Source organism: Rheinheimera pacifica (genome assembly GCF_900108485.1).
Classification (GTDB): Bacteria; Pseudomonadota; Gammaproteobacteria; order Enterobacterales; family Alteromonadaceae; genus Alishewanella; species Alishewanella pacifica.
In genome coordinates, this window is record NZ_FNXF01000015.1 from 1 (window position 1) to 57,671 (window position 57,671).

53 protein-coding genes, 3 tRNA genes and 1 other annotated feature (1 of these 57 running past the window's edge) are annotated in these 57,671 nt (G+C 49.9%); of the genes, 34 read left to right on the forward strand and 22 right to left on the reverse strand.

The genetic code is table 11. The features are described 5' to 3' along the window. Nucleotides 1-40 precede the first annotated feature (40 nt). A protein-coding gene (locus BLW68_RS16090; protein WP_092794354.1) for an IS3 family transposase occupies nt 41-1,257 on the reverse strand; the annotation gives its coding sequence in 2 pieces (ribosomal slippage) (nt 41-975 and nt 975-1,257; 1,218 coding nt in all). Continuing rightward, nucleotides 863-979, reverse strand: a sequence feature (AL1L pseudoknot). (Overlaps the previous gene by 117 nt.) A gap of 90 nt (nt 1,258-1,347) precedes the next feature. On the opposite strand from BLW68_RS16090, the gene BLW68_RS16095 reads away from it, so the two are divergent. Continuing rightward, nucleotides 1,348-2,901, forward strand: a complete 1,554-nt coding sequence (locus BLW68_RS16095; RefSeq protein WP_092795575.1) for a methyl-accepting chemotaxis protein — start codon at nt 1,348-1,350, stop codon at nt 2,899-2,901. A 56-nt stretch (nt 2,902-2,957) separates the two neighbouring features. Here BLW68_RS16095 and BLW68_RS16100 read toward each other — a convergent pair whose 3' ends face one another. Both BLW68_RS16100 and BLW68_RS16105 read right to left on the reverse strand, forming a co-directional pair. Then, nucleotides 2,958-3,152: a hypothetical protein gene (locus BLW68_RS16100; protein WP_092795577.1), complete on the reverse strand. Its 195-nt coding sequence runs from the start codon at nt 3,150-3,152 to the stop codon at nt 2,958-2,960. Nucleotides 3,153-3,306: 154 nt separating this feature from the next. After that, complete coding sequence (locus BLW68_RS16105) at nt 3,307-3,960, reverse strand: DUF2726 domain-containing protein (RefSeq protein WP_068229097.1); 654 nt, start codon at nt 3,958-3,960, stop codon at nt 3,307-3,309. A 239-nt stretch (nt 3,961-4,199) separates the two neighbouring features. On the opposite strand from BLW68_RS16105, the gene aceB reads away from it, so the two are divergent. Then, nucleotides 4,200-5,804, forward strand: a complete 1,605-nt coding sequence (aceB, locus tag BLW68_RS16110; RefSeq protein WP_092795578.1) for a malate synthase A — start codon at nt 4,200-4,202, stop codon at nt 5,802-5,804. Between the two features lie 416 nt (nt 5,805-6,220). Here the strand turns inward: aceB and BLW68_RS16115 are convergent, their stop codons facing one another. Further along, nucleotides 6,221-7,159, reverse strand: a complete 939-nt coding sequence (locus tag BLW68_RS16115) for a LysR family transcriptional regulator (RefSeq protein ID WP_068229103.1) — start codon at nt 7,157-7,159, stop codon at nt 6,221-6,223. Nucleotides 7,160-7,386: 227 nt separating this feature from the next. Between BLW68_RS16115 and BLW68_RS16120 the strand changes: the two genes are divergently transcribed. Beyond that, nucleotides 7,387-8,982 carry an isocitrate lyase gene (locus BLW68_RS16120; RefSeq protein ID WP_092795580.1) on the forward strand — a complete coding sequence of 532 codons (1,596 nt, stop codon included), beginning with the start codon at nt 7,387-7,389 and terminating at the stop codon, nt 8,980-8,982. Nucleotides 8,983-9,091: 109 nt separating this feature from the next. On the opposite strand, the gene BLW68_RS16125 is transcribed toward BLW68_RS16120, so the two are convergent. Then, on the reverse strand, nt 9,092-11,857 hold the full coding sequence (locus BLW68_RS16125) for a hybrid sensor histidine kinase/response regulator (protein WP_092795582.1): 2,766 nt from the start codon (nt 11,855-11,857) through the stop codon (nt 9,092-9,094). 199 nt (nt 11,858-12,056) lie between these two features. On the opposite strand from BLW68_RS16125, the gene BLW68_RS16130 reads away from it, so the two are divergent. The 8 genes from BLW68_RS16130 (at nt 12,057) to BLW68_RS16165 (ending at nt 18,071) form a co-directional block, all read left to right on the forward strand. Next, nucleotides 12,057-12,132, forward strand: a tRNA-Phe gene (locus tag BLW68_RS16130). Between the two features lie 65 nt (nt 12,133-12,197). Continuing rightward, nucleotides 12,198-12,273 (forward strand) — tRNA-Thr (locus BLW68_RS16135). A gap of 19 nt (nt 12,274-12,292) precedes the next feature. Further along, a tRNA-Phe gene (locus BLW68_RS16140) sits at nt 12,293-12,368 on the forward strand. A gap of 140 nt (nt 12,369-12,508) precedes the next feature. Then, the gene (locus BLW68_RS16145) at nt 12,509-14,674 is read left to right on the forward strand and encodes a prolyl oligopeptidase family serine peptidase (protein WP_092795584.1); all 2,166 of its coding nucleotides are present in this window, start codon (nt 12,509-12,511) and stop codon (nt 14,672-14,674) included. A gap of 256 nt (nt 14,675-14,930) precedes the next feature. Next, the gene (locus BLW68_RS16150; RefSeq protein ID WP_092795586.1) at nt 14,931-16,145 is read left to right on the forward strand and encodes a phosphopentomutase; all 1,215 of its coding nucleotides are present in this window, start codon (nt 14,931-14,933) and stop codon (nt 16,143-16,145) included. A 9-nt stretch (nt 16,146-16,154) separates the two neighbouring features. Beyond that, nucleotides 16,155-16,856 carry a purine-nucleoside phosphorylase gene (gene deoD / locus BLW68_RS16155; protein WP_092795588.1) on the forward strand — a complete coding sequence of 234 codons (702 nt, stop codon included), beginning with the start codon at nt 16,155-16,157 and terminating at the stop codon, nt 16,854-16,856. Between the two features lie 32 nt (nt 16,857-16,888). Beyond that, nucleotides 16,889-17,359 (forward strand): xanthine phosphoribosyltransferase, encoded by a 471-nt coding sequence (gene gpt, locus BLW68_RS16160; RefSeq protein ID WP_092795590.1) that lies wholly within the window; start codon nt 16,889-16,891, stop codon nt 17,357-17,359. A gap of 142 nt (nt 17,360-17,501) precedes the next feature. Beyond that, a complete protein-coding gene (locus BLW68_RS16165; protein WP_092795774.1) occupies nt 17,502-18,071 on the forward strand; it encodes a nucleoside deaminase in 570 nt (189 codons plus the stop codon). A gap of 36 nt (nt 18,072-18,107) precedes the next feature. Here BLW68_RS16165 and BLW68_RS16170 read toward each other — a convergent pair whose 3' ends face one another. From BLW68_RS16170 to queF, 8 genes are all read right to left on the reverse strand, one after another. Then, a complete protein-coding gene (locus BLW68_RS16170; RefSeq protein WP_092795592.1) occupies nt 18,108-18,326 on the reverse strand; it encodes a VF530 family protein in 219 nt (72 codons plus the stop codon). Nucleotides 18,327-18,392: 66 nt separating this feature from the next. Continuing rightward, on the reverse strand, nt 18,393-19,400 hold the full coding sequence (locus tag BLW68_RS16175; protein ID WP_092795594.1) for an isocitrate dehydrogenase: 1,008 nt from the start codon (nt 19,398-19,400) through the stop codon (nt 18,393-18,395). A 163-nt stretch (nt 19,401-19,563) separates the two neighbouring features. After that, nucleotides 19,564-20,919: a hypothetical protein gene (locus BLW68_RS16180; RefSeq protein WP_092795597.1), complete on the reverse strand. Its 1,356-nt coding sequence runs from the start codon at nt 20,917-20,919 to the stop codon at nt 19,564-19,566. Further along, nucleotides 20,909-21,334, reverse strand: a complete 426-nt coding sequence (locus BLW68_RS16185; protein ID WP_092795600.1) for a DUF3192 domain-containing protein — start codon at nt 21,332-21,334, stop codon at nt 20,909-20,911. Before BLW68_RS16185 ends, BLW68_RS16180 begins: the two co-directional genes overlap by 11 nt. A 1-nt stretch (nt 21,335) precedes the next feature. After that, nucleotides 21,336-22,148: a flap endonuclease Xni gene (gene xni, locus BLW68_RS16190; RefSeq protein ID WP_092795602.1), complete on the reverse strand. Its 813-nt coding sequence runs from the start codon at nt 22,146-22,148 to the stop codon at nt 21,336-21,338. A gap of 1 nt (nt 22,149) precedes the next feature. After that, the gene (gene ppnN, locus BLW68_RS16195; protein WP_092795604.1) at nt 22,150-23,508 is read right to left on the reverse strand and encodes a nucleotide 5'-monophosphate nucleosidase PpnN; all 1,359 of its coding nucleotides are present in this window, start codon (nt 23,506-23,508) and stop codon (nt 22,150-22,152) included. Between the two features lie 33 nt (nt 23,509-23,541). Continuing rightward, nucleotides 23,542-25,101, reverse strand: coding sequence for a GGDEF domain-containing protein (locus tag BLW68_RS16200; protein ID WP_425438503.1), 1,560 nt, complete (start codon nt 25,099-25,101; stop codon nt 23,542-23,544). Between the two features lie 450 nt (nt 25,102-25,551). After that, entirely contained in the window at nt 25,552-26,448 is an 897-nt protein-coding gene (queF, locus tag BLW68_RS16205) for an NADPH-dependent 7-cyano-7-deazaguanine reductase QueF (RefSeq protein ID WP_245728368.1), read from the reverse strand. A gap of 20 nt (nt 26,449-26,468) precedes the next feature. Here queF and syd point away from each other — a divergent pair, with 20 nt between their 5' ends. After that, entirely contained in the window at nt 26,469-27,020 is a 552-nt protein-coding gene (gene syd / locus BLW68_RS16210) for a SecY-interacting protein (protein WP_092795608.1), read from the forward strand. Here syd and BLW68_RS16215 read toward each other — a convergent pair. Then, a complete protein-coding gene (locus BLW68_RS16215; protein ID WP_092795610.1) occupies nt 27,005-27,784 on the reverse strand; it encodes a Zn-ribbon-containing protein in 780 nt (259 codons plus the stop codon). The genes syd and BLW68_RS16215 overlap by 16 nt on opposite strands. A gap of 2 nt (nt 27,785-27,786) precedes the next feature. Then, entirely contained in the window at nt 27,787-28,077 is a 291-nt protein-coding gene (locus tag BLW68_RS16220; protein ID WP_092795613.1) for a hypothetical protein, read from the reverse strand. A gap of 175 nt (nt 28,078-28,252) precedes the next feature. On the opposite strand from BLW68_RS16220, the gene BLW68_RS16225 reads away from it, so the two are divergent. Then, a complete protein-coding gene (locus BLW68_RS16225) occupies nt 28,253-28,612 on the forward strand; it encodes a DUF3192 domain-containing protein (RefSeq protein WP_092795615.1) in 360 nt (119 codons plus the stop codon). A gap of 36 nt (nt 28,613-28,648) precedes the next feature. Here the strand turns inward: BLW68_RS16225 and BLW68_RS16230 are convergent, their stop codons facing one another. Further along, a complete protein-coding gene (locus BLW68_RS16230) occupies nt 28,649-29,167 on the reverse strand; it encodes a DUF1569 domain-containing protein (protein WP_092795778.1) in 519 nt (172 codons plus the stop codon). A gap of 165 nt (nt 29,168-29,332) precedes the next feature. Between BLW68_RS16230 and BLW68_RS16235 the strand changes: the two genes are divergently transcribed. The 10 genes from BLW68_RS16235 to rpoS all read left to right on the forward strand — a co-directional run bounded on the left by BLW68_RS16235 (nt 29,333) and on the right by rpoS (nt 36,894). Beyond that, nucleotides 29,333-29,986, forward strand: a complete 654-nt coding sequence (locus BLW68_RS16235) for a hypothetical protein (RefSeq protein WP_092795617.1) — start codon at nt 29,333-29,335, stop codon at nt 29,984-29,986. Between the two features lie 73 nt (nt 29,987-30,059). Next, nucleotides 30,060-30,359 (forward strand): cell division protein FtsB, encoded by a 300-nt coding sequence (gene ftsB, locus BLW68_RS16240; protein ID WP_092795619.1) that lies wholly within the window; start codon nt 30,060-30,062, stop codon nt 30,357-30,359. Beyond that, nucleotides 30,352-31,044 (forward strand): 2-C-methyl-D-erythritol 4-phosphate cytidylyltransferase, encoded by a 693-nt coding sequence (gene ispD / locus BLW68_RS16245; protein ID WP_092795621.1) that lies wholly within the window; start codon nt 30,352-30,354, stop codon nt 31,042-31,044. Before ftsB ends, ispD begins: the two co-directional genes overlap by 8 nt. Then, nucleotides 31,044-31,523, forward strand: a complete 480-nt coding sequence (gene ispF / locus BLW68_RS16250) for a 2-C-methyl-D-erythritol 2,4-cyclodiphosphate synthase (RefSeq protein WP_092795623.1) — start codon at nt 31,044-31,046, stop codon at nt 31,521-31,523. Before ispD ends, ispF begins: the two co-directional genes overlap by 1 nt. Further along, entirely contained in the window at nt 31,520-32,563 is a 1,044-nt protein-coding gene (gene truD, locus BLW68_RS16255; protein ID WP_092795625.1) for a tRNA pseudouridine(13) synthase TruD, read from the forward strand. Before ispF ends, truD begins: the two co-directional genes overlap by 4 nt. Before the next feature lie 4 nt (nt 32,564-32,567). Next, on the forward strand, nt 32,568-33,320 hold the full coding sequence (gene surE / locus BLW68_RS16260) for a 5'/3'-nucleotidase SurE (protein WP_092795627.1): 753 nt from the start codon (nt 32,568-32,570) through the stop codon (nt 33,318-33,320). A 1-nt stretch (nt 33,321) separates the two neighbouring features. Beyond that, nucleotides 33,322-33,960 carry a protein-L-isoaspartate(D-aspartate) O-methyltransferase gene (locus BLW68_RS16265; protein ID WP_092795629.1) on the forward strand — a complete coding sequence of 213 codons (639 nt, stop codon included), beginning with the start codon at nt 33,322-33,324 and terminating at the stop codon, nt 33,958-33,960. Between the two features lie 13 nt (nt 33,961-33,973). Next, complete coding sequence (locus BLW68_RS16270; RefSeq protein ID WP_092795631.1) at nt 33,974-34,876, forward strand: DUF368 domain-containing protein; 903 nt, start codon at nt 33,974-33,976, stop codon at nt 34,874-34,876. 68 nt (nt 34,877-34,944) lie between these two features. After that, nucleotides 34,945-35,817: a peptidoglycan DD-metalloendopeptidase family protein gene (locus tag BLW68_RS16275; protein ID WP_245728369.1), complete on the forward strand. Its 873-nt coding sequence runs from the start codon at nt 34,945-34,947 to the stop codon at nt 35,815-35,817. A gap of 84 nt (nt 35,818-35,901) precedes the next feature. Next, entirely contained in the window at nt 35,902-36,894 is a 993-nt protein-coding gene (gene rpoS / locus BLW68_RS16280) for an RNA polymerase sigma factor RpoS (protein ID WP_092795635.1), read from the forward strand. 35 nt (nt 36,895-36,929) lie between these two features. Here the strand turns inward: rpoS and BLW68_RS16285 are convergent, their stop codons facing one another. From BLW68_RS16285 to BLW68_RS16310, 6 genes are all read right to left on the reverse strand, one after another. After that, complete coding sequence (locus tag BLW68_RS16285; protein ID WP_092795638.1) at nt 36,930-37,574, reverse strand: GntR family transcriptional regulator; 645 nt, start codon at nt 37,572-37,574, stop codon at nt 36,930-36,932. After that, nucleotides 37,574-38,743, reverse strand: coding sequence for a benzoate/H(+) symporter BenE family transporter (locus tag BLW68_RS16290; protein ID WP_092795640.1), 1,170 nt, complete (start codon nt 38,741-38,743; stop codon nt 37,574-37,576). The genes BLW68_RS16285 and BLW68_RS16290 overlap by 1 nt, the downstream gene beginning before the upstream one ends. Nucleotides 38,744-38,801: 58 nt before the next feature. Further along, complete coding sequence (gene mutS, locus BLW68_RS16295) at nt 38,802-41,363, reverse strand: DNA mismatch repair protein MutS (RefSeq protein WP_092795642.1); 2,562 nt, start codon at nt 41,361-41,363, stop codon at nt 38,802-38,804. A 196-nt stretch (nt 41,364-41,559) separates the two neighbouring features. Beyond that, complete coding sequence (locus tag BLW68_RS16300; RefSeq protein ID WP_092795644.1) at nt 41,560-42,357, reverse strand: gluconate 2-dehydrogenase subunit 3 family protein; 798 nt, start codon at nt 42,355-42,357, stop codon at nt 41,560-41,562. Further along, nucleotides 42,357-44,036, reverse strand: a complete 1,680-nt coding sequence (locus BLW68_RS16305; protein ID WP_092795646.1) for a GMC family oxidoreductase — start codon at nt 44,034-44,036, stop codon at nt 42,357-42,359. Before BLW68_RS16305 ends, BLW68_RS16300 begins: the two co-directional genes overlap by 1 nt. Continuing rightward, on the reverse strand, nt 44,036-44,731 hold the full coding sequence (locus BLW68_RS16310) for a 3-keto-disaccharide hydrolase (RefSeq protein ID WP_092795648.1): 696 nt from the start codon (nt 44,729-44,731) through the stop codon (nt 44,036-44,038). The genes BLW68_RS16305 and BLW68_RS16310 overlap by 1 nt, the downstream gene beginning before the upstream one ends. 357 nt (nt 44,732-45,088) lie before the next feature. Here BLW68_RS16310 and BLW68_RS16315 point away from each other — a divergent pair, with 357 nt between their 5' ends. The 11 genes from BLW68_RS16315 to BLW68_RS16365 all read left to right on the forward strand — a co-directional run. Then, nucleotides 45,089-45,586: a CinA family protein gene (locus BLW68_RS16315; protein WP_092795650.1), complete on the forward strand. Its 498-nt coding sequence runs from the start codon at nt 45,089-45,091 to the stop codon at nt 45,584-45,586. A gap of 62 nt (nt 45,587-45,648) precedes the next feature. Then, a complete protein-coding gene (recA, locus tag BLW68_RS16320) occupies nt 45,649-46,692 on the forward strand; it encodes a recombinase RecA (protein ID WP_092795780.1) in 1,044 nt (347 codons plus the stop codon). 202 nt (nt 46,693-46,894) lie between these two features. Further along, entirely contained in the window at nt 46,895-49,465 is a 2,571-nt protein-coding gene (locus tag BLW68_RS16325; protein ID WP_245728370.1) for an HzsA-related protein, read from the forward strand. Next, nucleotides 49,466-50,188, forward strand: coding sequence for an outer membrane beta-barrel protein (locus tag BLW68_RS16330; protein WP_092795653.1), 723 nt, complete (start codon nt 49,466-49,468; stop codon nt 50,186-50,188). After that, the gene (locus BLW68_RS16335) at nt 50,158-50,772 is read left to right on the forward strand and encodes an outer membrane beta-barrel domain-containing protein (protein ID WP_092795655.1); all 615 of its coding nucleotides are present in this window, start codon (nt 50,158-50,160) and stop codon (nt 50,770-50,772) included. The genes BLW68_RS16330 and BLW68_RS16335 overlap by 31 nt, the downstream gene beginning before the upstream one ends. 20 nt (nt 50,773-50,792) lie before the next feature. Next, complete coding sequence (locus BLW68_RS16340; RefSeq protein ID WP_092795657.1) at nt 50,793-51,275, forward strand: TlpA family protein disulfide reductase; 483 nt, start codon at nt 50,793-50,795, stop codon at nt 51,273-51,275. Next, a complete protein-coding gene (locus tag BLW68_RS16345; RefSeq protein ID WP_231731910.1) occupies nt 51,268-51,492 on the forward strand; it encodes a DUF4266 domain-containing protein in 225 nt (74 codons plus the stop codon). Before BLW68_RS16340 ends, BLW68_RS16345 begins: the two co-directional genes overlap by 8 nt. A gap of 22 nt (nt 51,493-51,514) precedes the next feature. Beyond that, complete coding sequence (locus BLW68_RS16350; RefSeq protein WP_245728371.1) at nt 51,515-52,609, forward strand: DUF3570 domain-containing protein; 1,095 nt, start codon at nt 51,515-51,517, stop codon at nt 52,607-52,609. Between the two features lie 29 nt (nt 52,610-52,638). Beyond that, nucleotides 52,639-53,145: an AraC family transcriptional regulator gene (locus BLW68_RS16355; protein WP_092795662.1), complete on the forward strand. Its 507-nt coding sequence runs from the start codon at nt 52,639-52,641 to the stop codon at nt 53,143-53,145. Continuing rightward, complete coding sequence (locus BLW68_RS16360) at nt 53,130-54,977, forward strand: hypothetical protein (RefSeq protein ID WP_092795665.1); 1,848 nt, start codon at nt 53,130-53,132, stop codon at nt 54,975-54,977. Before BLW68_RS16355 ends, BLW68_RS16360 begins: the two co-directional genes overlap by 16 nt. Further along, on the forward strand, nt 54,974-57,671 hold the 5' portion of the coding sequence (locus BLW68_RS16365; RefSeq protein WP_092795667.1) for a tol-pal system YbgF family protein. Its footprint extends 173 nt past the window's final position; the window shows 2,698 of its 2,871 coding nt (coding positions 1-2,698); its start codon is at nt 54,974-54,976; its stop codon lies off the right edge, out of view. Before BLW68_RS16360 ends, BLW68_RS16365 begins: the two co-directional genes overlap by 4 nt.

A 57,671-nucleotide genomic window follows, 5' to 3' on the forward strand; every position in this document is an offset into this window, starting at 1 on the left:
ATGAATCGCACCGGTAAATTCGGAGGCGGATTTGTTTGAGTCATGCTGCCGTATCTTGTGTTAATTGTCGATAGTAGTTTTCCTCATATTCAGCTGGCGGGATATCACCAATTGAGCTCAGCAATCGTCTATTGTTAAACCAGTCAACCCAGTCCAGCGTTGCCAACTCAACCTGCTCCAGCCCTCTCCACGGGCCGTCTTTATAAATCACCTCAGCTTTGTACAAGCCGTTAATCGTTTCAGCCAAGGCATTGTCATACGAGTCGCCAACACTGCCAACAGACGCCGTAAAGCCGGCTTCTGATAACCGTTCAGAGTAACGTATCGAGACATACTGGCTTCCTCTGTCGCTGTGATGAATGACGCCTTTAGGTTTACCTCTGGCCCATAATGCTTGCTCTAGCGCGTCCAGAATCAACTGTGTCTGCATCGTCTTCATCACACGCCAGCCCACGATTTTCCGGGAGAACACATCGATTACGAAGGCGACATAAATGAAGCCTGACCACGTAGCAACATAAGTGATATCTGCAACCCACAATTGGTTTGGCCGGTTGGCACTGAACTCCCGTTTCACCAGATCCAATGGTTTAGCAGCGGCATCATCAGGGATCGTCGTGATACAACGACGGCCACGCCGCACGCCTTGGATCCCAAGCGTACTCATCAGTCTGGCAACCGTGCAGCGAGCCACCGAGAAGTCTTCACGCTTCAGTTGCTTCCAGACTTTCCTGATGCCATAGCATTGCCGGTTATCCTGCCATACACGCAGGATCTCCGGCTTCAGAGCCTCATCCTGATGGTAACGCTGACAGCGCCGTTGAGGCTGCGCTTCAAGTGACTTGCACCGGTAATACGTTGATGGCGCGATCTGCAATACGCGGCAAATCGGCTCGACACCATGCAACGCTCGGTGCGAATCAATGAACTGGATTATTTCTTCGGTTTGCGGTCGAGCTCCGCTTGAGCAAAAAACGCAGCAGCTTTCTTCAGGATTTCGTTAGCCTGCTTAAGCTCTTTATTTTCTCGCTCAAGTTGTTTGATCTTGGCTGCGGCATCGGTGGTAACTCCAGGCCTTTTGCCTGAATCCACCTCAATTCGATTAACCCAAGCCCTTAATGTCTCAGGTGTACAGCCAATTTTTGATGAAATAGACACCAGTGCCGCCCACCGGGATGGGTGATCATGCTCTGAGGTCAAAACCATGCGAACTGCACGCTCGCGGACTTCTGCTGAATATGTTGTTCTCTTGTTCATAAGCTAATTCTCTCAAGAAAATTAGCCTCCGACAAACCCGGTATGATTCAGGACTCGGATTTTTCGATTTTAAGTAAGGAATACATTGTTATGCGCCGTAACATGCCGGTTACCAATACCGAAAGAACTTTCCCGCCAAACCAAAAGCTAATTTCCAATACAGATCTCAACGGTAATATCCGACACTGTAACGACGCTTTTATCGCTATCAGTGGTTTTAGCAAAGACGAATTAATTGGCCAGCCGCACAATATAGTGCGCCATCCGGATATGCCGCCGCTGGCTTATAAAATAATGTGGGAACATTTAAAGGCTGGAAAGCCCTGGATGGGGCTGGTAAAAAACCGTAGTAAAAATGGTGACTATTATTGGGTTGATGCTTATGTTACCCCAGTGACAGAAAACGGCCGGGTTATCGGCTATGAATCGGTGCGATCCTGTCCTGCACGCGCCGATATTAAACGGGCAGAAAAGCTGTACGACGCCATAAATAAGGGGAAATTCCGCGGCCGGCATTTTCACCTTGGTGCTGCCAATGTGGTATTGGCGATTGTGTTGGCAATAGCTGCAGCCTTGTATTTTTCCGGTTTTGCTGGTTTATCTGAGTTGCTGATTCTGGCTGCATTAATTGGTTATGTGGTGTGGGCCAATTTTAGTAAGAAAAACGCCTTAGACAGCGTCAAAATGTTGCTGGCCAATTCATTCCGCCATGAGCTGGCGGTACAAACCTTTACCGACGATGAGCTTGCCGTTGGCGAGCTTAAAGTGGCAGTTATGAGCTCTAAAGCGCATTTAGGTGCAGTATTAAGCCGGATGGAAGATGCTGCTAAAAGTGTGTCTGAACAATCTGATCTTGGCCTGGAGCTGGCGCAATCTTCTATGAAGCTTATTCAGCGCCAGCAGCAGGAAACCGAGCAGGCCGCCACCGCCATGCACGAAATGACCACTACCATTGCTGAAGTATCAAAGCATGTACAGGAAACGGCGGAGCGTGCTGAGCAATCAAACGAACTGGCCGGGCGCAGCCGGCAAACTGCAGCGGTTACCCGCAAAGCTATTGAAGAACTACGGCAGACAGTAAACGAAATTAGCAGCTCAGTAACGGAAGTGTCGGAACAAACCAAGAAAATCGCCACTGTTGCGCAGATGATTGAACAAATTGCCGAGCAAACCAACTTATTGGCGTTAAATGCGGCTATTGAAGCAGCGCGCGCCGGTGAGCAAGGGCGCGGCTTTGCCGTAGTGGCCGATGAGGTGCGCAATCTGGCACGGCGCACACAGGAATCTACTAAAGAGATTCATCAGATTATCAGTGATTTAACCAGCAGAGCTGATACCGCAGTGCGGGTAGCCCAAAACGGCACCAGTGGCGCAGAGGCCGGGCTTATCCGGGTGAAAGAAACGGAAGAAATGCTAAATGGTATTTCAGATGCTGTGGGTAGCATAGCCAATATGTCTATTCAGATGGCAGCGGCGGTAGAGCAGCAGGCAAATGTTGCTGAAGAAGTAAATCAGCAGGTGGTAAATATTTCCAGCCTGGCGAATAACACCCTGATAGAAGCGGGTAACTCTGCTGACAGTATTAAACAGTTGCAGTTGGTATCCAATGAACTGCATGAACTGGTAGTGCGGTTTGCCAGATAGGTTCAATAAAAAGGCCAGCGAGCGCTGGCCTTTGTTTTTGTTACATAAAATATTACTTACACCGTAATATTTATATTTTGTCCCAGGTTACCTACAGGGGATGAAGCCTGTACCTGCTCAACCGATTGCATAGCACTTTGTACCAGCATGGTTGCCATTTTAGCTTCCTGGTTTTGTTGCTTTTTCGCCATAACGGCGCCCAGTATTTCAAAGCCCTGGTTTGACGCAGCAGCGCCAATGGATTGACTCATAGTTACCTCCTATGCCAATTCCTCAAGACTGTAACGGCCGGAAGATAAATACCTTTAGCGTTTATTTAAGATTTTTTTAAGCATAAAAAAATGCCGCCCGTTGCAGCGGGCGGCATTCCAACTTAGCGCGGAGTGACTCATTTCTCCAAGTGCGTTAAGAAGCCTGTATCAGCGCGGTTTGTTGCGCTTTAATTTGAGAGTGTGACAAAGCTGGTACCGGCAAAGTATTGCCGCCAGTTGTTGCCGGTTTTAGTGAACGTACTGGCCGGGTGGGGCCTTTTTTCACTAAACCTTTAAACATGGGTTCAGGTTTGGCTACCGTTTTACCTAAACGGGCTGCAATGGCTGCCTGAATATCGGCGGCGGTGTAACCGGCTTTTATTTTCATGCGCAGGTAAGGTACGCCTGCTGCGTCCAACGCGCCGTTAACAAACCAGTCGGGTACAGCCTTGTGGCCTTCTTTGCTACTATTGTTAACTAAATCCAGCACTGCTATGACGCTAAAATCCTGCGGATCACACAAAACAAAATCCAGATACTTGGTATTCAGTTTAAGCATGGTACTGGCGCGGGTTTTATCGCTGGTGCCATTTTTAAGCTCCATAATATCTGCCAGTTTTACCCTGTTCATTACTTTGTAATCGTTAGCCACTGCTTTTTCCAGCAGTTGCATAAAAGAACGTTCTACCGGGCTGAATAAGCTGTTTTTCTTCTGCACCGGAAAAGGGTTGCCACTGTCAATAAAGCGGCTGGCTACCATAGCCACAACAATGACTAACAGTAAAATTAACAGCAGGACAAATTCCATGCATACCTCCGACAGAAAATTGACTCGATGTTTGACACATCATAAGACTGTGATAGATAAAGCATAAGTCGTGCCATATTTTCTTGTGTATTCATGCTTTTACTATTTATGCTGCGAATGGTTGGCATTGCCTGCATTAATACATTTTATGGTTGAAAAGCGCTTATAGTTAATGCCTACCCTGATACCCGACCGCCTTACCGGCAAATAGAGTACAGGCAGCCAAAAAGGACAAACTTATGACAATAAGCATCAGCCGTGCCGGTTTAAGCATAAATGCGCCGTTAAATGCCGATTACGACACTATTCTGACAGAGCAGGCCTGTGCCTTGCTGGTAGCGTTAAGTCGCGAGTTTAGCCCGCGCTTAACAGAATTATTAGCTGCCCGGCAAACAATACAGCAGCGCTATGATGCGGGAGCCTTGCCGGATTTCCTGCCGCAAACGGCTAATATCCGCCAGTCAGACTGGCAGGTAGCGCCAATACCGGCCGATTTACAGGACAGAAGGGTAGAAATTACCGGGCCGGTTGATCGTAAGATGATTATCAATGCGTTAAATGCCGACGTAAAAGTATTTATGGCCGACTTTGAAGACTCGCAGGCGCCCAGCTGGGCCGGTGTTATTGAAGGCCAGATTAACCTGCGCGATGCTAACCTGGGTACCATCAGCTATACCGATCCGCAAAGTGGTAAGCACTATGCGTTAAAAGATAACCCGGCCTTGTTAATTGCCCGGGTGCGCGGTTTGCACCTGTGGGAAAAGCATTTGCTGGTGGATGGTGAGCAGGTGCCGGGCTCTCTGGTCGATTTCGCGCTGTATTTTCTGCACAACTACCAAACCCGCTTAGCCAATGGCAGCGGTGTGTACTATTACCTGCCAAAGCTGCAAAGCCATTTGGAAGCCAAATGGTGGGACGATGTGTTTCGCTACACCGAGCAAAGGTTCAGCCAGCCAATTGGCACTATTCGCGCCACGGTATTAATTGAAACGCTGCCTGCCGTGTTTGAGATGGATGAAATTCTGTATATGTTACGCGATCACATCGTAGCGCTTAACTGCGGCCGCTGGGATTATATTTTCAGTTATATCAAAACGTTAAAAAATCATCCTGACCGAGTATTGCCGGACCGCCAGGTAGTTACCATGAAACAGCCGTTTTTAAATGCCTATTCGCGTTTATTGGTAAAAACCTGCCATAGGCGCGGTGCGTTGGCAATGGGGGGTATGGCGGCCTTTATTCCGGCCAAAGATGCTGCAGAAAACGCCGCAATATTGGCAAAAGTAACTGCAGATAAAGAGCTGGAAGCAGTTAACGGCCACGACGGCACCTGGGTAGCGCACCCCGGCCTTGCGGCTACGGCTAATGCAGTATTTGACAAGTATCTGGCAGGCGGCAAACAGAACCAGTTGGATATTAGCCGTGAAGCAGACGAAGAAATCAGTGCGGCACAGTTGCTTAAGCCTTGTGATGGTGAGCGTACAGAACACGGTATGCGTACTAATATTCGGGTGGCGCTGCAATATATTGCCGCCTGGATCAGCGGCAAAGGCTGTGTGCCGATTTATGGTTTGATGGAAGATGCCGCCACGGCAGAGATTTCCCGCACGTCGATTTGGCAGTGGATTAAACACGGTAAAAGCTTAAGCAACGGCAAGCTGATTACCAAAGCCTTATTTGCTTCTATGTTAGAGGAGGAGGCAAAAGTGGTACGGGCAGAAGTAGGCGAAGCAGTATGGGCAGAACAAAATTTTGCCAAAGCGCAAACTTTATTGCTTGATATCACGACTTCTGATCAACTGGTAGATTTTCTGACCCTGCCAGCTTATCAGTTACTTGATTAACCTGAGTAAACCACCAATGCAAAAGGCGCTGACTTGCTGACAGCGCCTTTTTTATGTGGATTTGTTTTGAAGCCTTAACAAACTGCAACACACAATTTGGCTCGTCACAGCAACTCGCCTGCGGCTCAGACACTCTGTACCGACAAAATTGTGGTTCCCATCTGTTAGGAAGAACCCCCTTGTTCCGCAGCGTGGAAAAGACCCTGTTGAAGGAGCCGGGGAGTGTCTGAGCCCTGCCGTAGGCAGTAGGGCGAGTTGCCCCGGCGAGTGAGGCAGGGTGTTTTACTAAGCCAGCAGCAAGGCTTCGGCTTCGGCTGCAACTCCCGCTTTGGCTCGCCACAGCAACTCGCTCGCGCTTACGCACTCACTCAGACACTCTGTGTCGACCAAATCGTGATTCCAGCCTTCGCTTGTTGTTAGTTCAGCTCATCTGCAGTTTCGACAATTAAGCGGCGGAACCAGATATGGCTGGCGTCCTGATGCAGCAACGGGCTCCAGATCATCTTCAGCTCAATCGATGGAATAGCAAACGGTGGGTCCATAATGGCCATTGCGCTATCATTTTCGTACAGGCGGGCTGCACGGCTGGGTAACGTGGCAATTAAATCTATGCCTACCGCTAAATGCATTGCTACATGGTAGTTACGGGTAAATACCGAGATACTGCGTTGTTTACCCAACTTAGCCAAGGCCTCATCTACCCAGCCCAGTTTTTGCACGTCTTTGGGATCCATACCCACGCCAACACCAAAGCCAGTTTTACTTACCCAAATATGCTGCGCTTTTAAGTAACTGTCTAAATTAAAGTTTTTTAGCACTGGGTTTTGCGTATTAATCAGGCAGGAAAAGCTGTCGCGCCATACCGTTTTTTGGTGGAACGATTGCGGTAGCTGATCAAAACGGTTAATCGCCATATCCACTTTGCCATTTTCGACATCATGAAAAGTAACGTCTGACGGCGTCATAATATCCAGGCTGGTGTGTGGTGCCTGCACGCGCATTTTTTTCAGTAATGCCGGTATTAACGTAGAGGCCGCGTAATCGCTGGCCATAATACGGAATACCCGCTGGCTGTTAAGCGGCTCAAAATCTTTATTCGGTTGTAGTGTTTCTTCCAGCGTTAACAGAACGCCGCGTACTATCGGTGCCAGTTCACGCGCCCGTTCTGTTGGCACCATGCCGTCAGACGTGCGTACCAGTATCGGATCATTCAGTAAGTCGCGCAGCCGTTTCAGGCCGTTGCTCATGGCTGGCTGGGTGATATTGAGCCTGCCGGCAGCACGGGTAACGTTTTTTTCGCGCAGCAGTACATCCAGGTACACCAGCAAATTTAAATCCATTTTATTAATATTCATTAGTTAAATAACCCGGCTACATTTCATAACTGAACTGAATCATAGCATTAGCACAGTGGCCAGCGTCAAGCTGACTTTGGTATTAGTTATATGAATGGTCGGCATCACAAAAATCACCTTTATGAATTACAAAAATGAAACCTATAGTGTAATGCAACAGGTAGCACATCAGCCTGGGAACAGTCAGCGTCCGGCAAGCCGGGCAATAAGCAAAAGAGGATACTGCTATGTCAGCTTACCAAGATGCAATACAACACATCGCCCAGCTACGCCAACAAAACGGCGATGCCTGGAGTGCGATAAACCCTGAGTCTGCTGCCAGAATGCGGGCGCAAAACCGTTTTCATACCGGGCTGGATATTGCCAAATACACTGCCAAAATTATGCGTGCCGATATGGCTGCCTATGACGCAGACAGCAGCCAGTACACACAGTCACTGGGATGCTGGCATGGCTTCGTTGGTCAGCAAAAACTGATCGCTATTAAGAAACATTTCGGTACTACCAAACGTAAATACCTGTATTTGTCCGGTTGGATGATAGCAGCGCTGCGCTCTGAGTTTGGCCCCTTGCCAGATCAATCCATGCATGAGAAAACCGCAGTACCTGCTTTAATTGAAGAGCTGTATACCTTTTTAAAGCAAGCCGATGCCCGTGAGTTGGGAGGCTTATTCCGTGAGCTGGATGCCGCCAAAGCCGCTGGCGACAGCGCCAAAACTGCTGCAGTACAAAGCAAGATCGATAACTTTGAAACTCATGTGGTGCCGATTATCGCCGATATCGACGCCGGCTTTGGTAACGAAGAAGCCACTTATTTACTGGCAAAGAAAATGATAGAAGCCGGTGCCTGTGCTATTCAGATTGAAAACCAGGTGTCGGACGAAAAACAATGTGGTCACCAGGACGGTAAGGTTACTGTGCCACATGCTGACTTTTTAGCGAAAATTAACGCTGTGCGTTACGCCTTTTTAGAACTTGGCGTGGATGACGGTATTATTGTGGCCCGTACCGACTCGTTAGGTGCTGGTTTAACCAAACAAATTGCCGTTACCAATAAACCGGGCGATCTGGGCGACTTATACAACAGCTTTTTAGACGGTGATGTAATAAGCGGCGCTGACGATATTGCCAACGGCGATGTGGTAGTAAAAGCCAACGGCAAGCTGTTAAAACCCAAACGCTTAGCCAGTGGTTTGTTCCAGTTTAAACAGGGTAGTGGCGTTGACCGGGTAGTACTGGATTGTATTACCTCGTTACAGCATGGCGCTGATTTGCTGTGGATTGAAACGGAAAAGCCACACGTAGGCCAGATAGCCGAAATGGTTAACCGCATCCGTGAAGTGGTACCCAACGCCAAGCTGGTGTACAACAATAGCCCGAGCTTTAACTGGACGCTAAACTTCCGCCAGCAGGTTTTTGATGCCTGGAAAACTGCCGGTAAAGACGTATCTGCTTATGACCGTGCTCTGTTGATGAGTGCCGATTACGACGCAACAGAGCTGGCGCTGGAAGCCGACAACCGTATTCGCACCTTCCAGGCTGATGCAGCGCGTGAAGCAGGTATTTTCCATCACCTGATCACCTTGCCAACTTACCATACAGCGGCGTTGTCTACCGACAATCTGGCGAAAGAGTACTTTGGTGCAGCTGGTATGCTGGGCTATGTTGCAGGGGTGCAACGCAAAGAAATCCGCCAGGGTATTGCCTGTGTTAAACACCAGAATATGTCCGGTTCTGATGTCGGGGATGATCATAAAGAGTATTTCTCTGGTGAGGCTGCGTTAAAAGCCGGTGGCACGCATAACACTATGAACCAGTTTTAACTGTTGAGTGTTAAGTTTTGAGTTAGTTTTACGCTACGTGGTCAGGTAACTGACAGTTTGGGCAGCCATTGGCTGCCCTTTTTTGCTCAAAGCCTAAGCGCCAGTTCTGTTAATAACGTTGCTTTACGTAGCTGACCACGTCCTGATATTTTTCCTGCATCAGGCGGATATACTCGTTAATTACCGGCCAGTCACTTTCTTCGGCTGCTTTTTCCAGTTTTAGCGCGTCATCGGATAAACCAAGTGCTCCCACACTTTTGGCTACCGACTTAAACTGATGTGCAACAGAGCGCACTGTACTGCGATCCTGATTTTGCACTGCAGTGGTCATATTGCTAAGCAGTTCAGCGGCATGTTTTACAAAGTAGTTCAGGTATTCTTCATGTTTGTCCGGGTTATTACCAAGGAAATTAGCAATAGTGGTAAAGCATATCGGCGAATTATTCTGATTATTTTCGGTAGCTGAGACAGTGGTTTTTTTCAGTTCAGCCGCGTGTGGTAGCCAGCGGGTGAGCATGGTTTCCAGCGCCGCCAGTTCAATCGGTTTGGTGATATAGCCGTCCATGCCTACGCTCAGGCATTTTTGCTCTTCACCTTTGAGTGCATTGGCGGTTACCGCAACGATACGGGTAAATTCGGCGCCCTCGCTTAAATGCAGGCTTTCTTTGCGGATCGCGCTGGTCAGGTCGTAGCCACTCATATTGGGCATATGCAAATCTGTCAGCAGCAGCGGATAATGATACCGGCGCCATTTTTCCAGCGCTATCGCACCGTCATCGGCAACTTCTACGGCGTAACCCAGCGCATTTAACTGATCAACAATTACACGCTGATTCATTAAGTTATCTTCAGCCAGCAATACCAGGCGACGCTGTTTACGTGCTTCTTCAAGCGAGGGCACCAGACGGTTTTGCTGTGGCTCAGCGCTGGTATAAACCGGTTTGGTTTTGCGCTTTGCGGCTATTAATACAGCATCAAGTAAATGGCTACGACATATCGGTGAGCTGTGCAGATAATACGCCCTGTCGGTGCTGCGCTCTGCCAATTCAACCTGATTGGTGATCACCACAAACTGTACCTGGGCCATAGTGGGTAACTGCAGCAACTGATCTATTTCATTTGCCGAGATCTGCTCATAGGTTGCGTCCAGCACCCATACTGCAGCCTGTTTGGGAGGTAATGGCTTCAGAGCCTGTGCTTTTTGCAGCAGAGTGTCAAAATGGGTGGCAACATCCAGTTCAGCACCGGTATGGCTGAGGTAATCATGTAAATGCGCCATGTTATGGGCGTCAGCACTGAACAGGCAAACATAAATATCACGCAGTAGTTCTTTATCCAGATACTGAATTTCATCCGAGCGGCGCATCGGTATGCGCACAATAAACTCGGTGCCCTGATCCACCTGGCTGTTCACGCTGATATCACCGTACATCAGTGTGGTTAGGCGTTGGCAAATAGATAAACCCAGGCCTGTACCACCAAATTTACGGGTAATAGAGCCCTCGGCCTGGTTAAAAGGCTGAAATACATAGTTGATTTGGCGCTGCGTCATGCCTTTGCCGTTGTCTGTCACACTAAACTGGATCTGGCTGAAATCCATATTTTCTTCCAGCAGCTCGGCTTTGATAATCACCAGTCCGGTTTTCTCCGGCGTGGTCTGGGTAAATTTAATCGCATTGCCGGCCAGGTTGTACAGAATTTGCCGCAACCGCACCGGGTCGCCAATCAGGCCGTCGGGAATGCGGGGGTCAATAAACAGTTTTAGGTCAATTTGTCGCTGATGCGCTACCGATACCAGAATACGGCCGACGGCTTCAATAATATCTACCAGTGACAATGGTATAGTTTCCAGTTGCAGTTTACCGGCTTCAATTTTGGAAAAATCGAGAATATCGTCCAGGATGCGCAGCAATGAAAATGACGATTCACGTACCGTGTCGGTCATGCGAAACTGCGAGGTGGATAGCTGAGTCTTACGCAGTAAATCAATAGTACCGATAATGCCATTCATTGGTGTACGGATTTCATGGCTCATGGTGGCAAGAAAAGTCGATTTGGCCTCGTTGGCTTTTTCTGCCGTGAGCTTGGCGGTTTCCAGCGCATCGGTGCGCTCTTTAATGCGGGTTTCTACTTCCAGCTTCAGGTTTTTAATGTTTTGCTCTGATGCTGCCAGCGCTTCCTGCGCCTGCTCTATGCGGCGAAACAGCTGGTTGATATAGCTGCCAAGTACCCCGTAGCTGTCCTGTGCATGGCTGTCGACGCTGCTGTTGTATTGATCTTTATCCAGCGCCTGGCGGGTGCCCACTAATAAAGGCTTAATACGACGGCTGAAGAAGCCCGAAATAGTGACGGCAAACATGGCGCTTAGCAGCAGCGCTAATACTAAACTTACACCCAAAGCCGCAAAAAAAGGCCAGCTGGCGCGCAGTTTTAACTGTTGTACGTAAATCAGAATAGCGGTTTGCTGCTGCGGTAAATTAATCAGCTGATTGACGATCAGATAATTATCCTGCTGCTGGGCACTGTCCTGCCATACTGGCTGGGGTACAAAACCCTGCACATTGCTGGTATGAGCAATAAGTTCGGCTTGTTGGTTGGGTAGTGTGCGGTATACATATAATGCGCGGTCGGTATTCCCATCCCGGGTTTGAAACAGCATTTGCTCAGTGGCGGCGGTATTGTTTTCTGCCAGCAGCGGCTGTAAAACGCGGCTTAGCAAGCGGCTGTCAGCTGTTAGCCGGTTTAGTTGCTGTTCATTTAAGCCCGGCTCAGGTTGGTTTAGCCAGGCAAACAGTGCTGCCTGAGCAAATAAAATCAGCAGAGACAGTACCGTCAGGCGCTTAAAAATCGGTTTACTAAACGACGTGTTTTCCATTAGTTATCCAATATTTTGTTGCCAGCTCAGCAGAGCTTATGCAGTGGCGGGCATTTTAACAACTTTTCGTAATTTAGGTAGCAGTGTTGGTTTTTGCTGCTTATTGTAGCGGGTTGTTCAACTAATAGGCTAACGCACCAGCAGCATTAAAATATCTGTTGACTTAAGATCGTAAAATCCGTTTAATACGACCCGCGTTGCCCAGATAGCTCAGTCGGTAGAGCAGCGGATTGAAAATCCGCGTGTCGGTGGTTCGATTCCGCCTCTGGGCACCATCAGTTTTCGGTGCTCAAGTTGTACTAAAGTAACAGAGTTATTCAACTTGTGTCACGTTGTCGCAGCCGCTTTAGCTCAGTTGGTAGAGCAACTGACTTGTAATCAGTAGGTCATCCGTTCGACTCGGATAAGCGGCACCATTTTGCGTCAGCCAGTTTTGCCCAGATAGCTCAGTCGGTAGAGCAGCGGATTGAAAATCCGCGTGTCGGTGGTTCGATTCCGCCTCTGGGCACCATCCTTAAAAACCCTAACCATTTGGTTAGGGTTTTTTCGTTTAACAGCGTTGAAAAATCTGCTGAGCTGAAATAGGCAAACACCGGCTTCTTTGTTAAGCTCAGGCGCGTTATAACAACAAGAATCAGGGAGTTCCTCACAATGAAGCACGTTTTAAGTATCCTGGCCGTTTCCTTACTGGCTGCCTGTGGCAGTGAATCAAAAACTGATATTGCAACCCAACCCAATAGTGTAACCATGACAGAAGCTGCAAAAACCACCTTTACCTACCCGCAAACTGCTAAAGGCGACGTGGTAGATAGCTATTTTGAGCAAAAAATTGCCGATCCGTACCGCTGGCTGGAAGATGATCGCAGCAGCGAAACAGAAGCCTGGGTAAAAGCGCAGAATAAAGTTACTTTTAATTACCTTGAGCAAATTCCATATCGTGAGCAGATAAAGCAAAAGCTGGCGGCATCGTGGAATTACGAAAAAGTTACAGCGCCCTTTAAAGAAGGTAAATACACCTACTTTTATAAAAATGACGGCCTGCAAAACCAGTATGTGTTGTACCGCCAATTGGAAGATGGCAGCAGTGAGGTGTTTTTAGATCCCAACACCTTTAGCACTGACGGCACCACATCAATGGCTGAGGTTAGTTTTTCTAAAGATGGCTCTATACTGGCGTATTCTATTTCAGAAGGCGGCAGCGACTGGCGCAAAATTATCATCATCGACGTTGAGACGAAAAAACCGCTGGAATCAGAGCTGACAGATGTTAAATTCAGCGGCATCAGCTGGTTTGGCAACGAAGGTTTTTACTATTCCAGTTACGACAAGCCAGATGGCAGCGAACTGTCGGCAAAAACGGATCAACATAAGCTGTACTACCACAAGCTGGGCAGTGTGCAAAAAGATGATGCCGTTATTTTTGGCGGCACTGAAGCACAAAAGCACCGCTACGTCGGCGCCACAGTAACTGAGGATGATCGTTATCTGCTGATTTCTGCTGCGGTATCGACTTCTGGCAATAAGTTATTTTTAAAAGATTTAGCCAACCCGGACAGCCCGTTGGTAACCATTTTGGATCACACCGATTCGGATACCGACTTGCTGGATAACGACGGCAGCAAACTATTTCTGGTGACCAACTTAAATGCACCGAATAAAAAAGTGGTTACGGTTGATGCTACCAAACCACAGCCGGAAAACTGGCAGGATCTGATCCCGCAAACAGATAATGTGCTTAGCGCATCAACCGGCGCCGGTTATATCTTTGCTGAGTATATGGTTGATGCCATTGCTAAAGTGCAGCAGTACGATTACAGCGGCAAACTGGTACGTGATATTACGCTGCCGGGTGTGGGCAGTGTCGGTGGTTTTAGCGGTAAAAAAGATGACCAAAAGCTGTATTACACCTTTACCAACTATATTACGGCGCAAACTATTTATGATTTCAGCCCAACTGATGGTAATTCATCCGTTTACAGCAAATCAGGCGCGAAGTTTGACAGCGATAACTATGTGTCGGAGCAGGTGTTTTACAGCTCCAAAGATGGCACTAAAGTGCCGATGATTATCAGCTACAAAAAAGGCCTGAAACGCGATGGCAGCAACCCAACCATGCTGTATGGCTACGGTGGTTTTAATGTGAGTTTAACCCCGGCGTTTAACATTCCCAATGCTGTGTGGATGGAGCTGGGCGGCGTATATGCGGTGCCAAGCTTGCGTGGCGGTGGTGAGTACGGCAAAGCCTGGCATCAGGCCGGTACTCAGTTGCAAAAGCAAAATGTGTTTGACGACTTTATTGCAGCCGCAGAGTATCTGCAAAAAGAGGGCTATACCTCGAAAGACAAGCTGGCAATTCGTGGCGGCTCTAACGGCGGCTTGTTAGTTGGCGCTGTAATGACACAACAGCCCGAGCTGATTAAAGTAGCATTGCCTGCGGTTGGTGTGCTGGATATGTTGCGTTACCACACCTTTACTGCCGGTGCCGGCTGGGCATACGACTACGGCACCAGTGAGCAAAGTAAAGAAATGTTTGATTACCTGCTGGCTTATTCACCGGTACATAACGTAAAAGCAGGCGTGGCGTACCCGGCAACGATGGTAACCACCGCCGATCACGATGATCGCGTAGTACCGGCACACTCGTTTAAGTTTGCGGCTGAGTTACAGGCAAAAGATGCCGGTGTTAACCCACAGCTTATCCGCATTGAAACCAATGCTGGCCATGGTGCCGGTACACCGGTATCCAAGCAGATTGAACAAACGGCTGATATGGTTAGCTTTACGCTGTATAACATGGGCTATAAGCAACTACCTTAACCGGCTGAGCGATGATAAGAACCCGCTGTGATAGCGGGTTCTTTGTTTTTACTACAGTTACCCAATACTGTTTCAGACAGTTTAGTGTTTAGCTAAGGTTGATATTGTAAAGATTAGCGCTTCGTTTTACACTGCGTGCCCTTTTTTAAATGTGCACGCCAGCCTGTTATACAAGCCTTGCAACGGTTATGCTGGTCTGGTTTTATCACAACTGGTTTTATCACATACAGACAACACAAAGATCAGGAGCAGGACAATGGCAAAAAAAGCAGTGATCCTGGTATTAGATAGCTTTGGTATTGGCTATGCACCGGATGCCGATAAGTTTGGTGATGTTGGCGCTAATACGTTTGCCAGTATCGCAAAAACCTTTCATGCGCAAAAAGGCCGCCAGTTGGCGCTGCCTAATCTGGCGCAGCTGGGCTTGGTTAACGCTGCCACCGCGGCCTCAAATGGTGTGCAGGCTGATATAGCCGGTGCCAGCGCAATAACCGGCGCTTATGGCTATGCGCGTGAGCTAAGCAGCGGCAAAGATACGCCAAGCGGCCACTGGGAAATTGCCGGTGTGCCGGTACTGTTCGACTGGGGTTATTTCCATGATAAAACCGACAGTTTTCCGCCAGAACTGATTAACGAGCTATGCCAGCGTACCGGCGTGCCCGGTATTTTGGGCAATTGCCATGCCTCAGGCACCGATATTCTGGTCAAGCTGGGTGATGAGCATATTAAAACCGGTAAGCCGATTTGTTATACCTCGGCCGACAGCGTGTTTCAGGTAGCGGCGCATGAAGAACATTTTGGCCTGCAGAAACTGCTGGATTTCTGTCTGGTAGCGCGCGATTTGCTCGATAAGTACAACATTGGCCGTGTTATTGCCCGGCCGTTTCTGGGGGATCACGCCAATAACTATGCCCGCACCGGTAACCGCCGCGACTATTCAGTATTGCCACCGGCCCCCACTGTATTGGATAAACTGACAGATGCCGGCGGTAAGGTGATCAGCATTGGTAAGATTGCTGATATTTATGCTCATCAGGGCATTAGTGAAAGTTTAAAAGCCACCGGCCTTGAAGCTCTGGTAGACAAAACGCTGGCGCAAATGGCACAACAGGCTGATAACAGCATTATTTTTACTAACCTGGTTGATTTTGATCAGAACTTTGGCCACCGCCGTGATCCTATCGGTTATGGCGAAGCGCTGGAATACTTTGACAGCCGCCTGCCACAGTTGATGGCCGCCTGTGGCAATGACACCTTAATGATCCTGACAGCAGATCATGGTTGTGACCCAACCTGGCATGGTACTGAGCATACGCGTGAATATATTCCGGTGCTGGCCTACAAAAATGGCATGCGAGACATTAATTTAGGCGAGCGCATGAGCTTTGCTGACATTGGCCAGACGCTGGCCGGCTATTTCGGGCTGGAGGCCATGGCCTATGGCGACTCCTTTTTAGATAAAATTAACTAAGAGACTTTTATGGCAACTCCGCATATTAATGCGCCAGAAGGCGCTTTTGCAGCAACCGTATTAATGCCGGGCGATCCGCTTCGGGCTAAGCATATTGCAGAAACTTTTTTAACTGACGCGGTATGTGTCAATACCGTACGTAATATGTTTGGCTACACCGGTACTTATAAAGGTAAACCGGTAAGCGTGCTGGGCTCGGGTATGGGCGTACCGTCGATGTCTATTTATGCCACCGAGCTGGTAAAGTTTTATGGTGTAAAAAATATTATCCGTATTGGCTCTTGTGGCGGTTTGCCGCTGGACGTAAAAGTACGTGATGTGGTGATTGGTATGGGCGCCAGCACCGATTCCAGCGTAAACCGTAACCGTTTAGCCGGCATGGATTTTGCCGCTATTGCCAGTTTTAACCTGCTGGAAAAAGCCGTAGCTGCTGCAAGGGCAAAAAATATTAATGTAAAAGTAGGTAATGTGTTTACCTCCGATTTGTTCTACAACCCGGACGAAACCTTATTCGACACCCTGGAAAAATACGGCGTGCTGGCGGTAGAAATGGAAGCGGCCGGTTTATATGGCGTGGCGGCAGAATACGGCATTAATGCGTTGGCTATTTTTACGGTAAGCGACCATATCCGTACCGGTGAAGCATTAAGTGCTGAGCTGCGCCAGACCAGCTTTAATGAAATGGTTGAAGTGGCACTGGGCTGCTTATAATTTCCGTTTAACCGATTTTGCAGGGCCGACAGATGTCATTATCAACTAATAAAATGTTTTATGTATCGTGGGAAGCGTTTCACCGTGCCACCAAAGAGCTGGCGTATCAGCTGCTGGGGCAAGATTATAACGCTATAGTGGCGGTAAGCCGAGGAGGCCTGGTGCCGGCAGCTATTTTGGCCCGCGAGCTGAATATCCGCGTGGTAGACAGCATTTGTGTTGCCAGTTATGAGCATGATAAACAAGGCAGCCTGAGCATTTTAAAAGATGCCAGTCTGGCTGATTCTGACAAACTGCTGATTGTGGATGATCTGGTGGACACCGGTGAAACGGCCAAAGCCCTGCGTGAGCATTTCCCTAAAGCCTGCTTTGTTACTGTGTATGCCAAGCCGCAAGGTAAGCCGCTGGTGGATAAATACGTAACAGATATCGAGCAGGACACCTGGATCCAGCTGCCATGGGATATGGAACTGGCTTATAGCAAGCCGTTGGCTGAGAAGTAAATAAGCGAGAGGCTGAGAGTCGGATTGCTCTAAGCTAACCGTTGAAGGCATGGATGCCTGAGTCGAGCCCCCATGGATGGGTTTACGGCGTGTTGGCGTGGGTAATCCGACTCGGTTGCTAGCAGATGTTTTTGGAGTAAAAATGACAGCAGTACAACAATTAACCCTGCACTTGCCGGACTGGATTAACGACGTAGTCGACTGGCAAAAAGTGTATCAAAACGACGATGAAAAAATGGCGCTGGCGGTCGAGCTGTCAAAACAAAACGTGCTGCGCGGCACCGGCGGCCCTTTTGGTAGCGCTATTTTTGACTGCGACAGCGGCAAACTGGTTAGCGTGGGTGTAAACCGGGTAGTGCCACTGCATAACTCTACTGCACATGGCGAAATGATGGCGATAATGCTGGCAGAGCAAAATGTGCAAAGCTTTAGTTTATCGGCCGATGGTGTTAAGCGTGAACTATTTACCTCGTGTGAACCCTGCGCCATGTGTTTAGGCGGTACTTTGTGGAGTGGTGTAAAGCGTTTGGTATGCGCTGCTACTGCTGAAGATGCCCGTGCTATCGGTTTTGACGAAGGCCCGGTATTTGCGCAGAGTTATCAGTATTTACGTGATGCAGGCGTAGAAGTAGTGCAACTGGTACAGCGTGATGCCGCCAATAGCGTATTGCAGAATTATATTGGTAGCGGTGGTGCTATTTATAATGGCTAGGGTATAACAGCTAAACAAACCAAAGCTGGATCAGCGTTACTGATACAGCTTGGTTGCTACATATAACTCTTCTACTTTCTGCCTTGCCCAGGGCGTTTTACGTAAAAACTTCAGGCTGCTTTTTACCGACGGATCTGTTTTAAAGCAGTTGATATCAATCTGTTTTGCCAGGCCCGGCCAGCCAAAGTGATCAACCAGTGCAGTGACAATTTGCTCCAGCGTAACGCCATGCAGCGGGTTATTCAGTTGAGACATATAAGGTCCCTATTGTTGCCGTGAGCATGCCGGTTCATGCCTGAACCGGCTGCATACAGTTTAGGTTTATAAACGCTCTAATACCGCAGCGGTAAAGTCGGTGGTGCCGAAGCTGCCGCCTAAATCACGGGTGGTGCGATCGCCGGTGGCGATAACATCGGCCAGAGCACTGCGGATTTTCTCCGCTTTATCCTGCATGCCTAAATATTCCAGCATCTGAATAGAGGCCAGAATTACTGAGCTTGGGTTAGCCAGGTTTTTACCGGCAATATCCGGCGCGCTGCCATGTACTGCTTCAAAAATGGCGCAATCCGTACCAATGTTAGCACCTGGCGCCATACCTAAACCACCGACTAAACCAGCGCATAAATCTGACAAAATATCGCCAAACAGGTTGGTAGTAACAATAACGTCGAACTGTTGCGGGTTCATTACCAGCTGCATACAGGCGTTATCAACAATCATTTCCTGTGCTTCAATATCCGGGTACCGGGTAGCCACTTCACGCGCTGTTTTCAGAAATAAACCTGAGGTGGATTTCAGAATGTTGGCCTTGTGTACAATAGTCACTTTCTTGCGCTTTTCGCGCCGTGCGGTTTCAAAGGCAAACACTGCAATACGCTCGGCACCTTCTTTAGTCACAATACTGGTGGCTTCTGCTACCAGGCCGTCGGCAGACACGACCTGGCCATGGCCAGAGTACATACCTTCGGTGTTTTCACGGATAGTGATGATGTCGATGTTTTCGTAACGGGCTTTAGTGCCTTTAAATGAAATAACCGGGCGCACGTTAGAGTACAGGTTAAATTTCTTACGCAGTGTTACGTTAATAGAGGTAAAACCTTCACCCACTGGCGTGGTCAGCGGGCCTTTTAAGGTGATTTTATTGCGGGCAATGGCATCCAGCGTGGCTTGTGGTAACAGCTCACCGGTTTTTTCCAGCGCAGTTAAACCGGCATCGACATATTCATAATCGAAGTTGCAGCCCACTTTATCCAGTACCTGAATGGCGGCTTCAACGATACTTGGGCCTATGCCATCGCCTTTAATGACAGTAATAATTTGCTTGCTCATGGGGGATCCTTAGCTGTCGTATTTATTAGGAAAGAGGGCCTCTGGCGGGCCTGAAAACGGCGCAGAATATAGCATTTTTCGGCACATTACGCCAGTTTGGTGCCAGTTTAGCGCAGTTATCTGTGTTATATACGGTATAAGGTTGGTGAATGTTGTAATAAAACTACAATTTAAGGCTGATGGGGTAATAGCATTGGCTGCGTTGTATCAGTTGTTGCAGCCACACATCTGCTGCAACCGCTGTATTGCCAGCCGTTGTAGTTTTACTCAGCAGAGCGTTAAAGGATTGGGCTGATGCTGCGCAGTACAGCACCAGGCTGCTATGCCATGCCAGTTGCAGGTTAACCGCAACTGCTGTTAAACGCTGGCCTGTACTGGGTTGTAGCCAGGCCGTAACCGCGGCGCTGTAATGATCCAGCTGGTATAGCTGCAGCAGTTCAATAAGCTGTGACAGGTAAGTTTCGCTGGCACAATTCAGTGCCGGATTAAAGAGGCTCTGATAACCGGTGGCTGAGCGGTTAACCAGCGCAGTGCGCTGGTAAAGTGGGTTAAGCCATAGCGGGGCGCAGCAACACAGTGCCAGCAAGCGGCTATCGGTGCTTTGCAGCTTGGGCATAAACAGTTGCAGCGCTTGTGCAAGCACATGACAAAACTGACTAAACACCTCCTGCCATGGGTGACGCAGGGCACTGAGATAATGCTGTAGCTCTGCCTGAGCCAGCGCGGCAGGCAAGGCATCCCGGCCGATAATGCCAATAGCCAGCTTTACGCTTTGCACACTTTGCTGCTGGCGGTTTAACTGGCTTGCCAGTGCCAGCAAGGGCGCCGAACGCTCCGGGCTGATTGTCAGGTAATGCGCTAAGGCTTGGTTGTCATAATAGCGCAGTTCGTTAAAGCGGGAATGTTGCAGCAAATGGGCAAAGGTATCCGGCTGTGGTGTTAGCTCTGTAACTGGCTGCTGCAGTAGCTGGTGCAAAATATCTAATTCATAGTCACTTTGGCTTAGCATCAGGCGCGTGGCTATCTGCCCCTGCCATGCGCTGCGGTTAGACAGATACTCACTTTGTGTCAGCAGCAGGCTTATCAGAGTTTGTTGCCATTGCGCTTGTTTGCGCTCAGTGGCATAGCAACCACTTAACACTTTAACTACGCTGGCAGCTTGCGGCAGCGCTTTAAGCTGCTTTGCAGCAGTCAGGGCAGGGTACGGCAATGGCTCTGTTTGCACTGCAGACACTAAAGCGCTGCAGCAGCCGGCAAGCAGCAGTAAACGCCGGTTAAGCGGGTGCAACTGATAGCAACCGGCAAGATACAACAATACCTCAATACGCCACAGTGATGCTGGCAGCTGGTGGATTGGCTGGCTAATGCTGTCATAAGTGACTGCGGTATCAAGTGCTTCGCGCTGTTTGCTCAGCTGTATTGCGCTTTTGTACAAGGCTTCAGCTGAAGTGTCAGCCTGGCTAACGCAGTGTTGGTAAAGTTGCTGATAACGCTGCCATGGGCCTGGGTCAGTTTGCATGACCGCTAATAACACTGTAGCGCTGCACTGCTTCTTCGCCTATGGCTTGCAGGTAGCGGTTTTTAAACAGCAATGCTGTGCATTCATCAGCGGTGGTTATGCCATCTGCAACGCTGCGGTGGGTGCGGTAATACAATACCTGATACAGATCTTTGCCCTGCAGCACGGCTTCAGTAATGTCTGGTGTGCCGAGGCGACGCATGACGTCGTCCTGTGTCAGGTTGTCGGTCAGTTTATACTGGCTTATCAGCTTATGGTTAAAGGCTTCCCTGTCTACCCAGGTCATTTGATCGACATCATCCTGATAGCAGAAATAAACTGTGGCAGTGAGCAGCAGGTACACCGCCAGCCCAATACCGAGCCAGGTCCATTTACGTAGTTTAAGCTGAAACACAGAAGCGGCTTTTTGCATCATATCAGGCGCTAACCACTGGTTGGATCCGCATATCCTGCAGGTTTAGCCCCAGCTGTACATCGGTTTTTAATGCCAGAATTTGCATAAAAACTTTAATTTGTTCTTTATGCTGCAGAATCTTTTCGCGCAATTTTTTATGGCAATCCGGGTGTTCCAGTGCTTCGGTCAGCGTAGCCCCCAGCGCCAGCAGATCATGGGCGCCCTTGGGGCCAATGCCATTTACGCCGGGAATATTGTTGGTGCTGTCACCCACCAGGCTCCAGTAACGCACCAGTTGAGTGGTGCTGACACCAAACTTTTGCTGCACCGCTGCTTCGGTTTGGTGCTGGCGGGCAAAGGCATCGTAAATTTGAATATGCTGGCTTAGCAGTGGTAAAAAACCTTTGTCGGTTGACACTATGGTAACCTGCTGGCCGTGTTGCGCCAGCTTTACGGCAATTGATGCAATAATATCATCAGCTTCATATTCATCCTGTTGCACGCTGTCAAAGCCAAGGGTCTTGGCACATTGCTGTAGTCCGGGCAGGGCATCTGCCAGAATGGTTGGCATTGGTTTACGGTTCGCTTTGTATTCAGCATACAGCGTTTTACGCCACAGGCTGTTGCGTCCGTCAAATACCAGTACAGCGTGGCTTGGTGCTAATTCTTGCTGTAATCTTGCCAGTGCCTGACGCAGCATATTTTCTGTATTACGAATGATCTGAGTTTTGGTGCCCTCAGCAACTTCGTCGGTTACAGGCAGATATGGCCGCTCCTGCACGGCGTAAAGCCGGCGTATCAGGTTCAGCGCATCAATTAACAGCAAGTGTGCCATGTTAGCGTACTACCTTGTAACAGGGTTCATATTTGCTGCCTGGCAGCTTCATTCTGCCCTGGTCTACAAAAGCCTGTAATAGCGTATCCATCATTTGCATCAGTTTGGGCTCACCGCTTATCTGGAAAGGGCCATGTTGGCGAATGGCTTTAATACCTTCGTCTTTGACATTACCGGCAACAATACCGGAGAAGGCCCGGCGAAGGTTAGCCGCCAGTGTTGCGCTGTCCTGGCCCAGGTGCAAGTCCAGTGCGGCCATATTCTGATGATTCGGGATAAAAGGCTGCTGAAAGTCCGGTTCTATCTGCAGTGTCCAGTTAAAGTGGTAGGCGTCACCGACAGATTTACGGTAATGCCGTACCTCGGCAGCGGCCAGCTTCAGCTTACGCGCTACTGCGGGGGCATCATCAATAATAATTTCAATCAGTTCTAATGCTGCACTACCCAGGGTATTTTCGATAAAACTGGCAATTTCGCCAAAGTAAGCCTCGCTTTGCTTTGGCCCGGTTAAAATAATAGGTAATGTCTGCTGCTGGTTCTCTTCGTGCAGCATAATGCCAAGCAGATATAGCAGTTCTTCTGCGGTACCTGCGCCGCCAGGAAAAATAATAATGCCGTGTGCTACCCGGACAAAAGCTTCCAGCCGTTTTTCGATATCCGGCAGGATCACCAGCTCGTTAACGATAGGGTTTGGTGGTTCGGCAGCAATAATGCTCGGCTCTGTCAGGCCAAGGTAGCGGCCGCTGCTAATGCGTTGTTTATTGTGGCCGATGGTGGCGCCTTTCATCGGGCCTTTCATGGCGCCAGGACCACAGCCGGTGCAAATATCCATGCCACGCAGCCCAAGTTCATAGCCTACTTCTTTGGTGTATTTATATTCCACTTCATTAATAGAGTGGCCGCCCCAGCAAACAATCATATTAGGCTCGTTACTGGCGCCAATAACACGGGCGTTGCGCAAAATATCAAATACGGTGTGAGTAATATGATCGCTGTTGTTTAGATCCAGCCAGCTTTTACTGCTTTGTAAGCGGCTGTGATAAAACAGAATATCGCGCAGTACGGCAAACAGGTGCTCGTGTATACCTTTGATAATCTTACCGTCAACAAAGGCGCTGTGCGGCGGATTAAATAATTCAATTTTAATGCCGCGTTCGCGGCTGATCAGATTAACGGCAAAATCGCTGAACTGCTCATAAATTTCGGCTGAGCTGTCGGTGTGGCTACCCACATTCAGCACTGCCAAACAGCAGTTACGAAATAAACGGAAGGCTTCTTGCTGGGTATTTTGCTTTAAATGGTCAACTTCCAGCTGTGATAATAAATCCATAGACCCAAGTGGGTTCAACTGCACATGCATATGTGCTCCTTTATATATTAGGTTAATGCCGTGTCAGGAGGCAGGTTTAAGAATAACTTTATCACGGCCTGCTTTTTTGGCTTCGTACAGCGCTTCATCGGCACGATCAAAAGCACTGCGATTGGTGTCTTGTTCTGTAAATCGGGTCGCGCCAAATGAAATGGTAATAGGCACATTTACATTTTTGAATTTAAAAGGGATTTTACCAATTTTTTCCCTTAAGGCGTTAAGCCGCTTTTCCAGTTCGGCTAACTCGGTTTCCGGAAATAGCATAATAAACTCTTCACCACCGTAACGGGCGATAAAATCAGTTTCGCGCAGGTTAAGTTTCAGCGTTTTAGCAATCACTTTCAGCGTTTTATCACCGGCGCTGTGGCCGTAGCTGTCATTAATATTTTTAAAATGGTCAACATCTGCCAATACCACACAAAGCGGCTTTTTATAGCGCTGCCAGCGTTTAATTTCTAATTGGTAGCGCTCATCAAAGGCCGCGCGGTTAGGTATTTCTGTTAGTGCATCTTGCAGGCTGCGGAAATTTTGCTCGGCAATGCGCTTTTTAAAGGTGCCGGCATCTGTTTCCAGCTCGCCCAGACGCTGTTCCATACTGCCAAGCGTTAACAGCAATTGTTGCCGTTCCTGCTGTTCCAGCTGCTCTTTTTCACGTAATGATCCGGTAATAGCAGTTAACTTATCACTGACCAGTAATTTTAACTGTTCCAGCGACGTGGCCTTTTGGCTGACATGGCTAAGATGATCAATTTGCAACTCAATTTGTTGATTCAGCACCAGCATTTTTTGTTTCAGATCGGTCGATGCACTTAACGACGATACCACTGATTGTTGCACGCTGGTCAGGGCATCATTGAGTTTTAATAAAAAATGTTCAGCCGACTGACGCTCGCGATTAATACTGCTGATAATAATGCCGATGGTTTTTAAGCAAGCTTCCAGCAGGGCATCAATGGGCAGTTTGCCCAGCAAACTCAGCCTAATTTCATCAATTTCGGCAGCGCTTTCTTCGGCAAACGCCAGCTCGCTCAGCAGGTTGGTTAACTCGACACTAATTTGGCGGCAAATATGGCCGTAGCGTACGTCATCATCGTCATCGCTGTTGGCCAGTTGTTGTTTGGCTTGCAGCACGTTTTGATACAGCTTGGTCAGTTCAGTGAGATGCGGTAAAAATGCATGCACCGTAGCAGAAGGTTGGCCGACTTTACCCAATAACAGGCGTAAATCGCGACGCAGCTGATCCGGCAGGCCTTTTTGTTGCTGCAGCAGCTTACCTGCATCTGCCAGGCCCTGCTGCATGCTTTGAATATCGGCCTGATGCCTTGATTCTAACAGCTTAAGATTGTCGCTGGTGGCTTCAATAAACGGCAGCAGTTTTTCCAGATCGGTGCCACGGTTTAGTTCGGTTCGCAATTTTGCCAACCGGTTATCTAAATCGACATCAACCCCTTTGCACGCCAGGGACAGCCGTGAGACAAACTGGGCCAGAATTTTAAACTGGGCTTCATAGGTATCTTCCAACGCTTTACGTGCTTTAAGCGCATTGGCCAGTTGTTTTTGTGTGTCGTCTTGCAAGACTACCACCTGAAGGTTTGCTGTTAAATCTATGTTTAGATTTAAGTATATCGGCAAAAGTAATAAATGCGATCACTGTTTTAAGCAAAATGCCTTAGCAGATAAAAAACAGCAGGCCCGAAGGCCTGCTGTAGCAGGGGATTTATCTTTATTATTGTCCGGTTTACTTTTTACACAGGTAATAAGGTAACCAGGTTTGTTCTTCAGCAGAGGTCAGATGTTGCATAATCAGCATTCCTTGTTGGAACTACTGTCTGGCAGTCCGTCTGCCAGACGCTGCATATTTAAACAGAAAATATTAGTTTTTGAAAGTCAACCTGTAATGTTTCCGTGCTTATTTCAGGTTTTATAGGCTTTTTGCTGTTAATTTAAATTTACAGATTTTTATTCCATTGATTTGCTTGGTGTTTATTTTTGGGGTTTTTTTGGCTTTGAAAGTATTCTTGTAATATTACATGGTTATTGTCGGCTTAAGCGAATTGCCGGTGGGGTGCAGGGTTCACTGGCACGCCAGGGGTTAATATCCAACCCGCCGCGACGGGTATAGCGGGCATAAACACACAAAAAGCTGGGCTGACAATGCGACCAGATGTCGCTGAAGATACGCTCGACACATTGTTCATGAAACTCGTTGTGGCTGCGAAAGCTGATTAAATAACGTAACAGGGCTGCGTGATCCAGCGCTTTGCCACGGTAATGGATATAAACACTGGCCCAATCGGGTTGAGAGGTAATTAAACAATTCGATTTAAGTAAGTGTGAGTGCAGTTTCTCTTCAACAATATCGGCATCAGTTTGGGTTTGCAGTAAGCTGGCATCATAGTGGTACTGGGTAATTTCAATATCCAGATCATCAATACAGCGCCCTGGGATCCAGGTAGGCTGAAACGCCATAATCTCATTAACGTTATGCAGGCTGACTTTTACCGTTTTACCGGCACAGGCCGATAAATCGCGCTGCAAATGTTGATACACCTGGCCCAGATCAGCAAAGCGGCTTTGGTTAAAACTGTTGAGGTACAACTTAAAAGACTTGGATTCAATCAAGTTTGCTGAATCGTAAGGCACCACAAAAGTAGCCAACGCTACCATAGGTTTACCTTTGGCATTAAGCCAGGACAACTCATAACCGTGCCAGATGTCCTGACCAACAAAAGGTAAGGCTGCTGATGCCAGACCAATGTCATCCCGGCCCAGGCTGCGCGGTACTGCCTGCAATAAGCTGGCATCATACTGATCGGCATAGGCGGTTACTTTACCAAGGCTTAATCCGGCAAGAAGTTCTGAGTGGCTGCTGGTCATGTCTGTTTTTGTCATCACGGCGTAGTTAGCGTTACAATGGTGCAAGTTTATCATAAAGTTTGATGGAAGGTCGCGTGGCCCTGGCAACGAATTACAGTCAATTTATTCAGCGTGCGGTACTGTGGCATCAGCAGCAACAGCTGACATTAACCACCTGGGCTGATCCCAAAAGCCCGTCCCCCTGCCAGGTGGCAGAGGCTGTGGGCGACAAGGTGCAATGGCAGCCGGTATTGCAGCAGCCGCCTGCTGATTTTTCGAATGTTGAGCGGGCACTTGAGCTGGAGTTACACCCTGATATCAAAAGCTTTTATCAGATGCAGTATGGTGCGGGTCTGGCCGCTGAGCATAGCCGTGGCAAGCTGTTGCTGCTAATGGTATGGAACAGCGATGATGTAAAGCGGCTGCAGGAAAACATTATCGGCCATATTATTATGAAACGGCGGTTAAAACAGCGCGAAACGGTGTTTTTTGCTACCACTGAAGATGATGATATTTTGCTGTCGGTACTTAACAGCACAGGTGAAGTGTTTGTAGAGCATGTAGGGCAGGAAGTAAAAGAAAAACTGGCCGAAAGCCTGGCTGATTTTATCAGCCAGCTGGCACCTTGTAGTTACGACGGGCTTTGACAATCCCAGGCAATATTACCCAGCAAACGGCAGTTATCGCATTTAAAGTCGAATAACTGCTGTAATGGCTGCTTTAAGCGCCAGTTTCCACCGCAGCCGGGGCAGGGTTTATCCGGCTCTTTTTCACAGTTATTACTGCTGCCACTGTACAACGCATAGTACACCGCTGTGTTATTAGCCCGTTCCAACTGGCGTGCCAGTTGCCGGCCCTGTTTATTTAATCTGCTGTTTAGCTGCTGCAAGCTGCGTTCTGCACTTTTAACCAGTACCCGCGTTTGCTGCATTTGTATTTCGTCCAGCGCTTGATACTGCAGCTGCCAGCGAATAAGCTTTTCATGATCTGCCGCTTCTGTGTTTAGCAGATATAACGGCACTGGCGCAAAATGTTCACCGCAGCGAACCGGTGAGCAGGTGTCATTAAAGCGGCTGTACAGAATATAAAAATCGGCGCTGTGACAGGGATCGGTATGCTGCGACATCAGATCCATACCCAGAATATGTACTTGCGGATAAGCCAGGCCTGCCGGAGCTAATTGCTGCAGAGCATCCAGGCCTTTGTCACTGTGGTGTTTTTGTTGTAAAGCCTGCTCATCCGGCAACACTATGCGGCTGTTAAAGCTGTCTTGCTGCCAGGCGGTTGGAAATTCCCGCCCCAGCACCTGGCCATTAAATATCAGGGTTTCAATATAGCGGCGAATAGCACTTTCAGCGCTGGTAAAGTCGGTATCAGCAATGACCTTAAACTGCAGTTCAGCCAGATACATGGCTATTTATCCAGCTTGCTTAACAGTAAATCCAGCTTGGCTTCAATGCGCGCCAGAGTTTGCGCCAGGGTGTTGTCTGAGCATTCAGTTGTGGCAAGCACTGGTGCGGGCTCCTGGCTTGGGGCGGTATCATCTAATATCGGGTTGTTCCGCCACTGCTGGTAGGCGGCAAATAACTGTTGTGGCGCGATACGCCCGGCTAAACGGGCACGAAATAACGCCAGGCTGGGCGTTTTGCCTTCACGTTGCAGCTGGGCGGCAACTTGTTGTAACAGTTGTACGGGATCTGTCATGGCTTTTGCCTGTTTGACTAACTAATAGCGAAATTTACCACTAAGCGCCGACAGATAGTAGCGGTAATTTTATAAGTGTATGTTTTATATTGTTTTAATCTGTGGCATGGCATTTGCTGGGATAATTACAGGCCGCTGCTGCGGCTGATTATTAAAACAACACAGGAAAATCATTATGTTAGCAAAAGTATTTGTGGCCGCGGCCTTGGCAGTTACCTTATCAGGATGTGTGATTGCAGTGGGAGGCAAGCACGAGTTGAATGATGATAGCAGTTGGAAGAAAACCCAGCAGTATAATCAGGAACAGATTAACCGGCTGGCCCTGAATACTAGCGCAGAAGACGTACGCACTTTATTGGGGACGCCCGATTTTACTGAGTCGTTTAATAAAGACGGTGAAACGGTGCAAGTACTGTTTTATCGCACTCATCATGTAAAAAGTGATGGTAAAACCACTAAAGATGAATGCACGCCGCTTATTTTTAAGCAAAACAAACTCAGTGGCTGGGGCGACAAAGCCTATCAGTATCTGTAACGCGTGCCCCGGCGGCCTCACCCGCCGGGTATAGCGTTAGCTTAGTGTAATTTCCTGCAGGTGATTTTGCACATGCAGGTAATGCGCACTGTAATATTGTGCTTTGGTCAAATTGCCATAAGCAAAATGCGGCGCTAAATCGCCTTGCCAGGCAATAAACAATTCAATTTCGGTTACCAGTTCGGCCAGTGCTACGTCGTTAGGTACGGCATCTACCAATTTGGGCGCGCCGGGAATAGGCTCATCCAGTGGATGCGACATGGTGCCGCTGGCTGAGAATACATTTAATGCAGCCGCGCCTGCAGTGTACTGAAACAAAGCTGATTTTGCCTGCGGGTAGCCAAGGCGAGAGTAGCGGATACTTTGTGCCAGATGCTGAAACACTTGGCTGACACTCCAGTTGCCATGGCTGGTCAGTTTAGCTGCCGGTAAACGTTTTAATTGCGCCAGCAGTTCATCCAGCGGGTAGTGCCGTGCCATAGCCACCACTTTAGTGCCAAATGCCGCTGCCAGCGGTGCGCCAACGGCGGTTAAAAGAAATTTGCGTCGGTTCATCTGGTAATCCGTATTGCCTGCAGCATTGCGTAGCGAGTGCAGTTGAGTAAGCATGCAGTAACGCTACCTTTTTTGTACTTTTTTCGCTATAAAAACGACGGAATTATTATGCATATCCCACGGATTTGCTTTTACAAGCGCCGGGCGATTGGCTAACATCTGGCCATGATTGATGCCGTTAGCAACCAACCCCACTTCTGGCAGGTGTCCAGAGACAACCAGACTTATACTGAGCTGTGTAACGCTTTGTATGAGCGTGAACTGCTGCGCTTATCGCAGCTTAGCACTGAGCAGTTGTTGCGCCTGCCCAATCGTTTAGCCAGCCTGCCATTTTATATCCGCCGGGCCGCCAGCAATATATTGCAACAAAATACCACGCTGCAGTTAGACAGCCAGAATGCGTCCTGGTATCACAAACAGGCAGCAAATTGCCCGGCACGTAAACAACAGGCCGATCCTATCGACGCGTTCTATAGCAAATATGCTAAACCCGGTTTGATAGTGCCGGTGTACATAACTCAACTGACACACGAGCAGATAGTGCTTGATAGCGTAGATGAAGTCGATTTTATTGAACAACGTTTACACTGCAATGAACATGGGTGGTTTAGTTTTTCCGGCACACCGCTGGCGCAGGAAAACAGTGATAAATTTGTCTTAAAACCCGCCAAGGCCATTATGACAGCGGCTTGCTGTGGCCATCAGTGGTTAAATGGTGACAAAAAGCCGCCACGTTTGCTTAGCCTGCGCGAACTGTTACTGGCCAGCCGGTTAAACTGGCAAAATTTTGCCAAACCTTTACCGGCAATGTTAGCCTGATGTTGGTATTCCTGCTTTGCAATCGGGGGCAGAGGCTTCATAATGGCCGCAGTCTGTTTAATGAAGCTGTATTATGCGAATACTCACTTTACTGCTGGTAATTGTGCTGGGCTTGCTGCAATACCGTTTGTGGTTGGGCCAGCACAGTATTGCCGATTACATTCGTTTGCAAGAAGAGCTGCGTACCCAGCAAGCCAGTAATCTGGAGCTGGAAAAGCGTAACCGTTTATTAAAAGCCGACGTTACCGACTTGCAGCAGGGGCTGGAAGCGATTGAAGAGCGCGCCCGCAATGAGTTGGGCCTAATTAAGCAAGACGAAGTATTCTTCCGTTTATTCAGCCAGGCAGAGCCGGGTAAAACATTTAATGACTAACCTTAATTATCCCGCCATTGCCGCCATAGTGCCCGCTGCGGGCGTTGGCAAACGCATGCAGGCAGATCGGCCCAAGCAATATCTGGTTTTGCACGGTAAAACTATTTTGGAACACAGTGTTGCCAGATTGCAGTCGGTTGCTGGTGTTGAGCAAATCTGGCTGGCGCTGGCAGCAGATGACCCCTATTTTGATGCTACCGCGTTAAGCCACAGTAATGTTATCCGGGTTAAAGGTGGCGATGAGCGTATGCATTCTGTGCTCAGTGCGCTGAATTTTGTTGATGAACATCAGTACCCCTGGGTGCTGGTACACGATGCGGCCCGGCCGTTGGTACGTCAAACGGATATTGAGCTGCTTATTCAGCGTTGTTTAGCCAGGGGAGAGGGCGGCATTTTGGCCTGCCGTGTGCGCGATACGATGAAACGCGGCGAATTAATGGTGGCAGAAACGGTAAGCCGCGAACATTTATGGCATGCACTGACACCGCAGTTTTTTCCTACCGCGTTATTAAAAGCTGCTTTGCATGACGCCATTAGTGCCGGGGTACACATTACTGACGAAGCTTCCGCCATGGAATGGGCTGGCCACAGTGTGCTGCTGGTTGAAGGCCACAGCGACAATATTAAAATTACCCAGCCAGCCGATTTAGCCCTGGCTGCGTTTTATCTGGAGCAAAGTAGTTAATGAATATGCGTATTGGTCACGGCTTTGATGTACACGCCTTTGGTGGCGAAGGCCCGGTAACGCTGGGCGGCGTTAAAATTGAATATACGCAGGGCCTGCTGGCACATTCTGATGGTGATGTAGTGTTACATGCGTTATCTGATGCTTTACTTGGCGCAGTAGCGCTTGGCGATATTGGCCATCATTTTCCTGATACGGACGCTGCCTTTAAAGGTATAGATAGCCGGATATTACTGCGTAAAGTGTTTGCTGATGTCAGTGCGGCCGGTTATAAAATCGGTAATCTGGATATCACTATTATGGCGCAAGCGCCTAAAATGGCGCCGCATATTAATGCCATGCGCCAGTGTATTGCCGATGATTTAGCCTGCCAGTTGTCACAGGTAAATGTAAAAGCCACTACCACCGAAAAGCTGGGCTTTGTTGGCCGTAAAGAGGGTATAGCGGCAGAGGCCGTGGTACTGCTGGTTGGCGTATGACAACTGTACAACCATTAAGTTATCTGTACGGCGAGCCCGCAGCTACTGCGCTATTACGCCAGCACAGTAATGACTTTATTGTTGAAGAGCAGCTTAATTTCAGCCCCAGCGGTGCCGGTGAACATATTTTGCTGTATATCGAAAAAACCGGCCAAAATACTCAATATGTGGCTAAACAATTGGCAGAGCTTACCGGCTTGCGTGCCCGCGATATCAGTTATGCCGGTTTAAAAGACCGCCATGCGGTTACCCGGCAGTGGTTTTGTTTTAAATGGCCAATTAAGCAATCGCTGGACTGGCAAAGCTGGCAGCTTGAGGGCTGCACTGTGCTGGATGTGCAGCGCCACTACCGCAAACTGCGGTTAGGTGCACTTAAAGCTAATCTGTTTCAGATTTGCTTGCGTCAGGTGTCAGATATTGCTGATGTGCTAAAGCGTGCCACTTTACTCGGCCAGGGCGTGCCGAATTATTATGGTGAGCAGCGTTTTGGTATTAACGGTGGCAATCTGGCGTTAGCGCAGCAGCTGTTTAATGGCCAGAGTATTACTGATCGTAAACTGCGGGGCCTGGCATTATCCGCTGCCCGCTCTTATGTGTTTAATCAGCAGGTTAGTGCCCGCATTAGTGCGGGGTTATTTAATACCGTACAACATGGTGATGTGCTGCAGCTAAATGGCTCTGGCTCGGTGTTTCGGGCGCCAGAGGCTGATGCTACTTTGCAGCAGCGTCTGCAACAGCAGGACTTGCATATTACCGCGGTGCTGGCGGGCATTGGTGAGCCAATGGTCAGTGGTGCCGCAGCAGAATTTGAGCAGCAGGTGCTTGCGCAGCACAGCGATCTGGTGCAGGGGCTGGAAGATTATCGTTTAAAAGCCGAACGGCGGGCGATACGGCTGCTGCCGCAGCAATTTACCGTGCAACAGCAAGGTAATGATTTAACGGTAAGCTTTGCATTACCGGCAGGTTGTTTTGCTACCAGTGTGCTCAGAGAGCTGCTGAAGTACCAGGATTGCGGCCGTAAAACCGTTGATATGGAGTAGCCAAATGCGAATTTTATTAAGTAACGATGATGGTGTGCATGCCAAAGGAATGCAGGTGTTGCAACAGGCATTAAGCCAGATTGCTGAAGTGACGACTGTCGGGCCTGATCGTAACTGTAGTGGTGCCAGTAATTCATTAACGCTGATAAACCCGTTACGGGTACAGCAAATGGAAAATGGCTTTTTATCGGTAAATGGCACACCGACAGACTGTGTGCATTTAGCCATCAGCCAGTTATTGGATTTCACGCCGGATCTGGTAGTAGCGGGTATTAACCATGGTGCTAACCTGGGCGATGACGTGCTGTATTCAGGTACTGTTGCCGCTGCCACTGAAGGGCGGCATTTAGGATTACCCGCTATTGCGGTTTCGTTGGCCGGACGCGATGAGGAGCATTTTGCCACGGCTGCTTATGTTACTGTGCAGGTGATTAAAAAGCTGAAGTCTCACCCGTTACCTGCAGATCAGATTTTAAATATTAATGTACCGGCGGTATCAATAGAACAGTTAAAAGGCATTCAGGTTACCCGTCTGGGCCGGCGCCATAAAGCCGAAACCATGACCAGTGCTACCGATCCCTGGGGCAGAAAAATATACTGGTATGGCTCACTGGGGCCGGAACTGGATGCTGGTGAGGGCACTGATTTTTATGCCATAGCCAATGGTTATGCGTCTGTAACACCACTGCAAATTGATATGTCGGCCTATAAAAGTATGGATACCTTACGACAGTGGTTAGAGGGGATTAGCTTGTAATATGGCAGTAGCAACGTCACGCAGCGCCGCGGTACTGGCGCAAAAACTTCAGGCTGAGGGTATCCGCAATCCGCAGGTTCTGGCGGCTATAGCGCACACACCACGCCATCAGTTTGTTGAGGCCGTGCTGGCACATAAGGCTTATGAAAATACCGCACTGCCAATTGGCCAGGGCCAGACTATTTCTCAGCCTTATATTGTTGCCCGCATGACCGAATTATTATTGCAGGACAAAGCACCAGGTAAGGTATTAGAAATTGGTACCGGCTCAGGCTATCAAACTGCAATACTGGCCAGGCTGTTTTCGCATGTATGCAGTGTTGAGCGGATTAAAGCGTTACAGTTTCAGGCGAAGCGGCGCTTACAGCAACTGGATTTACACAACGTATCGATGAAACATGGTGATGGCTGGCAGGGCTGGCCCAGTAAAGCGCCATTTGACAGTATTATTGTTACTGCGGCCCCGGTTGAAGTGCCTGTAGCCTTATTACAGCAACTTACTGAGGGCGGCCGGTTAGTGATCCCGGTGGGATTACACGATCAGGTTTTACGGGTATACCAGCGTAATGGCGATGATTTTAGCAGCACGGACATTGAAGCGGTGCGTTTTGTGCCTCTTGTGCCGGGCGCACTGGCCTGATTAAGGAAAACTCATGCAATATATTCAGTGGATTATAAAAGGGCTGGCAATGGGGGCTGCTGATGTGGTGCCGGGTGTGTCAGGCGGTACTTTGGCTTTTATTCTGGGGGTTTATGAGCGTTTGCTGGCCGCCATTAGTAACTGCAATGTGCAGGCATTGCGTTTGCTTGGCCGTGGCAGAGTTGCCGCGCTGTGGCAGCATATTGATGGGACATTTTTACTCTGCTTGTTTGGCGGCATCTTTATCAGCATTTTTTCTCTGGCCGGCGTTATTAGCTATTTTCTTGAATATCGGCCCATTCCGTTATGGGCGCTGTTTAATGGCCTGATCCTGGCAGCATTACCCACGTTAATAAAAAGCCTGCGCTGGAGCTTACTACGGGCCGGGTTGTGTGTGCTGGGTGTGGCTTTTGCTGTATCAGTTGGTATGCTGGCACCACATGAACTTAACCCCGCCCCCTGGTTGTTCTTTATTGCCGGTGCGATAGCAATATGTGCGATGATACTGCCGGGTATATCCGGCAGTTTTATCTTGCTGATTTTAGGCATGTACGCTCCGGTATTGCTGGCGGTAACGGAACTACAATTTGGTGTACTGGCGCTGTTTCTGGCCGGCTGTATTTTTGGTTTACTGAGTTTTTCCCGTTTACTAAACTGGCTGTTGCAGCATTACCATGATGCTACGCTGGCGCTGTTAATTGGTGTGGTGATCGGCGCCTTTTACCGTATTTGGCCCTGGCAGGCAGAGCAGAAAATGTATCTGCCATGGCAGTATGCCAGGCAGGTAGGTGATGCAGATATCGGTATGGCATTAGTATGCCTGGTTGCTGGCGTAGGGATTATGTTAATGCTGTTAAATCTGGAAAAATGGTTTACTCTGCCTGCTACGGCGGAAAATGCGACGACGAAAGACTAAAGGAGGTTTTTATTCGTTGTACTAGCCACAGCTACCTGTATTACGCAACAGCACGTCCGGTCAGACTTTTGGCGCGTGCTTTCAGTCTGTGGTTAATATTGCTGGCAACGGTGTTAAGCGGTTGTTCTTCCCGTTCAACACCAGCACCGGTCAGTACACTGGAGCTGCGGGAAAATTTCTATCAGCAGCGTAACCGTGGTTCTTTATCTGCCAGCAGCTATACCGTGCAGCGCGGCGACACCCTCTATTCTATTGCTTTTCGTGCTGGTAAAGATGTGCGTGAACTGGCACGGCTGAATGCTATTGCCAGCCCTTATACTATTTACCCCGGACAGCAGCTTAAGCTAACCGGCGTGCCCCCACGGCAAATGGCTAAACCGGCAGCGAAGCCAGTGGCGACTAAACCCGTAACAAGTACCGCACAAAATACAAATAAGAATGATTCAAGCCAAGCAAAATCAAATAGTTCGGTAAAACCGGCTAAACCTGTTGCACCGAAAAATCAAACGGGTTATGTTCAGACCCATACAGCGCCGGAAAAAAAGGCGCAAAATCCTACCCTAACTGGGAACGTGGTGCAATGGCAGTGGCCGGTAAAAGGTAAAATAATTTCCGGTTTCTCGCATCAGCAACAGGGAAATAAAGGGGTTGATATTGCCGGGCGCGAAGGTGACAGAATAAATGCAGCGGCCAGCGGACAAGTAGTTTATGCCGGCAACGCGTTAAGAGGTTATGGTAATTTAATTATTATCAAGCACAATGACGATTACTTAAGTGCTTACGCGCATAACCGCAAGCTGCTGGTAACAGAAAGACAAATGGTTACTGCTGGACAGCAGATAGCCGAAATGGGCAGTACTGACGCTACCGATCCACGTTTGCACTTTGAGATCCGCTTTCGTGGCACCTCGGTAGACCCATTAAAATATTTACCAAAATAATAAGATCAAAAGCACAAGTAATATCAGGAATGCATACGATACGCCTTAGTTGGCTCCTGACCCTGTAGACGTGGGAGAAAGGATATGGGACAAAAGAGTGACGATGACGTTTTAGATTTTAAAGAAGATGAACTGATAGACGATGCTACGTTGCTGGAAGACGATGCAGAGCCGGATGTGGCCGATTTAACGGCTGAAGAAAGTGTGACTGAAGATGTTTTTGCCCGTGATGACAGCCATAAAACTATGGATGCAACACAAATTTATCTGGGTGAAATAGGGTTTTCGCCATTATTGTCTGCTGAAGAAGAGGTGTATTTTTCCCGTTTGGCATTAAAGGGCGATCAGGCAGCACGTAAACGTATGATAGAAAGCAATTTACGCTTAGTCGTTAAAATTGCCCGACGCTATATTAACCGTGGTTTAGCGTTACTGGATTTAATCGAAGAAGGTAACCTTGGCCTGATCCGCGCGGTGGAGAAATTTGATCCTGAACGCGGTTTTCGCTTTTCGACCTATGCCACCTGGTGGATCCGCCAGACCATAGAACGTGCCATTATGAACCAAACCCGCACCATCCGCCTGCCCATTCATGTCGTGAAAGAGCTGAATATATATCTGCGTGCTGCGCGGGAATTGTCACAAAAGCTGGATCACGAACCGACACCGGAAGAAATTGCCAGTGCGCTGGACAGGCCGGTGGAAGAAGTGCGCAAAATGCTGAAGTTAAATGAAAAAATAACCTCGGTAGATACGCCGGTAGCAGGCTCATCAGAAAAGCAGTTGCTTGATGTTATTGCTGATGAAAAAGAGCTGGGGCCGGAAACTGAGCTGCAGGATGAAGATATCCGCCAGCACTTAGTGGTATGGCTAAATGAGCTGAATCCAAAACAGCGTGAAGTACTGGCACGGCGTTTTGGTTTGCTTGGCTATGAACCTTCGACACTGGAAGATGTTGGCCATGAAATTGGTTTAACCCGGGAGCGGGTGCGGCAAATTCAGGTTGAAGCACTGCGGCGTTTACGTGAAATTGTGACCCATCAGGGACTAAACATAGAGACCCTGTTTCAGGATTGAGCCATGCTAAAACCTGATTAAAACCAAACAAGGCGCTATCTGGCGCCTTGTTGTTTTTGTAGCAACTGCACCAGCAGATTACCGGCCTCGGTAATATGGCTTACAAGCAATTTCCCGGCCTGCTCTGTGTCGCCCTGGCGCAATAAACTGAGTAATTCTGCATGTTCAGCGGCACTGGTATCGGCATAGGCCAAGGCTTGCTCCTGATACCCCAGATAGCGTGATACCTGCTGATGCAGTTGGTCCAGCAAGCGCAGTAAATGTGGCTTAGCGCAGCTTTGATACAATATACGGTGGAACTGCCAGTTTAATTCTCCGCGCTGATAAGGCGCCAGATGTTTATGCGCCGCAATATGGCCCAGTAAGTCTTCAGCCTGGCCAAGTTGGCTGAAACTCATATTGGCTGCGGCCAATTGCAGTGCCAGCGGCTCCAATTGTAAACGCAACAAACACAGCTCTTGTGCTTCAGTAACGCTAAAACCCGGCACCTGCATACCGGCTTTGCCATGCGGCTCCAGCCAGCCGTCACTCAATAACGCCTGTTGCACATCGCGTACCACTATACGGCTTACACCATAATGTTCTGCCAGTTGTTGCTGGGTAAGTACGGTACCCGGTGGCCAGTGCTGCAGCTGAATATGCTGTTTTAGCTGGTTGTAAAGCTGTTGCTTTTTCAGCATCAGTGGCTCCGGCGCAGGCCATTGATTATCAGCAGAGTTAAACCACCGGCAATAATGCCCCAGAATGCAGCTGCAACACCAAAGAAACTTACACCGCTGGCAGTAACCAACAGCGTAACGACAGCCGCTTCGCGGTGCTCGCCTTCAGCGGTAGCCACTGCCAGATTCGCACCAATGGTGCCCAGCAACGCCAGGCCAGCCAGCGCAGCAATCATTTCTTTAGGGAAAGCGGCAAACAGCGCCACCACAGTGGCGCCGGCCAAACCTGCCAGCAGGTAAAATACACCGGCAGCTATACCGGCGATATAACGTTTGTCTTTGTCCGGATGTGCTTCAGTGCCCGTGCAAATAGCCGCAGTAATGGCCGCCAGGTTAATGGAGAAAGCGCCCCAAGGGGCCAGCAGTAAGGTTGATAGGGCAGTGCTGCTGATAAGCGGTGACACCGGCGTTTGATAGCCGCTGGTACGGATCACCGCCACACCGGGGATATTCTGTGATGCCATAGTAACCAGCAGTAATGGCAGGCCAACACCGAGTAAGGCGCTGAGTGACCAATGCGGTGTTACCCATACCGGTGTGGTTAAGCTTAGCGTAACGGCACTGTAATTAAACTGGCCCTGTACCACTACACACAGTAGCCCTGTTAACAGTACCCACAAAATGGCATAGCGCGGCATAAAGCGTTTGGCCAGTAAATAACTGATACACATCAGGCCAACCAGTAATAACTGGCTTTGCAGTGAGGTAAAAATACTTAAGCCAAACTGCAGCAAAATACCTGCCAGCATGGCGCTGGCCAGTGGCAGCGGAATAAGCCGGGTTAACTTATCAAACCAACCGCTAAGGCCAATAATAACGCCAAGTGCCGCGGTAAATATAAATACACCTACTGCTTCATTAATGGTTAAGCCTTGTAGGCTGGTTGCTAAAAGGGCCGCGCCTGGGGTAGACCAGGCGGTAATAATGGGCGCTTTATAATACCAGGACAAACCAATACAGGTAGCAGCCATACCCAGGCCCAGCGCCAACAGCCAGGATGCCATTATCTCCTGCGTGGCACCGGCCGCAGCGGCAGCTTGCAGCACTATCGCTACCGAGCTGGCAAAGCCGACCAATACGGCAACAAACCCCGCGACTATGGCCGACAGGCTAAGATCTTTAATTGACATAAGTTAACTCAAACTAAAAAAGTATACCTAATTTAAAATGTATACATTTTTTGTCAAGCTACAGTTGTTGTTTTAATTGATACAATAACTCCAGTGCCTGACGGGCGGTTAAATCATCCGGGTTAATATCGCGCAGTTGCTCTACTACCGGGTGTTCTGTTTCCAGCAGGCTAAGTTGCGGTTGTATCGCTGTTGACGCTGTTTTTACCGATGCTGTGCCGCCGTGCTGCTCCAGCTCGCTGAGTTTATGCCGCGCCTGTTTAATAACGGCTTTAGGCACACCGGCCAGTTGTGCTACCTGTAAGCCAAAACTTTTGCTGGCGGCGCCGTCCTGCACGTGGTGCATAAACACTATGCTGTCACCATGCTCTACCGCGTCCAGGTGCACATTAGCCAGCCCCGGCAGTTGCTCTGCCAGTTCAGTCAGTTCAAAGTAATGAGTGGCAAACAAGGTTAAGGCTTTAATTTTAGTTGCCAGATAATCGGCACAGGCCCAGGCTAAACTTAAACCATCGTAAGTACTGGTACCACGGCCAATTTCGTCCATCAGCACCAGGCTGTGCTCGGTGGCGTGATGTAAAATAGTGGCGGTTTCGGTCATCTCTACCATAAAAGTAGAACGGCCGGAGGCCAGATCATCTGAAGCGCCAATACGGGTGAAAATACGGTCTATCGGGCCAATTTGGGCACTGTCGGCTGGTACAAAGCAGCCGATATAGGCCATTAGCACAATCAGCGCAGTTTGGCGCATATAGGTAGATTTACCGCCCATATTCGGCCCGGTAATCATCAGCATACGGCGTTGCTGGTGTAAATGCAGCGGGTTGGCAATAAAGGGTTCGGTTAATACCTGCTCTACCACCGGGTGACGCGCTTGCTGCAACACTATGCCGGTTTGGCTGCTAAGCTGTGGCCGGCAATAGTTCAGGCTGTCGGCACGCTCACTAAAAGTACACAATACATCCAGCTCGGCCAGTGCCTGCGCCAGTTGCTGTAGCGGGGCTAAGAAGGGGGCTGTCAGCTCAAATAATTGCTCATACAGCTGTTTTTCCAGCGCTAAGGCTTTGCTCTGGCTGCCAAGTACTTTGTCTTCGTACTCTTTAAGCTCGGGAATAATATAGCGCTCGTTGTTTTTCAACGTCTGGCGCCGTACATATTCCGGCGGCACTTTGGTGTCGGCGCTGCGGCCGGTTTCAATGTAATAACCATGAATACGGTTAAAGCCCACTTTCAGTGACGCAATACCGGTGCGCTCGCGCTCGCGCTGTTCCAGTTGTTCTAAATAATCGGTGGCACCGGTAGCCAAAGCCCGCCATTGGTCCAGCTCGGCATTGTAACTACTGGCAATAACACCACCATCGCGGATCAGTACCGGTGGCGTTTCTACAATAGCCTGTTCTAACAGCGTACATAGCTGCGGCAGCGGCTGGGCAGCCTGGCTGATTTGTTGCAGTAAAGCACTGCTAAGCGGGGACAGCTGCGGTGCCAGCACCGGCAATTGCTGCAGCGCCTGACGCAGACGGGCAAAGTCACGTGGGCGGGCACTGCGCAGCGCTAAACGGGCGATAACCCGTTCAATATCGCCAATTTGCTTTAATAGGGGTTGCAGTTGCTCATATTCTGTATTTAGCTCGGTTACAGCATCCAGCCGGGCATTAACCTGTGCCTGATTACGCAGCGGTGCATGGATCCAGCGTTTTAGCTGGCGCGATCCCATCGCTGTCTGGCTGCGGTCCAGCACGGCGGCGAGTGTATGTTCGTAGTTGCCGGCTAAGTTTTGCGTTAATTCCAGATTACGCCGGGTGGCGGCGTCGAGCACAATATTGTCCTGTGAGCGTTCCAGCGCCACTGCACGGATATGCGGCAGGGCGGCGCGTTGGGTGTCTTTAACATATTGCATTACGCAACCGGCAGCCATTAGCGCTACCGGTGCTTCATCTACACCAAAGCTCAGTAAGTCTTTAGTAGCAAACTGCTGGCATAATAAACGCTTAGCGGTAGCCAGCTCAAATTCCCACACCGGGCGGCGGCGCGCGCCTTTGCGTTTTTCTACCAGATAACTGTCGGCGAAATCTTCCGGATACAGCAGCTCTGCCGGGTTAAGCCGCTGCAACAGCGCAGTTAAATCATCTATGTTGTCTACCTGATTCAGCAAAAACCGGCCGCTGCTTAAATCCAACTGTGCCAGGCCGTATTGGCCACGCAACTGGCTGATAGCACATAGCAAATTGTCCTGGCGCTCATTTAACAGGGCTTCATCGGTAACAGTGCCTGGGGTAACAATGCGCACTACTTTGCGCTCAACCGGGCCTTTGCTGGTGGCCGGATCGCCAATTTGCTCACAAATTGCCACCGATTCGCCCAGCTGTACCAAACGGGCAAGATAGCCTTCAACCGCATGATAAGGCACGCCCGCCATCGGGATCGGTGTACCGGCGCTTTGGCCTCGTTTGGTCAGCGAAATATCCAGCAGTGCCGCTGCGCGTTTGGCATCGTCATAAAATAGTTCGTAAAAGTCACCCATGCGGTAAAACAGCAAAATGTCGGGGTGTTCACTTTTTAACCCCAGATACTGCTGCATCATGGGAGTATGAGAAGACAGGTCTTTGATAATAGTCATACAGATGTTCTTATCCGCGGCCGTTAGCGATGATAAAGCCGGGGATTATAACAGAAGTTTTTTAGTACATGCGATCAGCAGCTTTTAGCTTAGGCAGTAATTAGCGGCATCTTTAGCCGCGGCGGCGCAGAATAAAATAAAAAAGCTCCCTGTCTCTGCGATCAGGGAGCTAAGTTAAACAGACACAGACTAAGGCTTAACTGACTGGATAAGCAAAGTCGCTTAGGCCTAGTTCCGCCAGTGTTTTATTTAAATGGCTGTAAGCCTCTGGTGTCGGGCCTGGGTAAACACCGGCGATGGGAACATTCCCCAGATAGCCGATATCTTTAATGCCTTCCGGCGTACAGAAATAAGCTGCCAGTACCAGATTACGCAGCCGGGCGAAGGCTTTGGCAATGCGCTTAAACTGCGCTGAAGTTTGCTCGTTGTCGTAGGCAATATCATCAATAATCGCCAGTTGCTGTGGCTTGCCTAGTGCGGTAAATGGCTGCGAAAAACGCATAGTGGCTTCATCGTCTATCCAGGCCAGTGCCGACAAAATAGTCAGCCGGTCTTGCTGCTGGTTAGGATAGGGCGCGCTAACCCATTCATCGATCACCGTTGGTACCTGCACTGCAGAAGCCGACGGCGACTGGCCTTCCTGCGGCACGATAATATCTGATAGTAACGCCACCAGTGATAGTTGAGCTGGCGTTAATGTCAATGGCCAGGGCGCTTCGGGTGGCATAATCAGGTTTGGATCTTTACCGTAACCTTTGGCGGTGATGGGTTGCAGCTTCAGTTCTGGCCAGTGCTCTGCGCTTGTGGTGCCGCTGGCTGTTTTTGCCACTGGTGTTGGCTCACAACCTGCCAGGGCGGGTAGCATGGCGCTTGCAGCCAGGGCAGCTAACAGTTTTAGCGAATCGCGCCGGCTTAAATGGTTGGTGTAAGCCGGTGCCAGGTTATCGATGTGAGCCGTAGTGCTTTGCGCTGATATCAGGTTTGGTTTTTCCATCACAGTTTCCCCGCTTTAAGCTGATCAGCCAGCCAGGCGCTGTTGCGCATTGCCAGTGTCATAATGGTCAGGGTGCAGTTTTTATGCGGGTTAGAGGCAAAAACGCCACCGTCCATGACAAACAGGTTCGGACAATCCCAGCTTTGCCCCCATTGGTTAGTTACCGAGTCTTTGCTTGAGCTGCCCATACGGGTGGTGCCCACTTCATGAATAATTTCGCCGCCTTTTCTTATGGCATCTTTTGCAGCAGGCAATTCGCCAACCGTTGCGCCCATCGTCTCCAGAATGGCTTTGGCGGTTTTCAGGCCATGCTCGACCTGCTTAAGCTCGTGTTCTGACCACTGCCAGTGAAAACGTGCTACCGGAATACCCCATTTGTCTGTTACCTGGGGGTCTATGTCCATATAGCAGTGCTCGTTTGGCAGCATTTCACCGCGTAGTGCAAATGAAACGTAAGCACCGTAATGGGCGCGTACCTGCTGTTTTAGCGTAGTGCCATAACCTTGCAGGTTGCCGCTGACATAAGCGCCCGGTTCACCAAAGCGGCCGCCAAGTTCAAAGTGATAACCACGCGGGAAATCCAGTTCTTTATTAGCCTGCGCTTTGTGACCCCACCACGGAATAAACAGGTGGTTGGCGGTGTGGCCGTCTTCGTTATAGCGTGGCCGGTCCATTAGCGCCGGTACCAGTGCTGATAAGCCAGCGCCGGTGGAGTCCATCAGGTTACGGCCAACCTGGCCGCTGGAATTGGCCAGGCCGTTGGGATGACTGGTGCTTTTGGAATTGAGCAAAATGCGCGCCGATTCACAGGCACTGGCTGCCAGGATCACCACTTTGGCATTGAGTTGCTGTTCAGTGGCGGTTTTTTTGTCAATATAGCTGATGCCGGTAACCTTACCCTGCGCATCAACGGTAACGGTTTTCACCATCGCATCGGTGATAATCCGCAGATTACCGGTTGCCTGCGCCATGGGCAGCAGTGATGTGGTGGTTTGAAAAGCCGCACCGATCGAGCAGCCGTAACCGCAGGGCGTGGCATAAAAACAGGCGGCACGGTTATCCAGCGGTTTGGTCAGCACGGCGCGGTGCATTGGCACCGCGGTAATACCGTGTTTTTTTGCCGCAGCGGCTATCAGTAATTCAGGTACCCGTGGTGCGGGTGGCGGTTGTAACACCCCTTCCGGTGACGGTGGCATATCATCCAGGCCGGTATTGGTGCCGCAAACGCCTACTAAAGCTTCGGTTTTGTCGTACCAGGGGGCGATGTCATCGTAGTTAAAAGGCCAGTCGGCGCCCAGGCCATCGCGGCTTTTGCCTTTAAAATCATGCTCGCTAAAACGCAGTGAATAGCGGCCCCAGTGATTGGTGCGGCCACCCAGCATCCGGGCGCGCCACCATAAAAAGTCCGAGCCTTCTGCCGTGGTGTAGGGTTCGTCTGGCACCTGCCAGCCACCGTCTACGGTGGAATCATAAAAACCGAAGTCTTTATCTGGGGTAGAGGTGCCCATCAGCGGTGCGGCTGAGTTGGGCCTGAACATCGGAGTTTCTGTTTTCGGGTCGTAATTACGGCCAGCTTCCAGCAGCAGCACTTTGCGGCCTTGCCGGGTTAACTCATAAGCGGCCATGGCGCCACCGGCACCTGAGCCGACAACCAATACGTCATAGGCAAAATCGTTCATCACTTCAGCTCTTTAATTTTCAGATTTTTAAACCACACCACATCGCCGTGATCCTGCAAACCAATATGGCCACTGCGGTTAGCAGCAAAGCCAGGCCAGTTGGCAAACTTGCTGGCCGCCACTAATTGCTGCCACTCAGGGCTGTGGATCTCCACCGATACTGCCTGCACATCGTTCTGCCAGATGGTTAACTGGTTTTTCTCCAGCCGGATGCGTACCTGATTCCACTCGCCGGCAATTTTGTGCGAAGCTGCAGGGGAGGCGATCATGTCGTATAAAGAGCCGGATAAATGATTTGCCAGCTTGTTGTCGGGATGGCGTTCGTTATCGAGGATCTGAATCTCCGGGGCGTGCGAATAAATCTGGCTGCCGGTTTCATCAACCAGAATAAAAATGCCGCTATTGCCGCCTTCGGCAATTTTCCAATCTAGCTTAAGGTCAAAATCCTGATATTGGGCTTTAGTCAGAATGTCGCCGCCGCCTTTACCGCTTAGCTTAATAGTGCCATCTTCAATGACCCACTTATCGCTTAGCCCGTCCTGCTTGAAGTTACGCCACTGCGACAGGTCTTTGCCATCAAACAGCAGTTGCCAGCCGTCGTTTTTTTCCTGCTGGCTTAACTGATTATCCGCGGCGAGTGCGCCAAAGCTACCAAGTGTTAGCAGCAGGGCATAAAGTTGATGTCTGATTTTCAAGGTCGTTCTCCTCTTGTGGCAGTGATTCTTGTTATGGGTATAACTTCAATGTAACCGATATCATTGTGTTTGCTGTTATAGTGCAAACTACCACAAAATAAAAGCATAATTCGATAAAAGCACGGCGCTTTTTTAGTGCAAAAACTCAATAAATACCGCAATATTGCGCCGCAATTCACTGCTAATTAAGCAGCTGCTATGCGGCTTGGGTACATAATGTTAAATGTAATCCGTTACATTTTTTGCTGATAAATGCCGCTGAAGAGCGGGCCGCTTTACAGTATGACCAAGCGGTACTTGCTCCGTTTTCGGTTCTGGCGGCATAATAGCAGGCACTTATTATGATGTAGGTGAGTTATGGCGACCGCAGACAGTATGACGCTGGCAGCCCGGCTTGGGCAGTTGCTGCTACAGAAAAAATGGTCTATCACCACTGCGGAATCCTGTACCGGCGGTGGTATAGGTTATTGGTTAACCGCGGTGCCGGGCAGCTCGGCCTATGTTGACCGCGGCTTTATTACTTACAGCAACAAAGCCAAGCAGCAATTACTGGCAGTACGCAGCGCTACCTTGCTGCAATTTGGCGCCGTAAGTGAAGAGACCGTACGTGAAATGGCCGAAGGCGCCGCCAAAGCTGCCAATGCCGATATGGCCATAGCTGTGTCTGGTATTGCCGGGCCGGATGGCGGCTCAGTATATAAGCCGGTGGGCACTGTGTGTTTTGGCTTTTACCTTAATGGTAATGTAGCCAGCAGCCATCTGGTATTTGCCGGTGATCGCCAACAGGTACGCCAGCAAGCCATCGATTACGCCCTCAAACAAAGCATTGAGCTGTTGACAGCTTTAGCAAACTAGACTACTGTACGAGCATACAGTGTTAATTGTCCGGCAAGCCCGGCTCAACCATGGATATAAAAATGGACGACAACAAACAAAAAGCGCTCGCTGCCGCCTTAGGTCAAATTGAACGTCAGTTCGGTAAAGGTTCTATTATGCGTTTGGGTGATAGCACCGCGCTGGATATTGCTGCTGTATCTACCGGTTCGCTGGGGCTGGATATTGCACTGGGCATTGGCGGTTTACCTTATGGCCGTATCGTTGAAATTTATGGCCCGGAGTCGTCCGGTAAAACTACCTTAACCTTACAGGTTATTGCTGAAGCGCAAAAGGCCGGTAAAACCTGTGCTTTTATTGATGCTGAGCACGCACTGGACCCGGTGTATGCGAAAAAATTAGGTGTTAATGTTGATCAGTTGCTGGTGTCGCAGCCGGATACCGGTGAGCAGGCGCTGGAAATTTGTGACATGTTAGTACGCTCTGCTGCTGTAGATGTGGTAGTAGTCGACTCAGTAGCTGCTTTAACGCCAAAAGCTGAAATTGAAGGCGACATGGGCGACAGCCACATGGGCTTGCAAGCCCGCTTAATGTCACAGGCACTGCGTAAGCTAACCGGTAATATCAAGCGCTCTAACACTTTATGTATTTTTATCAACCAGATCCGCATGAAAATCGGTGTAATGTTCGGTAACCCGGAAACTACCACAGGTGGTAACGCGTTGAAATTCTACGCTTCTGTGCGCTTAGATATCCGCCGCATTGGTTCGGTAAAAGACGGTGATGAAATTACCGGTAACGAAACCCGCGTTAAAGTGGTGAAAAACAAAGTGGCACCACCGTTTAAACAAGCTGAGTTTATTATTCAGTACGGTGCTGGCATTAACAAACTGGGAGAACTGATTGATTTAGGCGTAGCTCAGGGTTTAGTAGATAAAGCCGGTGCCTGGTATGCGTATCAGGGCAATAAAATTGGCCAGGGTAAGGCCAATGCAATGAAGTTTCTGCAGGATAACCAGGCAGTGGCTGATGAAATTGAAAAAGAATTGCGTGCCCGCCTGTTGTTAAAACCGGGTGAAAAACCGATTGAAGAAAGCATACCAGAAGCGTTTGAAGCCGACTTGTAAGCCGCCTTCATCTGCCGTTAATAAAGCCAGCTTAAGCTGGCTTTTTTTGTAATAAATTTTAACTTGCTCTGTGGTTCATGCAGCGATAAGCTGTTGACTTAGCCAGTTTTGTTGCTCCCAAAACGTAAACACGCAGTAAACGGTAGCCGGTATCAGAATAATGATAATAATAACAAGGCTATGCCTTATCGCAGGCTGTATTGTGCTGGTAGCATGCAAAGCAGATATTAGCGTACAGGATCAACCCTCCGATCCGATAGTGCAGGAAATTGCCCTGACTTTTGTTGAACGGCCGTTACTGGTTGACGATGAACGCTATCAGAGCAATTTATTCGACCCTTCAGCCTTTAATCCCGGTGCACGGTTATTACTTAAGCAAAATGCGTTTGCCCAGTCGGCTGAAACCGATCTTACCGCCAGCCTGTTTCCTGAAAATGCCTTATACGACGTAAAAGATTTAGCCGCCTCGCCAGATGGCACCACCCTGTTATTTGCCCTGCGCGCACCGCAATTGCCTAATGTCGCAGATGAACTGCAGCCAAAGTGGGATTTATGGCGTTACGACGTTGCCAGTAAAACGGTTAGCCCGTTAATTGCTGATACACAACTGGCACAGCGTGGCCATGATATCAGCCCGGCTTTTTTACCTGATGGCCGTATTATTTTTAGTTCTACCCGGCAGATTATTTCCCGGCAAATTTTGTTAGATGAATTTAAGCCGCAATATACGGCGTTGGATGAAGACTTAAACTCGCCCGCGTTTAACCTTCATGTTATGAATGGCGATGGCAGCAATATTACCCAACTGAGTTTTAACCTGAGCCACGACCTTTATCCGGTAGTGCTGGACGACGGCCATATTCTATATAGCCGCTGGGATAACCAGAGCGATCGTTCGATGCTTAACTGGTATCGTATGCGCCCCGATGGCAGCGAAAACCAACTGATATATGGCTGGCATTCGCATAACCGCGGGGCAGAGCAATCGGCAGTCGAGTTTACTAAAGCAGTAGTGCTGGATGATGGCACTGTGTCGCTGGCACTGGCCGGAGTTGATGCACCTTATTACAACAGCTGGCCACAACGTGTAGCACTGGCTCTTGCCAGCGATAATGAGCAAGCACTGGCTGGTGAAACACTAAATATGCCGGCACAGACACCGTTATTTCCCTGGGCATTTGATAATACCGGGCGGGCCGAACGTGCCGGAGCAGTTAACAGCTACGCTGCCCTGAAAGATGGTACCGGCCGTTATCTGGTGAGTTGGTCACCGTGTCGCGTGGTGCAGCAAGAAACCATCTTAAGCTGTGCTCAGGTAGCAGAAGATGCCGGGTTGGAATCGGCAGAACCTTTATACGGTTTATGGCTATTTGATACACAAAAGCAAACTCAGGTGCCGGTACGGCCCGGGCGGGAAGGCTTATTGGTAACAGAGCCTGTTGTGCTGCAACCTTATACTGCCGGTGCTTTTTTGCCGGTAAATCCATTACTGGACACAGAGCTGGCTGCGCAAAATGCCGCCGTGCTGGATATTCGCAGTGTATATGATTTTGCCGGCGTGGCTGAGGTGGATATTGCCCGGTTGTCTGATCCGATGCAAAGCACTGCTACGCAGCGCCCGGCGCGGTTTTTACGGCTGGTACGCGGTGTGCCTTTGCCACCGGAAGAGGTGCTGGACACCCCCGACTTTGCTTTTGGCGTTAGCCGCCGTCAGCTGATGCGCGAAATTCTTGGTACGGTAGCGGTTGAACCTGATGGCTCTGTACAGGTAAAAGTACCCGCCAATGTGCCGTTTAATCTGGCGGTGCTTAATGGCGAAGGCCAGGCTGTTTCTGCATTGCACCAGCAATGGATAACACTGCGCCCCGGCGAAACGCTTAGCTGCAATGGTTGCCATACGCCACAAAGCACAGCGCCGCATGGCAGAGTAAACGGCGAAGGTGAAACGCCCAGTGCTAATGCCGGAGCAACAGGTTTTGCTGCCTTCCCTAATGCTAATCCGCAATTGCTGGCGCAGCCCGGTGAAACCATGGCGCAAGCCGCCGCCAGGTTAAATGGCATACCAGAGCTTAGCGAAGCATTGCAGTATTTAGATATCTGGACCGATCCGGCCAGGCGTGCGCCGGATGCCGCTGTGCGGATCAGCCTGCAGGATTTGACCACAACTTTACCGGGCGGGCTGGAGTGCTTTTCGCAGTGGCTGGCCAGTTGCCGGTTACGCATAGATTACCCAACCCATATTCAACCACTGTGGCAGCAAGACCGGCGCCGGTTCGACCCGGAGAGTAACGAGCTGATTGCCGACAATACCTGTGTCAGTTGCCATAGCAGAACCGATGCTAACGGTAACAGCCGGGTACCTATAGCCCAACTGGAACTGGATGCAGAGCCGTCAGATCTGCAGGCTGAGCATTATCGCAGTTACCGCGAACTGTTAAGTGCCGATAACGAGCAAGAGCTGGTGGGCGCTGTGTTGGTTGATCGTCTGGTGCAGGCTACCGATGCTGACGGTAATTTACTGTTTGTTACCGACGGCGCCGGCAATCTGGTACTTGATGACAACGGCAATCCGATTCCTGTGATGGTAACAGTGGCGGTTACACCTGCCATGCGCGCTGGCAGTGCGGTGGGCAGTGGCACATTTTTCAGCTTATTTGGCAATACAGGCAGCCATCGGGGTTATTTAACCGCCGCCGAGCTTAAACTGCTGGCCGACTGGCTGGATATAGGTGCGCAGTATTACAACTCGCCTTTTGCCGTGCCGGAGCAATAAATGAGACGGCTATTAATGTTACTTCTTAGTGTATTAAGCCTGCAGTTAATGGCTGAAACAGTCGCTGTTAAAGTAAGCGGAGACTTTGTCAATTTGCATTCCGGCCCCGGCCGCGGTTACCCGATAGTGCAGGTAGCCATTAAAGGCGAGGCGTTAGTACTCAATAAACGCCGCACCGACTGGGTACAGGTAGAGTTTAAACAACAGCAGTACTGGCTGGCGCGAGCTGATCTGACGCAATTGGTTACGCTACAACAGCAGACATTCACTGTATCGGATGAGCGCATTGCGCTTTATGAGCAGCGTTCGCTTGAAGCGGGCTTTATGTTTGGCGACTTTAACGGCAGCAGCTTTTATCAGTTGTCGCTGGCGTATTTGTTTAGCCCTTATATTCAAACCGAGTTAGCGGTAGGGCAGGCTAATGGCGATCAGGCCGATAACCTGTCAGCCGAGCTAAGCGTGTATTTAAGCCCGCTGCCACACTGGCGCTGGTCACCTTATTTTGGTATCGGCGGTGGTGTGCTGCGCACCACGCCGCGAACCGTGCTGGTGCAAACGCCGGATCGTAATAACAGCCTGGCCAGTGCTGAGCTGGGGGTACGTTATTACCTTAGCCGTAATTTTATCGCCCGTGCCGGTTACCGGCGCAGTGTTATCGTTACCGATCGCAATGACAACGAAGAGATAGACACATGGAAACTTGGTTTCAGCGTATTTTTTTAGTGCTGGGTCTGGCACCTGCTTTGGTTTGTGCACAACAGGTTGAGCCGGATATCAGCCAAAGCAGTATCAGCGAAAACGTGCTGGATAGCGAAAACTGGTTGTTGGGCCTGCGTGGCGGCATCATCAATATTGAAGATTTTGGCAGCAGTGCCCTGGGGGCATTGCAGCTTAGTTACCACATTAATGAAGACTTTTACCTGAGCGCCGAGTACGCCATGGCTAAAGCTGGGCGCACCTCATTTGAAGAGCTGAGCGGGGCGGCGCCACTACTGACCGACAGCGAACGGCAGTGGCGCTATTACGGGGCTCATGTCGGTTATGTGCTGTTACCGGGCGAAGTGTTTTTAAACCGTAACTACGCGATGAACAGCGGCCTGTCGGTATTTGCCGGCGGGGGTAATGTTGATTTTGCCGGAGATAAAGTATTTGCGCTGCAACTGGGCAGCCAGTTCAGGCTATACGCCACAGACTGGCTGGCACTGGAGCTGACCTTTAGCGATTATATTTTTGAAACCACCATACTGGCACGCAGCAAAACCACACATAACCTTAGCCTGGCTTTGGGTGTGGCGGTGTATTTCTAGTTGTTGATACAGAGGTAGTAATGAAGCGATTAATACAAAGCAGCATGCTGCTACTGGCACTGGGGTTGTCAGCTACGGTGCAGGCGCAAACCGCACCCGATTTCACCTTAAAGGCACTCGATGGCAATAACCTGCGTTTAGCCGAGCAGCGTGGCGACATTATGCTAATTAACTTCTGGGCCAGCTGGTGCGGCCCCTGTATTCAGGAAATGCCGGCGCTGGACAAACTGGCGCAAAAATACCAGATGCTGGGGGTGCAGGTATGGGGCGTAAACGTTGAAAACGACAGCTCTGCCGCCAAGGCCTACCTGAGCAAGGTGCAGGTGGCGTTTCCTATTCTATTTGATGTGGATAACAGTGTGTCGAAAGATTATCGCGTAGAGGCAATGCCCACCACAGTGATACTGGATAAAGACGGTAAGGTGCGCAGTGTGCACCGTGGATATAAGCCGGGGTATGAAAAGAAATATGAAGACGACATCAAAGGTTTATTACGTGAATAAACATCTGCTAAGCGCCGCAGCGGTGCTGCTGTTACTCAGTGGCTGTGCCGGTATGGAGCCCTGGGTCAAACCCTACGAGCGGGACAAGCTGGCCGATCCGATCATGGCGTTCGGCCGCCATCCGGTGGCATTGCAGCATGTTGCCCACGTGCAGGACTCGCGTGAAGCCGCCAAAGGCGCAAATGGCAGCGGAGGCGGTGGTTGTGGCTGTAACTAGGCTGTTAGCATTACTGTGCCTTATGTGTTCAGTAGCGCAGGCGGCAGTATTGCCGGAAGACAGGGCTGATCTGATGTACCACAGTTATCAGGGCGGTGGTGTGTCTATTGATGGCCCTGCGGTGATGCTGCGTAAAAAAGCCGGGCAGGCAGTGTCGTTGTCGGCCTATTACTATATAGATACCGTATCGGGTGCTTCTATCGATGTAGTCGCCACGGCCTCGGCTTATAGCGAAACACGCCATGAAAAGCGTGTTGGCATTGATTATCTGGCAGGCAACAGCATTTTAAGCGCCAACTACGCCCAAAGCGACGAAGACGATTACAAGGCTAAATCGGTGTCTTTTGCCATAGCGCACGATACTTTTGGTGGCATGACCACCCTTAGCCTGGAGGCGGGGCTTGGCGATGACGACGTGGGCCGCAACGGCGATGAAAGTTTTAGCGAAAGCGTAAAACGCTACAACTATAAACTGGGCTGGACCCAGGTGCTAAGCAGCAGCTGGATCAGCGCCCTGAATGTGCAGGTTGATTTAGACGAGGGCTTTTTAAATAACCCTTATCGCAGTGTGCGTTACCGTGACAATACCGAGCCGCTGGGCTACGGCTATCAAAGCGAAGTGTATCCCTCTACCCGTAATTCACTGGCAGTTTCAGTGGTAAACAAAGTGTATTTGCCTTATCGCGCCGCACTTAGCTTTAACCTGCGCCATTATCAGGACAGCTGGGATATCCGCGCACTGGATGCCGAGCTGGAATATGTGCACCCCCTTAGCCAGCGCTGGACGCTGGATGCAAAAATACGCTGGTACAGCCAAAGCCAGGCTGAGTTTTACCGTGACTTATTTGATTTTGCCAGCCAGCAAAACTTTATGGCGCGTGACAAAGAACTGAGCGACTTTACCAACTGGACCTTTGGCGTTGGAGCCAGTTACCGCCTGCCGGGCTGGGATTTCTGGCCGCAAGCCAAACCCGAGCTTAACCTGCAGTGGGATCATATCCGCTTTAGTTATAACAATTTTCGTGACGTAACCGCCGCCGACACCGACGTTGGCCTGGAACCCTTGTACCGGCTGGACGCCAATGTGCTACGGGCGTTTTTGAGTCTGTATTTTTAACCGGGCTTACTTTTTAACAGGACAAAAGAATGAGAGCGCTACTACTAAGTTGTTTGCTGTTGCTAAGCGCCCAGGCCGGTGCCAACACGCCGGTCAGTGATCAGTTGGAGCAACTGAAACAGCAGGTTATTCAGTTAAACCGCGAGCTGTTTTTGCTGGAGGAAGAATTGTTATTTCCACCGCAAACCCAGCTTGCTGTGTTTTTGTCGGTAGATAGCGGCCAGTTTTTCCAGCTCGACAGTGTTGAACTAATACTGAACGACAAACCGGTAGAGGGCCATTTATATACCGCCCAGCAGTGGGATGCGCTAAAGCGTGGCGCTATCCAGCCGTTGTACAAAGGCAATGTTAAGGCCGGAGAGCATAACCTGACGGCAGTATTTGTTGGTAAAGGGCCGGATAACCGCGACTACCGCCGCGCAGTAAGCTACCGCTTTAATAAAGCAGAAGATGCTGTATTGCTGGAGCTCCAGGTAAAAGATCGCAGCAGTGATTACCAACCTGAATTTATTGTGCAGCCATGGTCAAACGACTGATATTGCCCATAAGCCTGTTATTGCTATCGGTTTTTGTGATGGCAGAACCGGTATCGCTTAGCGAAAAACATTATCGCCAGGCGGCGTGGGCCTTTTATCAGCAACAACCTGCGACAGCGCTTGAAGCCTTGCAACTGGCCCCGCAGCACAATGGCCGTACCCGCCTGCTGGAAGCGGGTTTGTATTTGCAACTGGCTATGCCACAACATGCGGCTACTGCGCTGGAACAGGTGTTGGCGCAACCTGCAGATGATAATGCCGTACCCCAGGCATTGAAGAATATTGCCTTATTGCAGTTTGCCCGTTATCAGCTGGAACTGGGCAATAAAACTGCTGCCCGCCAGTATCTGGAGCAGGTTAATATTACCGCCGATGGTGCCTGGCGTGGCCAGCAGCAACTGCTCAGCCAGCTTATTCATTGGCCGGATATCAGCGTGCCACCACAGCCGGATTTTGTCTCGCTGGCAGATCAGCCAGAAATGCCTTATGTCATCAGCAACCAGGCGCTGGTGCTGGCAAAACAACAGCCGCAGCAGGCGCTTAACTGGCTGGCCAGGTTACAGCAGCAATTTGTCACGCCGGCCGAACAAGGCTTCTGGCAGCAGCTGTTTTCCGGGCGCTGGAGCTTACTTAACCGCCCGGATAGTTTTGTTTATCCACATGATGAAAAGCAGGCACTGGATGATTACCTGCAACTCACCCAGGCTCAGCTGCATATTCAGCTGCAGGATTACGCCGCTGCCGATGCAATTCTGGCTAATTTTGGCCGCGACAGTGTGCTTAGCAGCAATGCACTGGAGCTATACAGCTATATTCTTACCGAGCAGCGGCATATTCCGGCTTTGCTGGCAGTATTGCAGCAACAGATCCGCCAGCAACCGTTTAGCAATACAGCCTGGCAAGCGGCAACCCGTATTGGCGAGCAGTTAGAGCGGGCATTGCAGCCCGATGATGCACTGGCCGCTTACAACTGGGCCGACAATTATTATCAGCAACAATACCAGCTGATTAATCAGCAGGCGAATCCGCTTCAGGTGCAGCAACTGTTGCAAGGTGCCAGCCAGTGGCAGCAATTACAGTTAACCAACGACAACAGCCTGTACCGGCTGCAGCAGGATATTACTGCTCTGCAACAGCAGCTTACGGCTGCGCCAGAGCGCCAGCAGCGGCTTAGCAGCCTGCAGCAAACTGCGGAATTTAAGTTAAACCAGCAACAACAATTACTTGGTAGCCAGTTGCCACAGCTTAGTGCACGGCGCCAGCAACTGCAGAGTGAGTTTGCGGCAATACAGCAGCAAATCAGCGCATTAACAGACAATAGCCTGCCGCAGGCTCTGACCCAGGGCAAGCTGCACCAGCAGGTAAGCCGGCTGCAGCGTGCTGAGCAACATTTACAGCAGTTACCGCCGGCACAGGCCGACACTTACAGCCGCCGTCTGACACGGCTGCGTGGTTTGTTGCAGTGGCAATATTATGAAGATAACGCCGCACAGCAATACCGGCTGAACCGGTTGCAGCAGCAAATCAGTACGGAGCTTACCGAGCTGGACAGCCGCCTGCAGGCACTGCGCCAGCAAGGCACACAAACTGACCGGCTGCGCCGGCAACAGCAACGCTTAACCGAATTAAGCGCGCAGCAGCAACAGCTGAACCTGGCGCTGTTAAGCCAGCAACAGCAATTACTGGCGCAGCTGAATCAGCGCTTACAACAGCACCGCCAGCAGGACATCGCGCGGTTGCAACAGTTGCAGCGGCACAATAAAGAATCACTGGCCCGGGTGATGGAACTGGTATTGCTAAAGCGTGCCGCTAACAGCGGAGGCCAGCCATGAGCCTGTTACGCATTAGTGTGCTGGCCGCAGCTTGCAGTTTACTGCTGCAAAGCTGTAGTTCAGTGCCCGAGCAAAACAAACGGCCGCGGCTGGCGGATTTACCGGCGTTTGATCGCAGCATGCTGTCTGCTGATCTTAGCGTAAGCGAGCAACAACTGGATATGATATACCAGCAGATACTCAGCATGCAGCCCGCCGAACAAACGCGTAAGCGTATTTTGTATCGCTTATCGCAAATGCACACCAGCCAACTGGAACAATCCGAGCTGCCAACGGCACAGGAGCAAACTGCACTACGCGCTTTGGTACAGCGCTACGAACAACTGCTGCGTGATTATCCGCAAGAGCCAAACAACGAACTGATCCGTTATCAGCTGGCGCGCAGTTACGATTTGCTGGCCGAGCAAAATGCCTGCCTGCAGCAGCTGGATATTTTGCTGCGCGATTATCCGTCTTCTCCCTTTGCCAGCGAAGTGTGGTTTCGTAAAGCCGATATTCATTATAGCTTTGCTGATTATGAGGCCGCCTTAGCCGCCTATTTAGCCGTGCTGAACGGCACTGACCCCACCTTACAGCAGCATGCCCGCTATATGGCCGGCTGGAGCTACTTTAAGTTACAGCAGTTTGAACAGGCCGATGAGCAGTTTTTACATCTGCTGGATGATACCTACACTGAATTACTGCTGACGGAAAACACCCAGCCACAGCAAAGCCTGCGCAGTGAAGTACTGCGCACCTTAAGCATTTCACTCAGTTACCAGCAACAGGGAGAAAGCCTGCAGGCACTATTACAACGGGTGCCTTATCGCAGTGGTGAGCGCTCTGTAGTGTATGTGGCCGAGCTGTATCAGACACTGGCACGTTTTTTAGCAGAAAAACAATTGCTGAGCGAAAGCCTGCACAGCTACCGGCTGTTTATTCAGCATTACCCGGCAACTATCACTGCAGCAGAGTTTCAGTTGTTGCTGATTGAGCATTATCTGGCGTCGGGTGAAGCTGATTTAGCCCTTGCGGCGCAGCAGGAATATATCAGCCTGTTTGGCCCGGGCTCAGCATTCTGGCAACAGGCCCGCAGCGCTGAGTTGGCGCAGGTGCAGCCATTATTGTTGCAGTATCTGGATTACTTTGCCCGCGCCCATTATGCCGGCGCCACGGCATTAGAGGGCGATGACAGAACAACCGGCTTTGCCGCGGCCATACCGCTGTGGCAAAACATGCTGACAGTACTGCAGCAAACGCCAAACAGCGCGCACCCGCAGGCGAATACCAGCTACTCTCAGGCGGATATTAGCTATCTGCTGGCAGAATCTTATGCCGGTGCCGGCCAGTATGCTGCCGCGCTTGAGCTTTATACCTGGCTTGGCTATCAGGCGCCGTTAACCGATGCCAGCCTGTTTAGTGCTCAGGATGCCGCTTATAAAGCTTTACTGCTCAGCGAGCAGTTATCGTCTCAAAGTGACGCCGCAGCACTGGCTCTGTGGCAACAGCAAAGCCGGTTTGTGGCGCAGCACCGCCAGCACCCCGCAGCACAGCAGGTTGCACTGCAACAGCTGCAGCAGCGTTACCGTGAGCAGGATTATCAGGCTGTGCTGCTGTACAGCGCTGATGTGATTAACTGGGGCGATAATCGGCAAAGCTCAGCTATGAATAACTCAGCTACGCAAAACTCAGCAGCGCCAAGCCAGCGCGCATTAGTGCAGGAAGCGCAGTTTTTACAAAGCCAGAGCGAGCTGGCACTAAAGCAATATGCCGCTGCAGAGCAGAGTATTAACTCGCTATTGCAGCAAACCTTGCCAGCAGATCGCCGCGAACTGTTAAAGGCGCAACTAGCGTCCAGTATTTATCAGCAGGCGCAGCAAAAAGATGCTTCACTGCTGGCAGTGCAGGCACATTTACAGCGTTTGTTAAGCGCATTGCCGCAGTCGGAATATCACGAAGCCGCGGCTTATCAGCAAATAGAATTACAGCTGGCGGCCAGGGATTATCCGGCAGCAATTACGCTGCTAAGTGCTTTTATTCAGCGTTATCCCGGTACCGAGCGTACAACGGCAGCCAAAGCGCTGCTGCTGGACAGTTACGAGCAAGCTGAGCAGTGGGATAAAGCTGCCGCGCAACTAGTAATACTGAGCAGCGAAGGTGATGTGCAGCAACAGCGCGAAGCCTTGTATCTGGCGGCGCAGTATTATCAGCGTGCCAACCACAACGACAAAGCGCTTGAGGCCTGGCGCAGCTATGCCAACCGTTATCTGCAGCCGCATCTGTTGGCGCAGGAGGCGCGGTATCAGCTGGTGCAGTTGTATCAGCAGCAGAGGGATCTGTCGCGGCAGAACTTCTGGCGGGAAAAAATCGCCAGCTTTGAGCAACAGTTTGCCAGCGAAGGAAACGAGCGCACCAGGCAGTTAGCCGCGCAGGCACTGTTGCAACTGGGGCAGCACGAAAGCAATTTGTTTGCCGCAATCAGGCTTAGCCATCCGCTGCGGCAAAGCTTACAGCAAAAACGTCAGCATATGAGTGGTGCTATTAAGCACTATGAGCAAGCCATTAGCTATGGCGTTGCCTCAATGGTTAGTGAAGCCCAGTTCAGAGTAGCGGAGTTATATCAGCAAATGGCCACGGCTTTGCTGCAGTCAGACCGGCCCAAAGGGTTGGACGAGCTGGCGCTGGAAGAATACGAGCTATTGCTGGAAGAGCAGG

Bases quoted from the DNA above. Each gene is read 5' to 3' on its own strand.
- BLW68_RS16125 (WP_092795582.1), bottom strand. From the start codon at position 11,857: ATGGAAAACACGTCGTTTAGTAAACCGATTTTTAAGCGCCTGACGGTA.
- ftsB (WP_092795619.1), top strand. From the start codon at position 30,060: ATGCGAATACTCACTTTACTGCTGGTAATTGTGCTGGGCTTGCTGCAA.
- BLW68_RS16290 (WP_092795640.1), bottom strand. From the start codon at position 38,743: ATGTCAATTAAAGATCTTAGCCTGTCGGCCATAGTCGCGGGGTTTGTT.
- surE (WP_092795627.1), top strand. From the start codon at position 32,568: ATGCGAATTTTATTAAGTAACGATGATGGTGTGCATGCCAAAGGAATG.
- xni (WP_092795602.1), bottom strand. From the start codon at position 22,148: ATGGCACACTTGCTGTTAATTGATGCGCTGAACCTGATACGCCGGCTT.
- BLW68_RS16225 (WP_092795615.1), top strand. From the start codon at position 28,253: ATGTTAGCAAAAGTATTTGTGGCCGCGGCCTTGGCAGTTACCTTATCA.
- rpoS (WP_092795635.1), top strand. From the start codon at position 35,902: ATGGGACAAAAGAGTGACGATGACGTTTTAGATTTTAAAGAAGATGAA.
- BLW68_RS16150 (WP_092795586.1), top strand. From the start codon at position 14,931: ATGGCAAAAAAAGCAGTGATCCTGGTATTAGATAGCTTTGGTATTGGC.
- BLW68_RS16355 (WP_092795662.1), top strand. From the start codon at position 52,639: ATGAGAGCGCTACTACTAAGTTGTTTGCTGTTGCTAAGCGCCCAGGCC.
- BLW68_RS16095 (WP_092795575.1), top strand. From the start codon at position 1,348: ATGCGCCGTAACATGCCGGTTACCAATACCGAAAGAACTTTCCCGCCA.
- truD (WP_092795625.1), top strand. From the start codon at position 31,520: ATGACAACTGTACAACCATTAAGTTATCTGTACGGCGAGCCCGCAGCT.
- BLW68_RS16285 (WP_092795638.1), bottom strand. From the start codon at position 37,574: ATGCTGAAAAAGCAACAGCTTTACAACCAGCTAAAACAGCATATTCAG.
- BLW68_RS16215 (WP_092795610.1), bottom strand. From the start codon at position 27,784: ATGTATCTGGCTGAACTGCAGTTTAAGGTCATTGCTGATACCGACTTT.
- BLW68_RS16315 (WP_092795650.1), top strand. From the start codon at position 45,089: ATGGCGACCGCAGACAGTATGACGCTGGCAGCCCGGCTTGGGCAGTTG.
- BLW68_RS16340 (WP_092795657.1), top strand. From the start codon at position 50,793: ATGAAGCGATTAATACAAAGCAGCATGCTGCTACTGGCACTGGGGTTG.
- BLW68_RS16145 (WP_092795584.1), top strand. From the start codon at position 12,509: ATGAAGCACGTTTTAAGTATCCTGGCCGTTTCCTTACTGGCTGCCTGT.
- ispD (WP_092795621.1), top strand. From the start codon at position 30,352: ATGACTAACCTTAATTATCCCGCCATTGCCGCCATAGTGCCCGCTGCG.
- BLW68_RS16270 (WP_092795631.1), top strand. From the start codon at position 33,974: ATGCAATATATTCAGTGGATTATAAAAGGGCTGGCAATGGGGGCTGCT.
- gpt (WP_092795590.1), top strand. From the start codon at position 16,889: ATGTCATTATCAACTAATAAAATGTTTTATGTATCGTGGGAAGCGTTT.
- BLW68_RS16185 (WP_092795600.1), bottom strand. From the start codon at position 21,334: ATGATGCAAAAAGCCGCTTCTGTGTTTCAGCTTAAACTACGTAAATGG.
- mutS (WP_092795642.1), bottom strand. From the start codon at position 41,363: ATGACTATTATCAAAGACCTGTCTTCTCATACTCCCATGATGCAGCAG.
- BLW68_RS16115 (WP_068229103.1), bottom strand. From the start codon at position 7,159: ATGAATATTAATAAAATGGATTTAAATTTGCTGGTGTACCTGGATGTA.
- queF (WP_245728368.1), bottom strand. From the start codon at position 26,448: ATGATAAACTTGCACCATTGTAACGCTAACTACGCCGTGATGACAAAA.
- BLW68_RS16100 (WP_092795577.1), bottom strand. From the start codon at position 3,152: ATGAGTCAATCCATTGGCGCTGCTGCGTCAAACCAGGGCTTTGAAATA.
- BLW68_RS16105 (WP_068229097.1), bottom strand. From the start codon at position 3,960: ATGGAATTTGTCCTGCTGTTAATTTTACTGTTAGTCATTGTTGTGGCT.
- BLW68_RS16180 (WP_092795597.1), bottom strand. From the start codon at position 20,919: ATGCAAACTGACCCAGGCCCATGGCAGCGTTATCAGCAACTTTACCAA.
- BLW68_RS16300 (WP_092795644.1), bottom strand. From the start codon at position 42,357: ATGGAAAAACCAAACCTGATATCAGCGCAAAGCACTACGGCTCACATC.
- BLW68_RS16220 (WP_092795613.1), bottom strand. From the start codon at position 28,077: ATGACAGATCCCGTACAACTGTTACAACAAGTTGCCGCCCAGCTGCAA.
- deoD (WP_092795588.1), top strand. From the start codon at position 16,155: ATGGCAACTCCGCATATTAATGCGCCAGAAGGCGCTTTTGCAGCAACC.
- BLW68_RS16235 (WP_092795617.1), top strand. From the start codon at position 29,333: ATGATTGATGCCGTTAGCAACCAACCCCACTTCTGGCAGGTGTCCAGA.
- recA (WP_092795780.1), top strand. From the start codon at position 45,649: ATGGACGACAACAAACAAAAAGCGCTCGCTGCCGCCTTAGGTCAAATT.
- BLW68_RS16165 (WP_092795774.1), top strand. From the start codon at position 17,502: ATGACAGCAGTACAACAATTAACCCTGCACTTGCCGGACTGGATTAAC.
- ppnN (WP_092795604.1), bottom strand. From the start codon at position 23,508: ATGCATGTGCAGTTGAACCCACTTGGGTCTATGGATTTATTATCACAG.
- BLW68_RS16330 (WP_092795653.1), top strand. From the start codon at position 49,466: ATGAGACGGCTATTAATGTTACTTCTTAGTGTATTAAGCCTGCAGTTA.
- BLW68_RS16335 (WP_092795655.1), top strand. From the start codon at position 50,158: ATGGAAACTTGGTTTCAGCGTATTTTTTTAGTGCTGGGTCTGGCACCT.
- aceB (WP_092795578.1), top strand. From the start codon at position 4,200: ATGACAATAAGCATCAGCCGTGCCGGTTTAAGCATAAATGCGCCGTTA.
- ispF (WP_092795623.1), top strand. From the start codon at position 31,044: ATGAATATGCGTATTGGTCACGGCTTTGATGTACACGCCTTTGGTGGC.
- BLW68_RS16175 (WP_092795594.1), bottom strand. From the start codon at position 19,400: ATGAGCAAGCAAATTATTACTGTCATTAAAGGCGATGGCATAGGCCCA.
- BLW68_RS16265 (WP_092795629.1), top strand. From the start codon at position 33,322: ATGGCAGTAGCAACGTCACGCAGCGCCGCGGTACTGGCGCAAAAACTT.
- BLW68_RS16305 (WP_092795646.1), bottom strand. From the start codon at position 44,036: ATGAACGATTTTGCCTATGACGTATTGGTTGTCGGCTCAGGTGCCGGT.
- BLW68_RS16350 (WP_245728371.1), top strand. From the start codon at position 51,515: ATGTGTTCAGTAGCGCAGGCGGCAGTATTGCCGGAAGACAGGGCTGAT.
- BLW68_RS16360 (WP_092795665.1), top strand. From the start codon at position 53,130: ATGGTCAAACGACTGATATTGCCCATAAGCCTGTTATTGCTATCGGTT.
- BLW68_RS16170 (WP_092795592.1), bottom strand. From the start codon at position 18,326: ATGTCTCAACTGAATAACCCGCTGCATGGCGTTACGCTGGAGCAAATT.
- BLW68_RS16120 (WP_092795580.1), top strand. From the start codon at position 7,387: ATGTCAGCTTACCAAGATGCAATACAACACATCGCCCAGCTACGCCAA.
- BLW68_RS16230 (WP_092795778.1), bottom strand. From the start codon at position 29,167: ATGAACCGACGCAAATTTCTTTTAACCGCCGTTGGCGCACCGCTGGCA.